We start from the raw sequence: 55,805 nt of genomic DNA, 5'->3' as shown, positions 1-55,805 counted from the left end.
GATGCGCAGGGCCTGGAAGGTGCGCTGGAGGGCCTTCTTGAGTTCGTCCTCCTCCAGGTCCGGCAGGGCCGCGCGCACGCACTCCGCCAGCTGCCGCGTGGTGCGAAGGGCCTGGCCCGCCACCGCGCGGGCGATGGCGTCGGCCTGGGGTTCGTCGGCGTTCTCCGCCAGCAGTTCCGCCAAGGCGGGTGCGTCGAGGGCGGTCAGCAGGTCCGCGGCGGAGCGGCCCTTCTGGGGGTTGAGGCGCAGGTCCAGGGGGCCCTCCGCCTTCCAGGTGAAGCCCCGGGCCGGGTTGTCGATCTGCATGGAGGACACGCCGAGGTCCGCCAGCACCAGGTCGAAGGGGCCCAGCTCTGCGGCGACTTTGGCGAGGCCGGCGAAGTTGGTGCGGCGGACGATCAGCGCGGTCTCGTCGAACCCCAGGGCGCGCAGCCGCGCTTCCGTGCGGGGCAGCTCGAGGGGATCCACATCCAGTCCCACGAGGCGCCCGCCCGGCCGCAGCCGCGTCAGGAGCTCCCGGGCGTGGCCGCCGTAGCCCAGCGTGGCATCCAGGGCCGCTTCTCCGGGCCGGGGCGCCAGCACCTCGAGGATCTCGTCCACCATGATCGAGCGGTGCGTCCCGGCGGGCGTGTGGCCCCGGGCCGCCACCTTGGCCTGCTCCTCCGCGTAGCGCTCCGGCGCCAGTTCCTTGTATTTCTCGTCGAAGCGCCGGGGGTGGGTCCCCTGGTAGCGGGGGCGGCGCGGGGGCCGGGAGGGCTGGTCGGTCATTCCGCCATGGTACCCGGCCGGGGTTGCAGCTCAGGGCGGCGGGGGCGCTACCCTTCCTGCATGGATGCTCCCGCCTTCACCTACCACCCCATCGGCGTCGTGCGCTCGCCCTACGCGAAGCGCATCGACGCCCCGCACCAGCCCACGGTGGTCGAGGGCACGGAGACGGGGACGCCCGCCGAGGCCTCCCTGGAGCTGGACCCTTCGCTGCCGGAGACGGTGCTGCGCGACCTGGAGGGCTTCGAGCGCGTCTGGCTCCTCTTCGCCTTCCACCTCAGCGAGGGCTGGGCGCCGCTGGTGCAGCCGCCCCGGGGGCCCAAGGCCAAGCGCGGCGTGTTGGCCACGCGCTCGCCCCACCGGCCCAACGCCATCGGCCTCTCCTGCGTGGAGCTGGTGGCCGTGAAGGGCCGTACCCTGCGCCTGCGGGGCGTGGACCTCCTGGACGGCACCCCGGTGCTGGACCTGAAGCCCTACGTGCCCTACGCCGACGCCTTCCCGGAGGCTCGCGCCGGCTGGATCGACGGGGTGGACCGTGCCATGGGGCCGCGCTCCGCACCCGGGCCGAAGCGGCCCCGCAGGTCTTCCCCTTGACGCCCTGAGGGGCGACATTCCACCCTACTGGCACCCAACCCCCAAGGAGCCGCCCCATGGTCCCGCTTTCCCAGCTCTGGCTGCCCATCCTCCTGTCGGCCGTGATCGTCTTCGTGGCCAGCAGCCTCATCCACATGGTCCTGAAGTGGCACAACTCGGACTACGGTGCCCTGTCCAACGAGGACGAGGTCCGCGCGGCCATCCGCAAGGGCTCCCCCGCGCCCGGCCAGTATGTGATGCCCCGCTGCAATGACATGAAGGACATGGGGACGCCCGAGGTTCAGCAGAAGTACAAGGAGGGCCCAGTGGGCTTCCTGGTGCTGGGCCCCAACGGGGCGCCGAACATGGGCAAGGCCCTGGGCCTCTGGTTCCTCTATGCCGCGGTCGTGGCCTTCATGGCCGCCTACGTGGCCGGGCACACCCTGGGCGCCGGCGCGCACTACCTGAAAGTGTTCCGGATCGTGGGCACCGTGTCCTTCCTGACCTATGTCGGCGGCAGCGTGCAGATGGGCATCTGGATGGGCAAGCCTTGGGGCAGCGTGCTCAAGGACCTGCTCGACGGTCTCATCTACGGCCTCCTGAGCGCCGGAGTCTTCGGCTGGCTCTGGCCGCGGTAGGTCCATGGAACCCGGCCGCGACCGCTACGGGCGCCTCCCGTACCGGAGCCTCATCGCCTGGCCGGAGCGCCTGAAGCGCGAGGAGCCGCTGCTCCGGCGGGTGCTGGAGGGCGGCCCCTCGCGCCGCGTGCTGGACCTCGGCAGCGGCACCGGCGAGCATGCCCGCTTCCTCGCCGCCCTCGGCTTCGAGGCCACCGGGGTGGACGCCTCCCCCGCCCAGGTGGCGGCGGCCCGCGCGGCCGATCCGGAGGGCCGCTACCTGCAGGGCAGCCTCACGGACCTGGCGGAGCTGGTGGAGCCCGGCTTCGGCGGCGCCCTCTGCGTGGGCAACACCCTGCCTCACCTGGCGGAGGAGGCGGACCTGCGCTGCTGCTTCGAGGGGCTGGCGTCGCGCTTGTCGCCCGGCGGGATCTTCCTCCTCCAGCTCCTGAACTACGACCGCATCCTGGACCGCGGGGAGCGCACCTTCCCCGTGATGGTGCGGCCCGGGGAGGACGGTGCGGAGACCGTCTTCCTGCGCCTGATGACGCCCCACGCCGACGGGCGCGTGACCTTCACGCCCGCCACCCTGCGCTGGTGCCCCGGGGCCGAGCCGCCCCTGGAGCTGGTCTCCGCCGAGGAGGTCCAGCTGCGGGGCTGGCGGCGCGCCGACATCGAGAGACTGCTCGCAGCCGCGGGCTTCGAGGTGCGGGAGACGCTCGGCACCATGACCGGCGAGCCCTGGAGCCCCACCTCGCCGGACCTGGTCGTGGTGGCGCGGCGATCCTAGCCCGGGATCACGTGGAAGAGCACGGCGAACACGTGGCAGGCGCTGGCGGCCACCACGAAGAGGTGCCACAGCGCGTGGTGGTAGGGCAGCTTCTTCAGGCTGTAGATGGCCGCGCCGACACTGTAGAACCCGCCCCCGGCGAAGAGCCAGTAGAGGCCGTGGGTGGAGAGCGCATGGCCCAGGGGCTTCGCCGCGAAGACGATGAGCCAGCCCATCAGGAGGTAGATGCCCGTGGAGAGGTAGCCCATGCGCTTGGCGAAGGCCGGGTCCATGTCCGTGTCCGAGGGCAGGGCGTGGAGGTGGTCTACGGCGGGGGGGCGGAAGGCCTGCTTGGCGAGCTTGGCGTAGAACACAGCCTTGAAGACGATGCCGAGCACGGCCAGGCCCCAGACCAGGCCGAACAGCGTCCAGCCCACGGCCCCGCGCAGGGCGGACAGGCAGAAGGGCGTATAGGTGCCGGCGATGAGCATGAAGATCGCGGAGTGATCGAAGATCTTGAAGACCAGCTTCACCCGGGGCCCGCGGAAGGCGTGGTAGAGCGTGGACATGAGGTAGAGCAGGATCAGGCTGGAGCCGAAGATGGCGCAGCCCACCACATCCCGGGCCGTGCCGTGGAGCGCCGCGGAAACCACCATCACCACCAGTCCCGCGATGGCCAGGGCCACGCCCAGTCCGTGCGTCAGGCTGTTGGCCAGCTCCTCGCGGGGGGACTGTGGAGTCGAGCCAGGAATCACGGCGCGGAGGGACATGCCTCAAGGATGACAGACTCCGGAGTTCCCGCCGCCCCGGAGATGGGCCTGCGGCGGGCGTTTCCAGGCGATCGGAGGCTACCTCGGGTCAATTCTTCAGGTGCTTGTCGAACCAGTGGAGCATCTCCCACAGGGTGTGCTCGACCGACTCGCGGGCCACATAGCCGTGGCTCTCCAGGGGCAGGGTGACATAGCGGGCGGTCTGGCCGTTGCCCTTGAGGGCGGCGTAGAGGCGCTCGCTCTGGATGGGGAAGGTGCCCTGGTTGTTGTCGGCCTCGCCGTGGATGAGCAGGATGGGCGCATTGAAGTGGTTGGCGGACAGGAAGGGCGACACCTTCAGGTACATCTCCGGCGCCTCCCACAGCGTGCGCCGCTCGCTCTGGAAGCCGAAGGGCGTCAGGGTGCGATTGTAGGCGCCGCTGCGGGCGATGCCGGCCTTGAAGAGGGTGGAATGGGCCAGCAGGTTGGCGGTCATGAAGGCGCCGTAGCTGTGGCCGCCTACGCCCACGCGCCTGGGATCGATGACGCCCAGCTCGTCGGCCTTGTCGATGGCGGCCTTGGCGCTGGCGACCACCTGCTCCAGGTAGGTGTCGTTCACGGTCTTGGGATCGCCCACCACGGGCATGGTGGCGCTGTCCAGCACCACGTAACCCGACAAGAGGAAGAACAGGTGGGACATGCCGCCGATGGTGGTGAACCGGTTCGTGGAGCCGCTCACCTGGCCCGCGGTGCCGGCGTCCGTGAACTCCAGGGGGTAGGCCCAGACCACGGCCGGACGGCGCTCGCCCGCCTTGTAGTCGGGGGGCAGGTACAGCGTGAAGCTGAGGGCCACGCCATCGGGCCGCGTGTACTTCACGAGCTTCTTCAGGATCTTCCGGAGCTCGGGCAGGGGGTCCGTGAAGGACGTCAGGGCCTTGGTTTCGGCCCCGTGCAGGAAGTAGTTCGGCGCCTCCGTGGGGCTCTCGCGCCGCGTGATGAAGCGGCCATCCGGCAGCAGGGTCAGGGGAGCCTCATAGACGCCCTCGCCGCAGCGGAAGAGGCGCTCCGACCGCAGCGAACCGGGATCGAAGCGGTCCAGGAAGGGCCGGTCACCAGAGGGTGTGGCGCCGGCGCCCGCGAGGAAGAGTGAGGCCCCCTGCTGCCGCAGGGCCGTCTGGCCGCTGGGCAGGGTGCGGGCGAGGAAGGAGCCGGGGTGCTTGTAGCGGTCGTTGCTGCTCAGATCGAAGGCCAGGCGGGCCCCCGCGGGCTTCGTGGGATCCACGAGCCAAGTGCGGGTCCAGCGGCGGTCCCGTTCGTATTCCCGTACCACGGCCAGGTCGCCGCGCTCGCCCCACTCGAGGCCCGCGAGGCGTGCCTTGAGGCGGATCAGCTCGGCGGGCGCGGCCTTGAAGGGCGCCGCCTGGGTCAGCACGCGGTCGCGGAACTCGGCCTTCTGCCTGGGATCGCCGCCGTCCAGGGCCTCGACCCAGGCGAGGGTCGCGGGTTCCGTGGGCCGCCAGTGCAGAGAGCGGGGTCCCGTGCGCACGCCCTCCATGGGGATGCCCTCGGCCAGGGGCAGGTCCGCGGCGGTGTGGACGAGCCTGCCGGCGTGATCCCAGACCTCCTCGCGGACGGGGAACTGGAAGGCCGGCACCAGGTAGGAGAAGGGCCGCCGGAGGCGGGCCACCAGGATCAGCTTCCCATCGGGCGAGGGCTGGATGTCCGCGTAGAGGCCGGGCTTGCCGATGGGCTTCAGCGCCCCGGTGGCGAGGTCCACGCGCACCAGCTGGGACTGGCCCAGGAACTCGAACAGGGTCTCGTCGAAGGCGTTCTGGAGCAGATCCTGGTAGGTGGGCGCGGGGGCGGCCTTGCCCTCGGTCTCCTGGATGCGGGGGCCGGTGGGCACCTCCGGCGCCGTGGGCGCAGGACCCTGGTTCGCCGGCACGGCCTTGGCGAGCAGGCTGCCGTCCGGCAGCCAGTCGAGGGGCTGGCCCAGCACGGCATTGAGGCTCAGGCCCGGCACGCGGTGGACCTTCCCGGTGGCGGCCTCGCCAACCCACAGCTCGGTGGCCCGGACCCCGGCTCCGGCCATCACGAAGCGCCGGCCGTCCGGGGACCAGCGGGGCTGGCCCAGGGCCACGCCGGCGGGCAGGAGGATGGGCCGGGCCGGGCCGCCCTCCAGGCCCTGGAGGGCCAGGGTCTTCAGCCGGGGCGGGTTGTGGGGGCCGCGGGTGCGGGGGTTCAGCCGCAGGCCCGCCAGCCGCGCCATGGGCTGGGCCAGAGCCCGGATCGAAGGATGGCGCTCGAACTCGGCCAGCAGAAAGCGGTCGCCCGTGGGGCTGGCGATCAGGGCGGGCGTCCCCGGCGCGTCCAGCACGGCCTGGATGGCCTTGGGTGCCTTCTGGTAGGGCGTGGGCTGGGCGGCGAGGGCCAGGCACAGGAAGGGCGCAAGGGGACGCAGCATGGGCACTCCGGGAGGTTCCGGGAGCATACCACGCCATGCGAGGCAAATCGTCAGTCGACCCGGAACCGGGCGTGGCTGCCGCCGGGGCCGGGCGTCACCTCCAGCCGGGCGGGGATGCGGGCCTTCACCTCGTCCAGGTGGCTGATGAGGCCCACCAGGCGGCCGCCCTGGTTCAGTTCCTCCAGGGTGCGGAGGGCCAGGTCCAGGGCCTCGGAGTCGAGGCTGCCGAAGCCCTCGTCGATGAAGACGGTGTCCAGGCGGATGCCGCCGGCGTGGCGCTGCACCACGTCCGAGAGGCCGAGCGCCAGGGCCAGGCTGGCCTGGAACCCTTCGCCGCCCGAGAGCGAACTCACCGCCCGGGGATGGCCCGTGTGCGCGTCCGTGATCTCCAGCTCGAGCCCGCCGGCCCGGCGCAGGTCGCCGCCGGCCGTGGCCCGCCGCAGGGCGTAGCGCTGCTTGCTCATGCGCCGGAGCCGCTCCGTGGCCGAGACCAGCACCTCGTCCAGGAGGGCGCCCTGCACATAGCGCTCAAAGGAAACGCGGGTGCCGTCCTCGCCCCGCGCCACCCGGGCCAGGCTGGCGGCCGCGCGGTGGCGGCGCGTCTCCGCGCCCTGCCGGGCCTCCAGCTCGGCCAGGGACGCTTCCAGGCGCTGGAGGGTGGCCTGCTCGGATTGGGCGCGGCCCAGGGCCTCGCCGGCCTGGGAGAAGCGGGCCTGGGCGCGGTCCCGGGCGATCTGGAGGGAAGGCAGGTGCGCCAGGGGCGGTTCCCCTGCCGGGATGTCCACGCCGGTCGCCGCCAGAACCGCCAGGAAATCGGCCGCGGTCTTCCGGGCTTCCGTCCGGCCAGCCTCCAGGCGCTCCCGGTGCGATCTGAGGGCCGCATCGGCCTCGATGGCCGCCGTCTGGGCCGCACTCCGGGCCTCGCGAGCCGCCTTCAGGCCGTCCTCGGACCGGGCCAGCTCCTCCTCGGCCTGCCGCCGCCGGGCCGCGAGCGCCCCGGGACCGCGGAGATCCTCCGCCAGAGCCTCCTCGTGGACCTTCACCGTCGCCTGGGCGCCGGCCTCCAGGAGCGCCACCTCCGATTGGCGCTGGGCGGTGGTGGCGAACTGGGCCTCCGCCTGCTGCTGGGCCGCTTCTGCCCCGGCCAGGGTCCGCTCGGCCTGGATCAGATTGCCCTCGGCCCGGCGGCTGCGTTCCAGGGCCTCCAGGGTTCGCGCCTCCTCCGCTGCCAGGGCAGCGGGATCCGCGTGCGCATCCTCCCCCAGGTGGTGGGCGAGATCCTCGCGGCGGGCACGGGCCGTCTCCAGATCGGCGAAGCGCGCGGCGGCGATCTTCTGGGCCTGGCCCAGGGCCGCCTCGGCTTCGTCCTGCCGGGCCTGGGCCCGTTGGAGGGCCAGCTCGTCCGGCTGGTCCGAGGAAGGCGCCGCGGGCCGGGGATGGGCCTCGCTGCCGCAGACGGGACAGGGTTCGCCGGGGGTCAGGTTCTGCGCCAGATGGGCTGCCTGGGCGGCGAGGTGCCGTTCCTGGAGGTCCCGGAGCTGGGTGCGGGCCACCCGGACCGACTGTTCGGCGGCGTTCAACCCGGTCTGGGCCGAGGCATGGACGGTCGTGGCGTGCTCGGCCAGCTGGCTCGCCTGATCGAGCTGCTCGCGTTGCGTCCGCTTCTGACGGGCCAGGCGGAGCAGGCCCTCCCGGCCCTGCAGCTGGGAGGCCTCGGTCCGCAGCTCCTGCAGGAGGGCCTTCTGGCGCGTGGCCTCCAGGCCGGCGGCCTCGCGGTGCCGGGTCTGGCGCCCGGCCAGCTCCTCGAGCTGGTTCCGCTCCAGGGCCGCTGCCGCCACGGCCTTCCGGGCTTGTTCCAGAGCCGCCAGTTTGGGCTCGAGTTCCTTCAACCGGTCGATGGTCCGGCGAAGGTCGTCGCGGCGGGGTTCGTCCTGCTGAGCCTCGGCCAGGGCGGCCTCGGCCTTCGCGAAGGCCTGGGCCCACCCGTCGGCGGTCGCTGCCAGCCGGGCCTCTTCCTGTTCAAGACGCGCCACCGCGGCCTGGGCCTCCCCCAGGCGTTTCCCTTCGCGCAGGGCGGCCTCCGCCCGGTCGAAGGCGCGACGGGCCCCGGCCTGCTCCCGGGTCCGCGCCTCCACCTGCTGGGCTGCGGCCTGGAGGCGTTCCGGCAGGTCCTGGGCGGTGGCCACTCCGGCCTGGGCCAGGAGCTCCCGGGCCGCGGCCTGGGTCGTGAGCAGGGCCTCCCGCAAGGACTTCTCGCGTTCCGCCAGGGCCTCGGCGAGGGCGGCGTAGCGGCCGGTCTGGAAGAGGGTCTGGAGGATGGCCTGGCGCTCGGCGGAGCCCGCCAGCATGAACTCCTGGAAGCGTCCCTGGGGCAGCAGGACCACCTGCCGGAACTGGCTGGCCTTGAAGCCCAGCAGATCCGCCACCGCCGCATCCACCACCGTGGGCTTCTCCGTGGCCAGGGGCACCTCAGCGCCGCCCCGCAGCTCCCACAGGTGGGCGGCGTAGAGCTGCTTCTTCGTGCCGCCGCCGCGCTGCTTCGGCACCTGCTGCTCCGGCGTGCGCTCCACGCGGTAGGTCTTTCCGCCCAGGGCGAAGTCGAAGGTCACGCGGGTGGGGGTGTCCGGGGTGGCGAAGTGGCTGCGCAGGTCGCGGGTCTCCCGCTGGCCGCCGCTGGTCTGCCCGTAGAGGGCGTAGCTGATGCCGTCCAGGAGGCTGGTCTTGCCGGCGCCCGTGGGGCCGTGGATGAGGAAGAAGGACTGGTTCCCCAGGTCCGCGAAGTCGAGCTCCTGCCGTCCCGCGTAGGGACCGAAGGCCTCCAGGCTGAGCCGCAGGGGCTTCATTCGGCCTCCCCGGCGAGCAGCTGTCCGGCCGCGTCCTGGAAGAGGCCGCGCTCATCGTCGTCCATGGGGCGGCCCGCAGTGTCCTGGAAGAAGGCCTCGAAGAGGGCCGCGGGATCCAGGTCGCGGTCCGCAGCGCGCGCGACCTCCTGGGGGGCCGCCATGGGCGGAGCGGGCTGGATCCCGAGGATGTTGGGGTAGATCTGGCGCAGGCGGGCCATGGCATCCAGCACCGGGCCCTCGTCCAGCAGGTCCAGGAACAGGTAGTCGTCGGGATTCCCCTGGGGCCCGCGCATCAGGTCGTCGAAGCGCCCGCGCAGGCGCCGCAGGTCGCGGCGGGGCGTGAGGGGCAGGGCTTCCGTGTGGGCGGGGCCGCGCTCCGGCAGCTCCACCAGGGTCAGGGCCTTGGTGTGAGCCGCCTCGGAGGCGCTGTACTTGAGCAGGCTCCCGGCGTAGCGCACGTGGGGGGAGCCGGCCACCTGGGGCCGGTGGAGGTGGCCGAGGGCGGCGTAGTCGCAGTCCCGGAAGAGGGCCGCATCCACCTCGCCCGTACCGCCCACGGCCAGGCCCAGCTCTGAATCGGAGGCCTCGCCCCCGGCCACGAAGGCGTGGGCCACGGCGACGAAGCGGCGGCCGTCCGGGTGGGCGGCGCGGGCCCGGGCCAGCTGGGCCGCCAGGGCATCGTGGTGGGTGCGGATGCCCTCGTCCTGGAGGGCATGGCGGGCCGTGGCCGGGTCCGCGTAGGGCAGGAGGTGGAAGGCGGCGGAGCCGATGAGGACGGGCGCCGCTGCCTCCAGGGTGCCCGCCACATGGAGGCCCTGGGCGCTGAGGAAGCCGGAGGCGAAGCCCAGACGCTCGGGGCTGTCGTGGTTCCCCGCGATGATCAGCACGGGCACGCCGAGACCCCGCACGAGGCGGTCGAGGGCGTCGTCCAGCAGGGCCACGGCCTCCTTGGGGGGCACGGCGCGGTCGTAGAGATCCCCGGCCACCACCAGGGCCTCGGCGCGGGTCTCCCGCACCATGGCCGCCACCTGGTCCAGGGCGTGGGCCTGGTCCTCCAGGAGGTTCGCGTTGCAGAGGGTCTTGCCGAGGTGCCAGTCGGAGGTGTGAAGGAAGCGCATGGAGGTCCGGAGGAAGGCGTGGTTCCGAGTATCGCACCCCCCACGACAAAGCCCCCTTGCGGGGGCCTCGTCGTAGTGAGTGGAAGGAACGCTACTCGCGCTCGGCCTTGTTGAAGGCGTCGGCCAGCGTCGCCTTTTTGAACTCGGGCTGGCGGGCCTTGGCGGCTTCCATGTCGCCGCGCTCCATGTCCTGCTCCAGCTGCTTGACGGAGAGGCCGATGCGGCGCTCGGTGGGATCGAGCTTCACGATCTTCATGGTGAGCTCCTGGCCGGCGGCGAACTCCTTCTGGATGTCCTCCACCCGCTTGCGGCTCAGCTCGGAGACGTGCACCAGACCCTCGATGCCGTCGCCGAGGTCGACGAAGGCGCCGAAGTCGGTCAGGCGGGCGATCTTGCCGGTGAGCACGGCGCCCACATTGTGGTTCTCGAAGAAGATCTCCCAGACGTTGGGCTCCATCTGCTTCACGCCGAGGCTCATGCGCTGGGCCAGGGGGTCCAGGTTGAGGACCTTGGCGGTGACGCTGTCGCCCTTCTTCACGATCTCGCCGGGGTGCTTGATCTTCTTGGTCCAGCTGAAGTCGGACACGTGGATGAGGCCGTCGATGCCCTCCTCCAGCTCGACGAAGGCGCCGAACTCCGTGATGTTGCGCACGGTGCCCGTGACGATCATGCCGGGCTGGTACTTCTCGGCAATGGCCATCCAGGGGTTGGGGGTGATCTGCTTCATGCCGAGGCTGATGCGGCGGTTCTCACTGTCCACCTGCAGGATCAGGGCCTCGACCTGGTCGCCCAGGTTGACCATGCCCTTGGCGGACTTGACCTTCTTGGTCCAGCTCATCTCGGAGACGTGGACCAGGCCCTCGATGCCAGGCTCGAGCTCGACAAATGCGCCGTAGTCGGTGATGGAGACGACCTTGCCCTTGACGGTGGCCTGGATGGGATAGCGCTCCTCGACGGAGAGCCAGGGATCCGGGAACTTCTGCTTGTAGCCGAGGCTGACGCGCTCGGTGTCCTTGTCGTACTTGAGCACGGCCACTTCGACCTTGTCGCCCACCTGGAACATCTCGCTGGGGTGGTTGAGCCGGCCCCAGGACATGTCGGTGATGTGCAGCAGGCCGTCCACACCGCCGAGGTCGACGAAGGCGCCGTACTCGGTGATGTTCTTGATGGTGCCCTCGACCAGCTTGCCTTCCTCGAGGCCCGCAAGGGTCTCTTCCTTCAGGCTCGCGTTGATGGTCTCGAGGAACAGCTTGCGGGACAGCACGATGTTGCCCCGGCGGCGGTTGACCTTGATGACCTTCATGTCGAAGGACTTGCCGAGGTAGGGATCCAGGTTGCGGACGGGCTTCATGTCCACCTGGCTGCCGGGCAGGAAGGCGCGGATGCCGATGTCCACGGCCAGGCCGCCCTTGACCTTCTCGAGCACGGTGCCGTGCACGGTCATGTTGGAACGGAAGGCCTTCTCGACCTCGTCCCAGATCTTCATCTTCTCGGCGCGCTCACGGCTGAGGCGCACGTTGCCGTTGGCGTCCTCGAGCATTTCGAGCAGCACTTCGACCACGTCGCCCACCTGGACGCCCTGGGTGCCATCCGGATTGTTGAACTCATCCAGATTGACGGTGCCCGACCCCTTGTAGCCGATGTCGATGATGACGTCCTTGCCGCGGATCTCCACGACGACGCCACGCACGACCTCTTCTTCGCGGAGGCCGCGGGTCTCGCCCTGCAGGGCGGCCATGAACTCCTGGCCTTCCGCACTGTCGTCTTCGACGTAACCCGCGTCGAGCACGGTGATGCGGCCCATCTGCTTGGAGCCCAGGCCCTTGATGATTGATTCTAACTTGGACATGTAAGTCCACCTCGTTTGGTTGCGCCCACGCTCTGGTGGTGCGCTGGAATCCCGGCACACGAAGTCCGGCAGAACGCCCAGAGTATCCAGGAATGCCCCGGCAGGCCAGGAAAAAGGGGGCGGGCGCCCCGGGCGCCCTAGACCTGCGGGGAACGGCCATTGCTATGCCTTGGATACGGAGCGGTCTTCCGCAGGTAGGCCATCGCCCGGTACACCGCTTTCCGCCAGTTCATGCCCAAGAAGCTGTTCAAAGGGGTTGACGCGCCCCTGATCGAGACATACAGTGCCTCCGGTTTGTGTCAGGTGCATATTCTGCCCAGACCTCCTTTGAAGCCGTCCACCGTTCGTCTTGCGCCTCTGCGAACGTGCATGCTGGTCAGGCTACCCCACGCTCCGTAGAAGGGCCGAGGCACCGATGGTTCCTCCCGCATTGCCATGCCCGTTTTTGGAACCTGTGCCGTTCCATCTCACGCAACGCCCGTTCCGGAGGTCCAGCCATGACCCGTCATTACGCGACCGACATCGAACCACCCGCCCAGGATGGTCTCTCCATCATGCTCGATAACCACGTGAGCCTGCAGCGGTCCCTCCTGCTCAAGCCTCCGAGCGACGCCGTGAACACGCCGCCGGTGCTCACGTTCGAGCGCAAGCGCGAGGTGGAGATCCCATGGGGCGAGTTCGGACCGCAGGCGCCGGTCGAGGCGATCCGGGCGCATTTCGAGGCCTCCTGGGGCGTGGCCAGCGTCAGGGATCTCTGGAAGCCGCTCAATGACCACATCAAGCCCCTCTCCGCCCAGTTCCCTCTCTTCTGCACGGACTTCCAGCAGGCCAACAAGTCGAGGACGGTCACCACAGGATTTGCGATCCGGTTCGGGTCCGGGACCCGCTGGTATCTGCTCCTCGACCGCCCGGACCATGCGTTGACCCTGGACGACTTCTCGACCTTCGAGAAATACGAAGCCGCGTGGGGGAAGGTCGAGGGCGTCGAACTCGCATTCCCGACCGCCGCCGAAGCCGGATCGCTCTTCATGGAATTCCAGGAGATCGACCTTCGACCGGCGCTCCTGGCGAGGCGGTACCAGGAACTGTCCATCCTGTTGACATTCGCCCAGACCGTGAAGAGCAGCGTGGGGGATGCGACGAAAGCGCTCCTCACCCGCCTCGCCTCTGCGAGCCTGAATCGCGATGAAATCGAGGACCTGGAACAGCGTGCCCTTCAGCTCGAGATGGGCGAGTACGATGTGCAACGGCAGATCGACCGCCTCGCCGCGGATGCGGCGCGGCTGGGGTACCTGCTCTTCCTGGAGCCGAATCCGAGGCAGGTCATCGGGCCCGACAAGAAGACGGTCCTCATCACCCTCGAGAAAGGGAAGCTGTACACGACCGTCAAACAGACGGTGAGCTGGACCGAGTACATCTCGGTGAAGCCCCACTGGTGGAGCCGGCGGACCACCTCCTCGATCTTCAAGGAAGAGACGGTCCCAAGCTACCAGGTGGTCGACCTCGTCAGGAACGTGGTCGCAGAGCGGAAGTCTGCCTGGATCACCGAGGGGAAGACCGTGATCGTCTTCGAGAAGTCCTCTGCCGGGTTCGTGAGCACCGACGGCCGGACGCTGCGCCAGGTGATGGATCTCTGTCTCGAGGACGAAAGTTTCCGCTGCCGCTGTGTCATCCTGCTGCCGGTTTTCGAGGAGTCCCTGACTGGGAACCGCGTGCTCACGAAGTACAGCGTCTTCCTCCGGCCCCTGCCCGGGATCGTGCCCAGCAGCCCGCCGCGCCTCGCGCTGGCCGAGTCGCTTTCCTACCGGACTGCATGGACCGGCACGCACCTCGGCGAACTGGTCAGCGCCATCAACCTGGCACCCGGCGAGGAGCGCCAGGTGAAGATCACCAAGAAATACGACCAGGAAACCACAGTCAGCCACACATCGACCTCGATCTTCGACGTCAACCGCGCGGAGAGCAACGATCTCGCGACGGAGATGGAAAACCAGGTCCGGCGGGAGCAGGAGAAGTCGAGCAATATGCAGTGCAGCGCCTCTGTATCCGGAGGCTACATGGGCATCACCGCAGAGGCGAGCGCGAGCGCCGGCACCAGCAGTTCCCTCAAGGATTTCAGCCAGGCCATCAGCAAGACCGCCAAAAAGGCGTCCCAGGCGCTCACCCAGCAGAAGCGCGAGGAAGTGAGCACGTCCACCACTTCCCGTGCGACCGTGTCCAACACGGACGAGACCGTCGCCACACTCCACAACATCAACCAGGGCCGTGCCCTGAATCTCCTGTTCTACCGTCTGTACAACCGTTTCGAAGGCGGCCTCTTCCTCGACTCGCTCCGGTTCGAGGTCATCACGGGGGTCGAGTCGATCGCGGGGAGCGGCGTCCATGAGGCGAGGAGCTACAGCCTCGAGGAGTTCCCTCAGGCCGTCGACGCGCTCCGGGTGTCGGGTCTCGGTTCCACCCTTCCGAAAGAGGACTACGCCAGGAAGCTCGTGGCGAGCGTGAGAACGGTCCTCGACCGTGAGTACGTCGCTCCTGAGTCGTCCATGGCTGTTCTGGCTGCAAGCACAGTGATGGCTCCGGAGGGCATGGCGGCTCATCGCATGGGATTCTCCGTGCCTCGGCCGGAAGGCACGATGTCCGTGATGAAGCTGAGGCTGCCCGCGCGCCATGAAGGTGCGGTCCCTGGCGACCTTGTCATGTTCGGGGCAGCGGCGGTTTCCGGACAACCCGAGGAAGGCCGGACCCAGGTTCCCCCGGAGGCTCGCGCCGACCTCGCCCAGCTGACCGACGATCTGCGGGCTGCGACAGTTCTCAGCGATGACCCCATGGAACCACAGACCCTGCTCGTGCCCGCTGGCGGGCTGTACCTCGACACCGCGGTCGGGGCTCAGCCGGCGACCGAACCCTACTCGGAGCGCATGCGCGAGGAGGAGGTGCGGATGCGCCAGGCTGAGGTGTTCCTGAAGGCCTCGGAAGGCTTTTTGAACCAGGCCAAGGCTACGGCCCGGCTGGCGGATGAGGATGACGTCGATGGGAACGCGCGCCAGCAGAATTGCATCACCGGCTTGCTGCCCGCATCCTCGCTGAACAGCCTGCTGATTTCGCTGATGCATCCCCTGCCTGCGGGGGTCTGGTCGCTCCAGGTCGCCGGCGAGACCCGGGCCGAGGTGGAGGCGAAGTACGTCGGGAAGTGCCTCCTGGAGTTCTCATGGAATGCACCTCAGCCGTGGCTTCGCGGGGACCTGTTCCAGTTGGAGATCTCGCTGGTCGAGAAGGCCTCCGCCATGCGGATCACCCATGCCGGCGCCGGGTTGGCTCAAGTCTAGGGGGAGGGCCGGCGGATGGCTGTGAAATACACTGCGAAGTTGACCTGCCGCTCATTCGATGACCATGACGCGAAGCCACCCTTGAAACCGCCGTTCGTGGAGGCGGACTCATACCGCCCATTGAGCGACGCGAGGGTGGCCTGCGGTCCCGACAGCCTCCACAGAATCCAACTGGATGCGGATGTCTGGACGGACGATGGGCGCGAGCGAGACTTGACGGTGGGCTTCACCCAGCACGTCATGCGTTCGAGCCGGGAGGCGATCTACGGTTCGGAGGCGGATGGTGGCGCTGTCGGGGTGGTCCGGTATGTCATCCCACCCAACTGCCTCGACGGCGCCCCGGACCAAGCGCTCCCCTTCTACGATCTGAACGCCCGGACGCTCCACCCTGGGGACAAGGACCAGCCGGCGCATATCCACTTGGAGGACAGGCCGGATTCGAGCGTCAACTCTCGTATGGCAGATCTGGCAACTGGTGAGCTCCGGAGGCTCATGTCGTTCAAGGTAGATGAATCATTCCTCATCTCCCTGCTTGTGCGTCAGAAGGGGAGCGAAACGGTGCTGGATCCTGTGCCGATCGCCCAGTGGCAATGGGGATATGAGTACCTGTTCACTTGGGACGAGCAGGGGAAGCCGACGCTGATGGAATCCCGTTTCGAGAGGCTTACGGCCGTAGAGCCCTGCAGCGTGGCCGGGATCCGCTTCGACGGAGCTTCCGCCGGGACCCTGTTCAAGGAAGAGGTGGAATGGCGGGCGCCGACGAAAGCCAAGCCTGTACTCGAGGCCGCCAGGGAGGCCGCCGTGCAGGCACAGCTTGGTGCGCACCTGGCGGCGCCCATCGGGGTCCCTTCGGATCGTGCGTCGGCCTCTGGAAGCCTTCCGAGCCTCAGCTCCCCAGAGAGGGGCTCCCTTGCCGCGAAAGCGGGTCCGCCCCGCAGCAGTCAAGCGATGCGCAGCCAGAGAGTGGAACAAATGAGAGCTGAGGCGAGGGCGGAGGCGGCCAGGCGGGCGGCGGCGAGGGCACAGTAGCCGCGCGGGGGGAGGCCTGTGGATCGCTAGACCGAGATCACCACGATCTCGGGGTCCACTTCCTTCTGGAGCATGCCCTCGATGGCCACCAGGGTGCCGGTGAGGCTGGCGGGGCAGGAGCCACAGGCTCCCCCATGTGAGCATCCATCCGGATCATGACCTGCTTCTCGTGGCGCCCGATCAGCTCGAGGCCGCCGCGGTCGGCCGCCAGGGCGTACCGGAACTTCAGACGGAGATCACCACGATCTCGGGGTCCACTTCCTTCTGGAGCATGCCCTCGATGGCCACCAGGGTGCCGGTGAGGCTGGCGGGACAGGAGCCTCAGGCTCCCCCATGTGAGCATCCATCCGGATCATGACCTGCTTCTCGTGGCGCCCGGTCAGCTCGAGGCCGCCGCGGTCGGCCGCCAGGGCGTACCGGAACTTCAGACCGAGATCACCACGATCTCGGGGTCCACTTCCTTCTGGAGCATGCCCTCGATGGCCACCAGGGTGCCGGTGAGGCTGGCGGGGCAGGAACCGCAGGCTCCCCCATGTGAGCATCCATCCGGATCATGACCTGCTTCTCGTGGCGCCCGATCAGCTCGAGGCCGCCGCGGTCGGCCGCCAGGGCGTACCGGAACTTCAGACGGAGATCACCACGATCTCGGGGTCCACTTCCTTCTGGAGCATGCCCTCGATGGCCACCAGGGTGCCGGTGAGGCTGGCGGGGCAGGAGCCACAGGCTCCCATGTACCGGATCATGACCTGCTTCTCGTGGCGCCCGATCAGCTCCAGGCCTCCGCCGTCCGCCGCCAGGGCGGGCAGGATGGCGCTTTCCAGGACCATGCGGATGTCCTTGAGCATGGGGTCGTTCTCGTCGTCCACCTTGCTGAAGACCCGGGGACCCCCGGCGGCGGGGGCCTGTCCGCCGCCCACGCCCGCGGCGGCGCGGATGGGTGCGGCCAGCAGGGGCAGCATCTCGGGCCAGCCCTTGTCGTCGGTCTTGGTGACGGTCAGGAACTTGTCCTGCATGAACACCGAGGTGACGTTCCCCACGGCGAAGAGGCCCTTGGCCAGTTCGTCATGCTCCGCCGTCTCCGCGTTGGGGAAGGACTTGGGGAAACCCAGGGCCACGGCTTCCTTCAGCACGAACTTCACCGCATTGGGGTTGGGGGTGTATTCGATCTCGGCGATCTTGGGCATCTGTGGACTCTTAACCGCGAATGACGCGAATGGGCGCGAATGGAGAAGAATGAAACGGACCGTCCGGAGTGGCGCGGGCAGTGATCGGGCTTTTATTGGCGTGAATTCGCGCCATTCGCGGTTCCTATTCTGTGGAGGCCTCTTCCTCGCCCTTGAGCGCGGCATGCAAGGTGGCCCAGGGGAGGACGGCGCACTTCACGCGGCTGGGCAGGTCCTTGACGCCGCTGAAGAGGGTGAGCTTCCCGAGGAGGGGTGCTTCGGTGGCGGGGTCCAGCTCACCGCGCACCATGCCGCGGAACTGCTCGGCCATGGCCTCGGCCTCGGCCACGGGCCTCCCCTTCACGGCCCCGGTCATGAGGCTGGCGCTGGCGGTGTCGATGGCGCAGCCGCTGCCCTGGAACTTGATGTCCTGCACGATGCCGTCCTCGATCACCAGCGTCAGGTCCAGCTGGTCGCCGCAGAGCGGGTTGAAGCCCTCCGCGTGGTGGGTGCAGGGGGCCAGCTTCCCGAAGTTCCGGGGCTTCTTGTTGTGCTCCAGGATCACCTGCTGGTAGAGCTCGCGGGGGTCGGTCATTTGAACAGCTCGATGGCTTTGAGGACGGCCGACACCAGGATGTCCACTTCCTCGCGGGTGTTGAAGTAGGCGAAGGAGGCGCGGGTGGTGGCGGGGACGCAGAAGCGGGTCATGACGGGCTGGGCGCAGTGGTGGCCGGCGCGGACCACGACGCCTTCGCCGTCCAGCAGGCTGCCCATGTCGTGGGCGTGGATGCCCTCGACCACGAAGGACAGGACGCTGGCCTTGTCCTTGGCGTTCCCCAGGATGCGCAGGCCGGGGAGGCCTGCCAGGCGCTCGGTGGCGTAGGCCAGCAGCTCGTGCTCGTGGGCGGCGATGCGGTCCAGGCCCAGGGCCGTCACGTAGTCGATGGCCGCGCCCAGGCCGATGGCGGCGGCGATGGGCGGAGTGCCCGCCTCGAACTTGCCCGGGGCGGGCAGGTAGGTGGTCTTCTCCCAGCTGACGGAGCGGATCATGCTGCCGCCGCCGTGCCAGGGGGGCATGGCCTCCAGGTGGGCCAGCTTGCCGTAGAGCACGCCGATGCCCGTGGGGCCCGAGAGCTTGTGGCCGCTGAACACGTAGAAGTCGGCGTCCAGATCCCGCACGTCCACCGGGAGGTGCGGGACCGCCTGGGCGCCATCCACCAGCACGGGCACGCCCTTGGCGTGGGCGCGGGCGATGATCTCCTTCACGGGATTCACGGTGCCCAGGACATTGCTGACGTGCACCACGCCGAGGAGCTTCGTGCGGTCGGTGATGAGTTCGTCGAGGGAGTCCAGGATCAGCTCGCCATCATCGGTCATGGGGATGACCTTGATCGTGGCGCCCTTCTCCTGGGCCAGCATCTGCCAGGGCACGATGTTGGCGTGGTGCTCCATGGCGGACAGGAGGATCTCGTCGCCGGCCTTCACCGTCATCCGGCCGAAGGTCTGGGCCACGAGGTTGATGGCCTCCGTGGTGCCTCGCGTCCAGACGATCTCCTTGATGGAGCCGGCCCCGATGAATTTCCGCACCTTCTCCCGGGCGGCCTCGTAGAAGTCGGTGGCCTCCTGGCTGAGGGTGCTCACCCCGCGGTGCACGTTGGTGTGCTCGTCCCGCTGGTATTTCGTCATGCGGTCGATGGCCTGGACGGGCATCTGCCCGCTCACGGCGCTGTCGAGGTAGATCACCGGCTTGCCGTGGAGGATGCGGGAGAGCAGGGGGAAGTCCTGGCGGACGACCGCCACGTCGAGGGGCTTCAGGTCGACGCTCATCCGAGGTCCCCCAGCGAGGTGGCCTGGGTGCGGGCCATGACCAGCTGGCGAAGGGCCCGGCGCAGGCTGGCCACGGGGATGTGGGTGAGCACATCGGCCGCGAAGCCGTAGGTCAGAAGGTTGCGGGCGTCGTCGGCGTTCATGCCGCGGCTCTGGAGGTAGAACAGCTCCTCGGGATCGAGCTGCCCGACGGCGGCACCGTGGCTGCACTTCACGTCATCCGCGTAGATCTCCAGCTGGGGCTTGGTGTCCACGCGGGCGGCCTCCGAGAGCAGCAGATTGCGGCTCTGCTGCTGGGCGTCCGTGCCCTGGGCGCCCTGGGCCACGAGGATCCGGCCGTTGAAGATGGCCCGGGCCTTCCCGTCCACGATGCACTTGTGCAGCTGGTGGCTGGACGCGCCGGGCTCGGCATGGTGCAGGAAGCTGTGGGTGTCGGCCACCTGCGCGCCCTCCAGCAGGGCCAGGCCGTCCAGGCTGGCCTCGGCGCCCTCGGCCAGGCGCACCCAGGGCTGCTGGCGGGAGAGCCGGGCCCCGAAGCTGAGGGTCCGGGAGTGGTACTGGCCGCCCCGGCCCACCTCGGCTTTGAGGGTGCCGAGGTGGTAGGCCTCAGGGCTCTCGCGCTGCACACGCTCGTGACGGAGGATGGCGCCTTCGGCCACATGGACTTCGACCACGGGGCAGCTCAGGTAGGGGCCCTCGCCATGGTGCTCTTCCACCAGCTCCAGTTCCGCCCCGCGCTCCAGCATCACCAGGATCCGGGGAAACACCGCGATGGGAGTCTCGGCCTTGGTGATGAAGAGCAGGTGCAGGGGCAGGGCCACCTTCAGGTTCTTGGGCACGAGGATGACGGCGCCATCCTCGAAGCGGGCGGTGTTCAGGTCCTCGAAGAGCCCCTTCGCCGCGCCGTTCCCGATGCTGCCCAACGTGTGGCAGGCCTCGCTGGCGTGGGACATGGGGAAGTAGCGCACCCCGGCGGGGACGGCCGAGGCGCAGCTGGCGTGGGGGGCATGATGGCCGTTCACGAAGACCTGGCGTGTGCCCACCATCTCGGGCAGCAGGTGCCCGGCGATGTCCACGGTGGCCTTGGGCGCGGGGCCGAAGGTGCTGCTGGCCAGGACCTTCAGGTCCGTGTACTTCCAGTCCTCGTCGCGGGTCGCGGGCAACTCGCGTCCCGCCAGCCGCAGCTCGGCCGCTTCGCGCAGCGAAGCCCACTCAGCGGGCCTGGGCCCGCTGAGCAGATCGGCCAGCAGGTTGGAGCCAGCCACCACCGTGGTCATCGTGCGCCCCCGGCGGCGGCCTCTTCCAGCACCCAGTCGTAGCCGCGGTCCTCGAGTTCGATGGCCAGTTCCTTGCCGGCGCTCTTGAGGATGCGGCCGCCGGAGAGCACGTGCACGAACTGGGGCTGGATGGTCTCCAGGATGCGCGGGAAGTGGGTGATGATCAGCAGCGCGCGGTCGGGGCGCTGGAGCTTGTTCACGGCGTCGCCCAGGACGCGCAGGGCGTCGATGTCCAAGCCGCTGTCCAGCTCGTCCAGGATGGCCAGCTTGGGTTCCAGCACGGCCATCTGGAGGATCTCGTTGCGCTTCTTCTCGCCGCCACTGAAGCCCTCGTTGAGGCTGCGGTCGAGGAACTCCTCCTTCATGGCCACGAGCTTGATCTTCTCGTGGATGAAGTCGTCGAACTCGAGGGGGTCCAGCTCGTCGCGGCCCTCGGCCTCGGCCTTCTTGTTGTAGGCCAGGCGCAGGAAGGCGGCGTTGCTGACGCCCGGCACCTCGATGGGATGCTGGAAGCCCATGAAGAGCCCGGCGCGGGCCCGCTCGTCGGCCGCCATGTCGAAGAGGTTCCGGCCCTCGTAGAGGACTTCGCCGCCCGTGACCTCGTAGGCCGGGTGGCCCACCAGCACCTTGCCCAGCGTGGACTTGCCCGAGCCGTTGGGGCCCATGATGGCGTGGATCTCCCCCGCCTTGATCTCCAGGTCGATCCCCTTCAGCACCGGCGTGCCGTTGATCGAGGCGGTGAGGTTCTTGATCGAGAGCATTCAGAACTCCAAAGACAAACTATCAACCGCGAATGACGCGAATGTCCGCGAATGGAATCCTGGCTGTTGATTCGCGCAGATTCGCGCCATTCGCGGTTCCATCTTTTAGCCCACGCTTCCTTCGAGCTTCAGCGACAGCAGCTTGGTGGCTTCGACGGCGAACTCCATGGGGAGCTCGCGGAAGACGTCCTTGCAGAAGCCGTTGATGATCATGCTGATGGCTTCCTCCGCGGGGATGCCGCGCTGCTGGAAGTAGAGCAGCTGCTCTTCGCCGATCTTGCTGGTGGTGGCCTCGTGCTCCACCCGGGCGCTGCGGTTCTGCACCTCGATGTAGGGGAAGGTGCTGGCGCTGCAGGACTGGCCGATGAGCATGGAGTCGCACTGGCTGAAGTTGCGGGCGCCCTCGGCCTTGGGCTGCACCTTCACCAGGCCGCGGTAGCTGTTGGAGCTGTCACCGGCGCTGATGCCCTTGCTGATGATGGTGCTCTTCGTGTTCCTGCCGATGTGCACCATCTTGGTGCCTGTGTCGGCCTGCTGCTTGTGGTTGGTGAGGGCCACGCTGTAGAACTCGCCGATGCTGTCGTCGCCCAGCAGCACGCAGCTGGGGTACTTCCAGGTGATGGCGCTGCCGGTCTCCACCTGGGTCCAGCTGATGTGCGAGGCCTTGCCCTTGCAGAGGCCGCGCTTGGTGACGAAGTTGAAGATGCCGCCCACACCGTTCTTGTCGCCGGCGTACCAGTTCTGCACGGTGCTGTACTTGATGGAGGCCCGGTCCAGCGCCACCAGCTCCACCACGGCGGCGTGCAGCTGGTTGGTGTCGAACTGCGGCGCGGTGCAGCCCTCCAGGTAGCTCACGCTGGCGCCTTCTTCCGCCACGATGAGGGTGCGCTCGAACTGGCCCGACTCCTTGTTGTTGATGCGGAAGTAGGTGCTCAGGTCCATGGGGCAGGCCACGCCCTTGGGGATGAAGACGAAGCTGCCGTCCGTGAAGACCGCGCTGTTGAGGGCCGCGTAGAAGTTGTCGGAGGAGGGCACCACGCTGCCCAGGTACTGCTTCACCAGGTCCGGGTGGGACTTCACGGCCTCGCTGAAGCTGCAGAAGATGATGCCGACGGCGGCCAGCTTCTCCCGGTAGGTGGTGGTGACGCTGACGGAGTCGAAGACCACGTCCACGGCCACGCCCGCCAGGGCCTCCTGCTCGTGGATGGGCACGCCCAGCTTCTCGAAGGTGCGCCGCAGCTCGGGATCCACCTCGTCCATGGAGGCGTACTGGGGCTTCTTGGGCTTGGGGGCGCTGTAGTAGACGATCTTCTGGAAGTCGGGCTTCGGATACTCGACCTTGGCCCACTCCGGCTCGGTCATGGTCAGCCAGTGGCGGTAGGCCTTCAGGCGGAACGCCAGCAGCCAGTCCGGTTCCCCCTTCTTGGCCGAGATGAAGCGGATGACGTCCTCGTTGAGCCCGGGCGCGACGCTGTCCGCCTCGATGTCCGTCACGAAGCCGTACTTGTATTCCTGGCTGGTGACCACATTCAGCGTGGAACTCATCCTGCCTCCCGAGTCTTCCATTCTGGAATCTCGACTAAAATTGTCAACTTAATAACCTGTGGTCCGGATCACGCTTCCGCGGGTCCGTCCAGTTCCTTGAGCAGGCCCCGGATCTGGTTCTTCACACCCTTGGCCTGAGAATCATTGAGATCGCCGTACTCGGCGTCCAGGCCGGCCTTGAGCAGGGCCCGGGCCTCCTCGCGCTCGCCCAGGCCCGCCAGGGCGGCGCCGAGTTGGAAGTGGTTGATGAGCGTGGGCTCTTTTTCCAGCAGCGGATCCAGCAGGTCCAGCACCTCCTGGTGGCGCTTGAGGGCCAGGAGGTACTGGCCCAGCAGGGTGCGGGCGCGGGGCTCCATCCCGGGGAGCGGGTGGGCGTGGAGGCGGCGCACCTCGACCAGGTCCTGGTCCGTGGCCTGGCCGTTCATGAGGCGGTAGGCCTGGCGCATGAGGGCGGCCTCCCAGGCCCCGGTGCTCTTGGGGTGGCGGGTGAGGAAGGCGTCCAGCATCCGGGCGATCTCCTCCTCCCGCTTCTGGGCCATGAGGTGCTCGAGGCCCAGCCGCAGGGCCAGGAAGCAGAGGCGCGGGTGCCGGTCCGAGCAGGCGAAGTCCAGGGCCGCCTTCAGGTTCTTCTCCGGGTTCCGGAGGAAGGCCAGCCGCAGCTCCAGCCACTCGGAGCGCTGGCTCTTCCCCTTGCGCCGGACGCGCTTGAGGAGGAGGGCGGCGGGCTCCAGCTGGTCTTCATCCAGCAGGTTCTCGACCTCGTCCAGCAGGGTCTGGGTGCCGGTCTTGCCGTCCCGGGCCTCCCGCAGCTGGGCATGGTCCTCGGCGTCCACCATGAGCAGGAGGTGGGGATCCCCGGGATTCTGCATGAGCAGTTCCTGGAGGATGGCGAAGGCCTTGGAGCGGTCGCCCTGCTGGAGATAGGCCTCGGCCAGGGATTCGCGCACGTGGAGGTCGCCGGGCAGGTAGGCGCTGGCCTCCTTGAGGACGGGCACGGCCAGGGCGCTCTCCCCGCGGGCCAGATGGACCTGCCCCAGCAGCAGCAAGGTCTCGCCATCCTTGCGGCGGGCCACGGCCTCCTGGGCCGCCTCCAGGGCGCCCTGGAGATCCTCCTCGTCCAGCAGCAGCTCCGCCAGCAGCATGCGGGGCTCGGGGTCCTCGGGGCGCAGGTCCGAGGCCTGGTGCAGGGCCTCGATGGCCTGATCCGCCTGGTCCGGCAGCTCCTGGAGCAGCTTGGCAAGGAGCATCCAGGCCTCGAAGTGGCGGGGGCTCAGACCCACGGCCTTGCGGACGAGGCCCTCGGCCTCCTCGAAGTTCTGGGCGGCCTCGTGCAGGGAAGCCGCCGTGAAGATCAGCTCGTAGTTCTTGGGGTCCAGGGGCAGGGCCTGGCCCAGGCGCTGGGCGGCGCCGGGCAGGTCGGCGGCTTCCAGCAGGGCGGTGGTCTCCAGCAGGGCGCGCTTGAGCTGGGCCATGGACTTGGGCCGCGCGATGGGCAGGATGCGGGCCCGGTAGCGGGTGAACAGCTCCCGGGCGCTGATGAGGTGCAGGTTCTCCTCCACCAGCTGCTCCCAGCGCTCGGAGAAGGCGTGGGCATCCAGCTGGCGCTTCTGCTCCATCTCCTGCACCAGGGCCATGAGCCCGTTGCGCAGCATCACCTCGCTGCGCTCCAGCTTGCCCAGCTGGTCGGAGACGGTCTCGAGGTAGGTCTCCACCCGGCGCAGCGTCTCCTCCAGGCCGGTGATGCGCTCCAGGAGGTGCTCTTCGAGGTCTTCGCCGCCTTCGGGCTCGTCGGGCTCGTCCTCCCAGGTCTGGTCCCCGGCCAGGATGAGGAGCCGCGTGCCGCATTTCACGCAGGTCTCCCGGTCCCCGGGGTTCCAGGAAAGGCAGTTCTGACAGTAGGAACCAGGCAGATCGTTGGCCATGGTTCCAGGATAGCTGGCCCCGGGAGGCTGAAGGTTTTATCCTGAGGCCCGCGAGGGCGGCCCATGAGTGACGAGCAGGAACGCCAGGACAAGCGCCAGGAAGCCATGGAATGGGTGGGGAAGGCCTACCAGCTCCACATGAAGGGGGAGGTGGCCAAGGCCATCGGCCTCTACACCAAGTCCATCGAGATCTGTCCCACGGCGGAGGCCTACACCTTCCGGGGCTGGGCGCGCTCCTTCGAGAAGGACTATGCCGCGGCCATCGAGGACTGCCACCGGGCCATCGACCTGGACCCCGAGTTCGGGAACCCCTACAACGACATCGGCGCCTACTACGTGGAGCAGGGCGAGCCCGACGAGGCCATCCCCTGGCTGCGCATGGCCCTCAAGGCCCAGCGCTACGAAAGCTACTGCTACCCCCATTTCAACCTGGGCCGGGTGTACGAGGCCAAGGGCCAGCTGGACAAGGCCCTCGAGCACTTCCGGAAGTCCCTGGACGAGAACCCCCGCTACGCCCTGGCCGCCAAGGCCGTGGAGCGGATCAAGGGCAAGCTGGCGCCGCGGGATCCGGAGAAGATCGGCTGACTTTGACAGGGCCTTCCGCGGCCAGCGGCCGCTGACCTCTTGTGCTGGTTCCCGGAGTCGGGACCCGGCTTCGGGGGCCTGCTTTCGCCGTTGCTCGCAGACGGGGGCCCGGGTTCCGAATACGCTGGTGTGAACCCAGAGCTTCCAGATCTGTCATGAGGGGGAATCCATGAGACCCGGTGCGCTGGCGGCGTTTGTCTTGATCTCCGCTTCCTTGGTCGGCGGTTCAGGCCTGGCGGCCGCCACCAGGCCCCTTCCCAGCAAACATGCCAAGAGCGGCCTCTCCTGCTATGACTGCCACCACCAGGAGAACCCCACCCAGGCCGCGGTGCCCGAGGATTCCTGCATGGTCTGCCATGGGGACCCGGTGGCCATGGCCGCCTATACCCGGCACCTTCCCGTCAACCCCCATGACCCGCCCAAGAAGGCCGGGCACCCCGGCCCCTTCTCCTGCACCGAGTGCCACCATCAGCACAGGGCACCCGAGGTGAAGTGCCTGGAATGCCATGCGGATTTCAAATTGAAGGCTCCGCTGTAGCGCGGCCGCCCCGACCGGGGGTGGAGGTCTGGCTGGGCAGGACTTTGATCGAGGCACGGACCCTGCAGGCTGAATCTGTGCTGAACTGGAGGGGAGGTCCGCCATGAAGTTCACCATCGCCCACAGCCCCGATTCCGACGACGCCTACATGATGGCCCCCCTGGCGCTGGGGTGGCTGGATCCGGAGGAGTTCGAGATCACCTTCGTCCGCAAGGACATCGAGACGCTGAACGCCGAGGCCACGGAAGGCCGCTACGACGTCACGGCCATCAGCTTCGGCGCCTATCCGGAGCTCCTGGGCCGCTACGACCTGCTGACGGCCGGCTCCAGCATCCAGGAGGGCACGGGCCCCCTGGTGGTGAGCGGCAAGCCCATGGAACCGGCGGGGCTGAAGGGGCTCACCATCGCCATTCCCGGCCGGCGCACCAGCGCCTACCTGGCCATGCGGATCTGGTGCAAGGCTCTGGGCTTCGAGCCCAAGGTCGAGCTGGTGCCCTTCGACCAGATCCTGCCCGCCGTGGCCGAAGGCCGCTTCCAGGCGGGCCTGCTCATCCATGAAAGCCAGCTCATGTATCACGATGCGGGGCTGCGCCTGGTGGTGGACCTGGGCGCCTGGTGGAAGCACGCCTACGACCTGCCCCTGCCCATGGGCGGCAACGCCATCCGGCGCGACCTGCCCGCGGACGTGAAGCAGCGCTTCGCCGTGCTCATGCGGAAGAGCGTGGAGCTGGCCCGCGCCCGTCACTGGGAGAGCGTGGACTACAGCCAGTCCTTCGGCCGCGGCATGGATCGCGAGATGATCGGCCGCTACGTGAATGCCTGGGTGAACGACTTCACGGTGGATCCCGGTCCCCGGGGCCGCGAGGCCGTGGAGAAACTCCTGGGCCTCGAGCCCGTGTGGATCCAGGGCTGAGACGGATCGCCCGATCACCTTGGAAAGGGCGCAGTGGTCAGCGCTCGTGACGCTCCCATCCCCGGCGCCGGGTTTCGCGGGGCCAATGGGACCGGGGAAGCTCGGTCCAGGGACCGTTCCTGGAGGTGGAATAGAGCCACCGGTCCCCGGAGTAGTAGTACACATATCCGCCGTAGGTGTAGTAGGGCTCCACGTCCAGCTCAACCACCGCAGGCAGGACGGGGACCACTTCCAGGCCGCCTCCGCGCCCGGGCGCGATCACGCACGCGGCAAGGGCGAGCACCAGCCCACCCAACGCACTCCACATGAACACCTTGCTCGTCATCCTGGCCTCCTTTTTCGTGGCCCGGCCTGCTGGCCGGGGGGACGAACAGCCTCCCCGCGCCAGGGCGGGAGGGGCCTTCGGGGAAGGCCTGCGGCCGTGGATTGAAGCCCGGCGTTCTGCGGAGTGCTTGACCGTGCCACAGTCCATCGGACCACGGGCCGTTCAGACGGAATGAGTCTCGGTCTTCATGACCCGGCCGTCAAGGCCGGCGGGAGGATTTGGCTCCGTCGATCTTTCCCTTGCCGCTGCTGCTGGAAGCAGGTGTCTACTCCCGCGCCGCCTCCAGGCGGATGGGCACCCGCAGCTTCCGGCCTTCGTGCTGGATGTCCAGCTGGGCGGTGCTGCCCAGGGGCAGGGCCTCGATGGCGTCCAGCAGGGCATCCCAGTCTTCGACGGTCTTGCCGTTCACGGCCTGGATGAGGTCGCCGGGGAAGACGCGGCGGCCCTCGACCCCCACGCCCTGCAGGCCCGCCCGGGCGGCCGGCCCGCCGTGGCGGACCTTCCCCACCATGACGCCCTTCTGGGCGCCGAAGGTGCGTTCGACCAGCCGTGGCGCCACGGGTTCGAAGCCCAGGTCCGCCCGCTCCAGCTTCCCCCGGGCGATGAGCTGGGGCACCACGCGGTTCACCGTGTCCACGGGCATGGCGAAGCCGATGCCGGCGCTGGCGCCGCTGGGGCTCTGGATGGCGGTGTTCACGCCCACGAGGCGCCCGGCACTGTCCAGCAGGGGCCCGCCGCTGTTGCCGGGGTTGATGGCGGCATCGGTCTGGATGACGCCGGAGATCCGCCGCTGGGTGACGCTCTGGATCTCCCGGCCCAGGGCGGACACGACGCCGGTGGTCAGCGTCTGGTCCAGCCCGAAGGGATTGCCGATGGCCAGCACGGCCTGGCCCACCTGCAGGTCGGCGCTGGTGCCGAGGGGAATGGGACGCAGCTTGGGGGGCGTCTTGGTCATGAGCAGGACGGCCAGATCCTTGTCCGGTGCGCCGCCCACGTAGGCCGCCTCGTGCCGGCTGCCGTCGGAGAGGGTGATGAAGGCCCGGGTGGCGCCCTGGATCACATGAAAGTTCGTGACCACGTGCCCCTGGGCATCCCAGATGAAACCCGTGCCGGAGCCCGCGGGTACTTCCACCAGATCGAGGCCGAAGAAGTCCCGGGCCCGCTCCTCCGTGGTGGTGATGTAGACCACGCTGGGGGCGGCCTCCCTGAACCGCTGGGCCTGGACCTTCTCCCATTCGTAGAGGGGCCCGCGGGTCTCCACGGACCGCGGGCGCGCGGGACTGGGCGTGAGGGCGTGGCCGCACCAGCCGGCGAGGAGGCCTGCGGACAAGAGGCCGAGGATGAGGACACTGCGGCGCATGGGACCTCCAGGGCGGATCCCACTCTAGCTGCTCACGGGGACAGGTCAACCCCTTGGGATCGAGTAGTTATGATTTTCTTGAAAGCCGCACTTGACATGTGACTGAGTTGCACTAATATTTTATTCGGTCAGGTCATCATGGTCTGTGTCTCAGGCTCATGCATGAACGGGCCCCCATTTCCAAGGAGGAACTCATGACCATCCTTCGCACCCGCAACCCCCAGGCCCTGCCGGCGACGGCCGCCAGCCTGGAGCCCTTCCGGTTCATGCGCGACTTCATGCGCTGGGATCCGCTCCGGGACTATGAACTCGGCGCCCCGACGGCCGCCTTCATGCCGAGCTTCGACGTGAAGGAAACCCCGGATGCCTACCAGTTCAAGGCCGATCTGCCCGGCATCATCGAGGCCGACCTGGAGATCAGCCTCGAAGGCACGCGCCTCACCGTCGCCGGCAAGCGCGAGGAGGAGGCCCTGAAGGACGGCGAGCGCATCCATCTGGCGGAGCGCAGCCATGGCCGGTTCAGCCGCACGTTCACCCTCCCCGAGGATGTGGAGGGCGAGAAGGTGGTGGCCGAACTCCGCAACGGCGTGCTCACCCTCATGGTGCCCAAGCGGCCCGAGGTGCGGCCGCGCAAGATCAGCGTCCACCTCGGATGACCTCGTCCGGGGTCCTGCGCTGGCGCGCACACCCCGGACCTGTACTTTCCCCACACGGCAAGAAGAAGGCCCCGGGAACCGGGGCCTTCTTCTTGTCAGTTGTAGAAGAACTGCGGAGGGCCGAAGGTGCCCGGCGTCGTGGCGCTGTTCAGGCGCACCACGATGTCGCCGTCCGCCAGCACCAGGTCCGGGAGGCCGTCCCCGTTCATATCGCCGATGGCCACGCCCATGGGGCCCCAGGCGCCCCGGTAGGTCGTGGGCGTCAGCAGGGCGCCCGGGGTGGACGGATCCTGGAGGAATACGGACACGCTGCCGGGATCGCCGGGCAGGCCCGAGTTCGCCACGGCCACGTCCAGCTTGCCGTCGCCGTTCAGGTCCCCGACCGCCAGGGCCGTGGAGCGGTAGCCGGTGGTGTAGTGGACCGGCGGCAGGAAGGTGCCTGCGGTGGCGCCCTGGATCAGCACGCTCAGACCCTGGGTGCCGGGGGTGAGGGAGGCGCCGTAGTTGGCGGTGAGCAGGTCCAGCTTGCCGTCGCCGTTGAGGTCCGCGGCCTTGATGGCCACGGGCTGGACGCCGGTGGGATAGTCCACGGCGCTTTGCGCGATGAGGGTCGGGGAGAACTGGATCTGGCGCAGGACGGACACGGTGTTTGCGGTGGTGGCCACGGCGATGTCCAGCGTGCCGTCCCCGTCCAGATCGGCCACCGTGACGGCCTGGGGATCGCCGCCCACGGGGAAGGTGACCGGGGCGAGGAAGGTGCCCGCGGTGGCTCCCTGGAGGAAGACCATGACGTTATTGGCGCCGCTGGCCGCCACCACGATGTCCGCCTTCCCGTCGCCGTCCAGGTCGCCCACGGCCACGTCCAGCGGGGTGCGGCCCGGCGTCGCCAGGAGGATGGCGGGCAGGAAGAACCCCGGCTTGGCGGGGTCGGCCAGCCGCACGCTCACGGTCTGGTCCTGGGCATTGGCCACCACGAGATCAGGCCGGCCATCGCCATTAACGTCGGCCACCACCAGATTGGCGGGCTCCGTGCCCACACCGAAGCGGGTGGGCGGGGCAAACGCGCCCGCGGGCCCCTGGAGGCGCGTCGAGACATAGCCCTGGGTGGGGACGCCGCCGAAGTCGGCGGACACCAGGCCCAGGATGTCCGGCTGCCCGTTGCCGTCGATGTCCGCGACGGCGATGGCGTTCACCAGATAGCCGGCCGAGGGGCCGGAGTTGTAGTCGGATCCTGAGCAGGCCATCAGGCCGAGCAGGCCGAGCGGAAGGAGGAAGAGGGAGGTGCGTGGGCGCATGGCTGCTCCGTGAACCTGTGGAAACAAGGATGTGCTGCCGGGTCAGGACTCGCAAGAAGGCAGGAGGTTGGACCCGTGGGAGGGTCCCCGGGTTGAGGCGCGATCAGACCGATTCGACGCTCACCTTCCAGCTGACCAGCTCCCGGGGCAGGAGGGCCGGCCAGTAGGCCACGATCTCCTGGGCCTTGGGCCGCCCCCCGGCGAAGCCGGTGACACCCGCCGGGCCGGCGGTGACCAGGGGCGCGATCTCGCGGCCGAAACGCTCCACTTTTTTCCGATCGAGATCCTTCACGCTCAAGCGCAGGACGATCTCGGCCGGGTCCGCTGGGGCGGGCGCGATGCCGGCGTGGACCGTGCTGGCGCCCAGGAACTCCGCGTCCGTGTGCTCATACTCGAAGCCCGCCGCTTTCAGGCGCTTCCAGACGATGTCCGCACAGAGCCGGGCCTTTTCCAGGGCCCGGGGGCCGCAGAGGGTCAGCTGGCCCGAGGCCTTGTAGCCCTTGAGGTAGGCCCCGCTCACCTTGAGGAAGGGGGTGCGGGGCTTGCCGGTGATGCCGAAGACGCGCACCCGGTCCGGTCCGGCCTGCTCGAGGCGGATGCTGGTGAATTCCGCCACCACATCCGGGGTGATGTAGTTCTGGGGATCGCCCATCTCGTAGACCAGCTGTTCGCTCACCGTGTCCACGGTCACCAGGCCCCCGGTGCCCGCGTGCTTGGTGATGATGAAGGTGCCGTCCTCCCCGACTTCCGCGATGGGGTAGCCCACATTCCAGAGCTCGGGCACCTCCCACCAGCGGGTGAAGTTGCCGCCCGTGCTCTGGGCGCCGCACTCCAGGATGTGGCCCGCCACGGTCCCCGCGGCCAGCCGGTTCCAGTCATCGTCGGCCCACTTGAACTCATGGATGAGGGGCGCCAGGGTGAGGCCCGGGTCCGTGCAGCGGCCCGTCAGCACGATGTCCGCGCCGGTGTCCAGGGCCTCCACCATGGCCTGGGTCTGCAGGTAGACGTTGGCGCTGAGGATCTCCCGCGGCGCGTCGAAGAGCCCCTCGCCCGTGTCCATGTTGGCCAGCTTCAGGCCCTGGGCCTGGAACTCGGGCAGCCGCGCCAGCACATCGTCGCCGGTCACCGTGGCGATCTTCACACCCTTCACGCCCAGCTTCTTCGCCACCTCCAGCACCGCGGCCCGGCAGGCCTCGGGGTTCACGCCCCCGGCGTTGGCGACCACGCGGATGCCCTTGGCCTTGAGCTGGGGCAGCACCCGCTTCATCAGGTCCACGAAGTCGGTCGCGTAGCCCAGCTGCGGGTCCTTCCGCCGCTGCTTCTGCATGATGGAGAGAGTCACTTCCGCCAGGTAGTCCAGCGTCAGGTAGTCGATGCCGCCCGCCTCCACCAGCCGCACGGGGGCATCGATGCTGTCGCCCCAGAAGCCCTGCCCATTGGCAATGCGCACAACCTTCGACATATTCAACTCCGATCGAGACGGATGACCAGTCTATCTGAGGAGCGGTCACTCGTACCGGAGCGCCTCGATCGGGTCGAGCTTGCTGGCCTTGGCGGCGGGGTAGAGGCCGAAGACGAGGCCGATGGCGGCGGGAACGGCGAGGGCGCTGACCAGGGCCCAGAGGGGCACGGCGCCCATGGTGCCCAGCAGGGCCTTGCCGATGGCCGCGCCCAGGACGAAGCCCAGCCCCACGCCGATGGCGCCCCCCATGATGCAGAGGAAGGCGGCCTCGATGAGGAACTGCAGCATGATGTCGCGGCGCTTGGCGCCCACGGCTTTGCGCACGCCGATCTCGCGGGTGCGCTCGGTGACGCTCACCAGCATGATGTTCATGATGCCGATGCCGCCCACCAGGAGGGCGATGGAGACCATGCCCCCGGCCACGGCGGTGATGGTGCCGGTGATGCCGCTGATGATGCCGGTGATCTGCTTGGGGCTGAAGACCTTGAACCCGCTGGGTTCGGTGCCGCGCAGGCCCTTGATGCGGCGCAGGGATTCCTCCACCAGCTCGGCGCCGTCATCGGCGGTCAGGCGCGGGTCCACCCGGGCCTGGAAGAAGAGCTGGCGCCGCTGGGCCTCGGTGAGCTGGGCCATGCCCGTGCTGAGGGGGATGAGGATGTTCTGGTCCGGGTCGTTGCCCAGCTGGGCGCCCTGCTCCTCCAGCACGCCGATGATCTCGAGGCTGAGGGTGGGCGTGCTGAGGAGGTGGCCCAGGGGATTGCCCTTGATTCCCAGCTTCTCGATCACCCGGGGGCCGATGATGGCCACCTTGTTCCCAAGGCGCAGGTCCGACGGCACGAAGTTGCGGCCCGCCACGAGGTTGATGCTGTTGAGCTCCAGGTAGGTCTCGTCCGTCATGATCTGGTTGACGTTGGCGCTGCGGCCCCCGGCCTTCACTTCGATGCCGTTGAAGAAGAGGGGCGTCACCTGGGTGATCTGCGGCACCGAGCGGGCCAGCCGCCGCATCTCATCCAGGGTCATGTCCTTGTTCTTGATCTTGGTGTACTCGGCCAGGGGCATGTCCATGGGGAAGACGGGCCGGATGAAGATGGTCTGGCTGCCGGCCCGCTCCACCTGCTTCAGCACACTGGTCTTGAGCCCCTGGACGAGGCTCACCACCACGATGACCGCGGCCACGCCGATGATGATGCCCAGCGTCGTGAGGGCCGAGCGCATCTTGTTGGCCTTGAGGGCGCGGATGGCGGCGGAGAGGGGTTCGCGGACGTCCATTACTTCTTCGCGCCCTTGGTCTTCGCCAGCTCGCTGTCGGACCGGGCCCTCAAGCTCACCGTGGCCTTGTCCTTCAGCTCCTTCAGCTTGCGGATGGGGCCCGTGAGCACCTTGTCGCCCTCGGCGAGGCCTTCCTTCAGCTCGAAGAACTGCGTGTTGGCGATGCCCACCTGCACGGTGTGCTCCTGGGCCTTGCCATTCTTGAAGACGAGGACGATGTTGCGCGAGGCCGGAGCCAGGAGCCCCTGCTTCTGGGCGTCCTCCAGGCTGCCCTCGCGCTCCAGCACGGCCTGCAGGGGCACGCGCAGCACATCCTTGACCTCGTGGGTGAGGATGACGGCACGGGCGCTCATGCCGGGCCGCAGGTTGTCCAGGTCCTCCCGCTGGCCCTGGAGCACCACCTTCACCTTGTAGAGGTTGGCGTCGGTGCCCGTCTTCTCGGTGCCCGTGGCCACTTCGATGACTGAGCCCTGGAAGATCTTCCCGGGCAGGGATTCCACCGTCACCTGGGCGGTCTGGCCCACCTTGGTGCGCACGACTTCGCTCTCGTTGACCTTGATCTCCGCCTGCATCTCGCTCATGTCGGAGATGATCATGAGCGTGGCGCCGGGCAGGTTGCTCATGCCGGGGATGGCGGTCTCGCCCTTCTCGGCCTTGAGGCTCGTGACCCGGCCCGTGATGGGGGCGCGCAGCGTGGCCTTGGACAGGCCGTCCCGCATGGCCTTCAGGTTGGCTTCGCTCTGGGCTACGTTCGCTCTGGCGCTGCTGTAGGACAGCACCGAGCTGTCCCGGGCGAGCTTCTGCTGGCGGAAGTCCTCATCGGACATGAGTCCGTCGCGCCGGAGGGCTTCGTAGCGGGGGAAGCTCTCCACGGCGCGCTTCATGGCGGCCTCGAGGCGGGAGGCGTCCTGGCGGGCCGCATCGAGGGCGCCCTGGGCCTGGGCCTGGGCCTGCTTGAGGCGTTCCTGGTCGATGGTGACGAGCAGGTCGCCGGCCTTCACGTTCTGGCCGTCCTTCACGTGGATGGCCTTGATCTCGCCGGCGACGGAAGTGCCGATGTTGATCTGGGTCTTGGCGCGGATCTCACCGCTGGCGCTGATGGTCTCGCGGACATCGCCGCGGCCCACCGCATCCCAGGAGTAGGCGCTGTCCTCGTCCCGGGCGCCGCCGAAGGCGAGACCCAGGACGAGCAGGGCCACGAGGGCGGCGCCGCCGCTGAGGAGGAGCTTGGTGTTCCGGGAGGCCATCTACTGCGCCCTCAGCAGGCTGAAGCCGAGGGAGAGGATCAGCGGCAGCAGGGCGCCGAGGAGGGCGCCGGCGATCTTCAGGCGGGCCAGATGACGGAGGGCCAGATAGGCCAAGGCGGCTTCCGCCAGGCGGAAGAGATCCAGGCTGAAGAAGAACGCCTGGAGCCGCAGGTTCTCCACATGGAGGAAATACCCCAGGGAGGAGGGCACGATCCGGTCGGGGGTGAGGCCCCCGATGGGCCGCATGAGGCAGATCACGGCCACCAGGAGCAGGAAGGGCAGCTTCACCAGACCTGGCACCACGGCGGCGCTGAAGGTCTGGAGGTAGCTGGGGGCCTCGTCCTCGGGAAGCGCCTTGCCCACCAGCCAGTAGAAGAACCCCGTCGCCGCCAGCACGGCGGGCACGCCGAACAGGGAGCCCAGGATGCCGAAGGGCATGATGAACTTCTTCTGGATGTCGATGATCGTGTCGATCTGGGAAGACTGGATCTGGGGGTTGCGCTCCAGGAGCGGGCGCAGCATCTCATCCACATCCACCTTCAGTCCCCAGATCACGGTGGCCACCAGGCTCACGACGACGATGGCGCCCAGGGCCCAGGCCCAGCTGGGGGCCTTGTTCAGGCGCTGGAAAAGCTCCACGGGGGCGGTGAACACGCCGGCGATCTGATCCATCAGGCTCGGAGGTTGAGGGCGCGGCGCCTCGGGCTGGGTGCCGTACAGGGAGGAGGGCTGCTCAGTCATGGATGTCTCCAGGGGGCTATGGCGGCAAGGATAGAAGACCGCATTGTCCCACCTCTTCTTGTGATGGCTAGAGATCCCATCGGTGGGGTGGAAGGATCCGCTTTCCAGGGCTGACACTTCGTCAAGACCTTCCGGGGAATCCTGGTGGACTGGCGGGCCGGGCCTAAAATGGACCTTTTCCCCCACAGCCTTTCCCATCCTCCCCCTTTCGGAGATCCCATGGCCATTTCCACCAAGTCCGAAGCCCTCATCCAGCAGGAGAACCAGTTCGGCGCCCACAACTACCACCCCCTGGATGTCGTCTGCACCAAGGGCGAGGGCGTCTTCCTCACGGACGTGGACGGCAAGAAGTACATGGACTTCCTGGCCGCCTACTCCGCGGTGAACCAGGGCCACAACCACCCGAAGATCGGCGAGGCCATGATCGCCCAGGTGAAGACGCTGGCCCTCACCAGCCGGGCCTTCCGCAACGACCAGTTCCCCCCGCTGCTCGAGAAGCTCTGCAAGCTGACCGGCTTCCAGAAGGCGCTGATGATGAACAGCGGCGCCGAGGCGGTGGAGACGGCGCTGAAGGCCATGCGCAAGTGGGGCTACGACAAGAAGGGCATCGAGTACGGCAAGGCCGAGATCATCGTGGCCGATGGCAACTTCCACGGCCGCACCACCACCATCGTGGGCTTCAGCACCGATCCCGACAGCACCAGCAAGTTCGGCCCCTTCACCCCCGGCTTCGTGATCGTGCCCTACGGCGATCTGGAGGCTGTGAAGAAGGCCGTCAACAAGAACACCTGCGCCATCTTCATGGAGCCCATCCAGGGCGAGGGTGGCGTCATCATCCCGCCCAAGGGCTTCCTCAAGGGCCTGCGCGAGGTGGCGGACCAGAACCACTGCCTGCTGGTGCTGGACGAGATCCAGTCGGGCCTGGGCCGCACCGGCAAGCTCTTCGCCTTCGAGCACGAGGGCATCCGCCCGGATGGCGTCACCATCGGCAAGGCCCTCAGCGGCGGCTACTACCCCGTGAGCGCCTTCCTGGCCGATGACGAGGTGATGGACGTCTTCACCCCCGGCATCCACGGCAGCACCTACGGCGGCAATCCCCTGGCCTGCGCCGTGGCCAGCGCCGCCCTGGATGTCCTCGTGGACGAGAAGCTGGTGGAGAAGACCGCCGAGCTGGGCCAGCACCTGGAGGCCCGCCTCAAGGGCATGAAGACCGACAAGCTCAAGGAGGTCCGCGTCATCGGCCTCTGGGCCGGCGTGCAGCTCAAGCCCGAGGCCGGCGGCGCCCGGAAGTACTGCTACCTGCTCAAGGACCGGGGCATGCTCTGCAAGGACACCCACGTGGACACCATCCGCCTGGCCCCGCCCCTCGTCATCACCCGGGAGCAGATCGACTGGGCCGTGGACCAGCTGGAAGCGGTCCTCCAGGCCTGAAAAACCAGGGAAGTCACAACCCCATGACTGACGGATCTCCGCAGTGGTGGGAAAATGGAAGGCGTGATCGGGAATTTACCATTCCGCGGAGACGCCCTTCATGCTGAATGCCTTCCTATTCTGCCTGCTGGCCCTGGTTCCAGGAGGGGGCCCGCCGCCCCTGGAACCGGCCGGCGTGCACGCCTCCGGGGCCATCCCCCCGTTCCAGGGGGAACCGGCCCCGCCGGCCTGGGTGCGGCTGGACTCCCACGTCCTGGCGGATCCCGACTGCCGCCACTACGGCTACGAGGTCTATGCCGGCGACACCCAGTGGCTGGTGCGGTACGTGATGTTCCCGGAGGCGCGGGAGGAGTTCCGCGAGATCGAACAGGTCTTCCTGTTTCCGATGCAGAAAGGGAAGGGGAAGGTCGAGCCGGTTGCACCCGCCGATCTGCAGATCGAGCCTCTCGCGGCCCGCTGGAAGGGGCGGGTGTTCAAGCTGGTGGACCGCCGCGACCTGATCCGGGACTGAACCCGGCCGGCCGGAACGGCCGCCCCGGACCTCCCGCCGGAATCGCCTACTCCTTCTTCGGGAACAGCTTCTCGAACTCGGGCTCGTCGTGGAGAAGGGCGAGATCCGGGTCGCGCCAGGCCCAGTCGGAATCGCGGTAGCCCACCCGCCAAGCCTTTGCGAGCGCATCGAGCGCCTCGGGCTTCTGGAGCATCTTGCAGAAGGTGCAGGCGGCGTTGTAGAGGATCAGAGGCTCGTTGGGGCGGAGGGTCATCGCCAGCGTCGCCTCCCGCTTGGCCTCCTCGGAGCGCCCCATCTCGGCGTAATAGGAGGCGACGAGGCCGCGGGCCCGGGCATCCTCGGGCACCTCCCGCAGGTGCGCCTCGAAGGCCTGGACCGCCCGGACCCTCAGGTTGCTCAGGGACTCCTTCTTGGCCAGGGCCCCCAGGGCATTCATGATGGGCGGATAGACGTTGTAGTCGGTCCCGCTGGCCTCGATGGCCTCCTCGGCCAGGCCCGCGACCTCCTGATACAGGCCCGAGGAAAACAGGCAGCGCAGCAGCAGGTAGTAGGCCCCCTCGCAGTCGCGCTTCCGGGTGACCACGCCGCGGACGATCTGGGCGGCATCGAGGTTCTCGCCCCGGGAATAGAGGATCCAGGCCTGGGCCACCATGACCTCGGGCAGGTCCGGCCGCAGCGCCACGGCCTTTTCCGAGGCGGCGCGGGCCCGCTCGATCCAGGTCTGGTCACGCTCGTACAGCCAGTAGCACTGGGCGCAGACGTTCGCGATGGCCGCGTGGGCCTGGGCGAAATCCGGATCCTGCCGCACCGCGTCGTTGAACATCTCCAGAGCGAATTCCAGATCCTGCCGGGTCAGGCGGCGGGCGTAGCTCCGCCCCCTCAGGTAGTGGTCGTAGGCCTGCAGGTTCTCCGTGGGCTTGGCCGCGAGGGCTTCCTTCTCCTGCGGGGTCAGCTTGACGCGCAGCGCCTCGGCGATCTTCCGGGCGATCTCGTCCTGGACCTCGAAGACATCCTTCATCTCGCGGTCGTAGCGCTCGGACCAGACCGGATGGTCGGTGTGGGTGTCCACCAGCTGTGCGTTGATCCTCAGGCGCTCGCCCGCCCGCCGGATGCTCCCCTCCAGCACGTAGGCCGCGCCGATCTGCTGACCGATCTGGGCCGTGGTCGCGGATTTGTCGCGATACCCGATCACCGTCGATCGGGAGAACGTCTCCAGCCCCTGGATCTTCGAGAGCTCGGTGATGATGTCCTCGGTGATCCCGTCACGGAAGTACTCATCCTCCTTGGCGCCGCTCAGGTTCTGGAAGTAGAGGACCGCGACGGAGCGCTTGGCCGGGGCCGGGACACCGCCCTTCGAATCGGTCAGCTCGGCCATGCGCCGCTGGCCCGAATCGAGGTCGCGCTTCAGCCGGAGCAGGTCTGTCTTCAGATCGGTGGCGGTCTGGTAGCGCAGGTTGCGGTCCTTCTCGAGCGCCTTGCCGATCACCTGCCCCAGGGCGGCCGGTATCTCCGGTCTGACCTCGGCCAGGGGCTGCGGATCGCGGTTGAGGATGGCGTCGAACACCACGGCCTGGGTATCACCCTGGAACGGCAACTCGCCGGTGGCCATCTGGTAGAGAATGGCGCCAAGCGAGAAGAGGTCCGTGCGCGCATCGGTCAGCTGCCCGCGGGCCTGCTCCGGAGACATGTAGTGCACGGTCCCGAGCACCGTTCCGGCGACCGTGAGGTCGCCCCGCTCCAAGGAGGTCTCCAAGCGGGAATCCTGGCCGGCCATGGCCAGGTGGTTCGTCCGGGCCGACATCTTGGCCAACCCGAAGTCGAGGATCTTGATCTGCCCCCGGGCATTGAGGATCAGGTTCACCGGTTTCAGGTCGCGATGGACGATGCCCTTGGCGTGGGCCGATTCCAGGGCATCGGCGATCTGGATGCCCAGGTCCACCGCCTCAGCCAGATCCAGGGCCTGATGTCCGATCCGCTTGGCGAGGGTGAGGCCCTCGATCAGTTCCATCACGATGAAGTGCTGCCCTTCGTGCTGTTCGATGGAGTGCACGGTGCAGATGCCGGGATGGTTCAAGGTCGAGGCCGCACGGGCCTCCCGCTGGAAGCGTTCCAGGATCGAGGCATCACGCTGCATGTCCTCGGAGAGGAACTTCACGGCCACCTGCCGCCCGAGCTGGGTGTCCTCGGCCTCGTAGACGATGCCCATCCCCCCGGAGCCGAGCTGGCGCGTGATTCGGTAATGCGACACGGATTTTCCGACCAGTGCATCCGTCGCCATTCTGGTCACCTCAACACTTCACGGTGTTGCCTGTCCCTACATACGCTCCACCAAACACCAGGTCAAGGGTCTGGCTGGGCCTTGATCATCCTTTTTAAAAACAGGTCATGAAATTCGAGTCGGACTTGTTTTTCTTGGTACCCCAAAAGATTTCTTCATCCGGAGGCGGCCTGGATTTGTGACTGATGGCGCTGTGGGGATTCCGGCCCGGGAGTAGCCTGGAAATAGATCTCCCCACAACCTGCACCACGATCTGACCTCCGGGAGGAAGTCCATGGGCCGCAGTCCCTTCGCCACGGGTCTCGACAAGAACCAGGCCAACCACGTCCAGCTGTCGCCGCTCACCTTCATGGAGCGCGCCGCCATGGTCTTCCCGCGCAAGAAGGCCATCGTTCATGGCGACCGGACCATCACCTGGTCCGAGACTTACGCCCGCTGCCGGCGCCTGGCCTCGGCCCTGGTCAGCCGCGGCGTGGAACCCGGCGATACCGTGGCGGCCATGCTCCCCAACGTGCCCGCCATGTTCGAGGCCCACTTCGCCGTGCCCATGGCCGGGGCCGTGCTGAACACCCTCAACACCCGCCTCGACGCGGAGTCCATCGCCTTCATGCTCAAGCATGGCGAGGCGAAGGTGCTGCTGACGGACCGGGACTTCGCCCCGACCATCCGCCGCGCCCTGGAGCTGCTGGAGGGCCGGGAGATCCTGGTGGTGGATGTGGACGATCCCGCCGCCAAGGGCGACCTGCTGGGTTCCATCGAGTACGAGCAGCTCCTCCGGGAGGGCGATCCGGACTTCGCCTGGCAGCTGCCGGCGGACGAGTGGGATGCCATCTCCCTCAACTACACCTCGGGCACCACGGGCAACCCCAAGGGCGTGGTCTACCACCACCGGGGCGCCTACCTCAATGCCGTGGCCAACGTCCTCAGCTGGAACATGCCGCCGCACTCGGTCTACCTCTGGACCCTGCCCATGTTCCACTGCAACGGCTGGTGCTTCCCCTGGACCGTGGCCGCCCTCACCGGCGTCAACATCTGCCTTCGGCAGGTGGAGCCCAAGGCCATCTTCGACCTGATCCAGCGCCATGGCGTGACCCACTTCTGCGGCGCTCCCGTGGTCCTCGGCATGCTCATCAACTCCGCCCACCTCATTCCCGGGGGACTGGGCCACCCGGTGTCCGCCGCCGTGGCCGGGGCCGCACCGCCGGCCGCCATCATCGAGGGCATGGAGAAGCTGGGCGTCAGCATCACCCACGTCTACGGCCTCACGGAGACCTACGGTCCCGCCGGGGTCTGCGTGAAGCGCGAGGAGTGGAACGACCTGCCCCTCGGGGAGCGCGCCCGCCTGAACGGGCGCCAGGGCATTCCGTACCTCCTCCAGGAGGCCATGACGGTGATGGACCCGGCCACCATGGAACCCGTGCCCGCCGACGGCGTGACCATGGGCGAGATCATGTTCCGCGGCAACATCGTCATGAAGGGCTACCTCAAGAACCCCACGGCCACGGCGGAAGCCTTCGCCGGCGGCTGGTTCCACACCGGAGACCTCGCGGTGCTGGAACCCGACGGCTACGTGAAGATCAAGGACCGCAGCAAGGACATCATCATCTCGGGCGGCGAGAACATCTCCTCGCTGGAGGTGGAGGACGTGCTCTACCGCCATCCCGACGTGCTGGTGGCCGCCATCGTGGCCAAGCCCGATCCCAAGTGGGGGGAGGTGCCCTGCGCCTTCGTGGAGCTGAAGGAGGGCGCCACGACGAAGGAGGAGGACATCATCGCCCACTGCCGGGCGCACCTGGCGCGCTTCAAGGTGCCGCCCATGGTGGTGTTCGGGGCCATCCCCAAGACCTCCACGGGCAAGATCCAGAAGTACGTCCTGCGTCAGCGCATGAAGTCCACGGACGCATTGAGCTAGTTCCGTTCACTCATATCTCAGCGCTTCGATCACGTCGAGGTTGGCGGCCTTCAGGGCGGGGAGCAGTCCGGCCACGACGCCCACCAGGCCGCTGAAGCTCAGGCCCAGCAGGATGGCCCAGCCCTCCGTGACGGCCGGGATCTGGAGGCGCCCCAGGAGGTCGACCGCCACCAGGGCCAGCGCGATGCCGAGGAGGCCGCCCAGCACCGAGAGGACCACGGTCTCGCTGAGGAACTGCCAGAGGATGGTCCGTTTCGTGGCGCCCACGGCCCGGCGCATGCCGATCTCCTGGGTCCGCTCGGTCACGCTCACCAGCATGACGTTCGAGATGCCGATCCCCCCGACGACCAGGGAGATGCTCGCGGCGACGGCCAGGAGGGCCGTCAGGATGCCCGCCTGCCGATCCATGGCCTGGACCATCTCGTCCTGCTTGCGGATGTTGAACGGAGTCTCCTGGGAGACGGGTACTTGCAGATGCTGCCGGAGCAGCGCCGTGATCTCCGCCTCGGCGAGTCCCGCCTCGCCCTCGTGCGCGCTGACCATGATCCGCTGGATGGTGTTCCTTCCCATGACCTTCCGCATCACCGTTGTGTACGGGGCCACGACGAGGTCGTCCTGGTCGCCCCACATGCCGGCGCCCTTGCGCTCCAGCAGTCCGACGACCTGGAAGGGGAGCGTGCCGATGCGGATGGTCTGCCCGAGCGGATCGTCGCCGTAGGGGAAGAGGTTGGCCCGCACCGTCTGGCCGATGATGCAGACCAGGGCCTGCCCCTTCACTTCGCCTTCGGTGAAGAAGCGCCCGGCCTCCAATTCCCAGGCCCGGATGGTCTGGAATTCAGGGCCCGTCCCCTGGACGTGGGTGATGAAGGTCGCGTTCTGGTAGATCACCGGCCGCGTGGTCTGGACCTGCGGGGTCGCCGCATGGACGCTGGAATCCTGCAGCTCGGCCTGGATCAGGGCGGCGTCGTCCTCCTTGAGGATCTCGGCGCTGCCCATGGCCTGGGGCCCGTGGTGGGTGTGGGTTCCGGGGGCTCCGGGGAAGATGGTCAGCATGTTGGAGCCCATGTTGCGGATGATCGCGATGGAGGCCCGCTTGGACCCCTCGCCGATGCCGATCATCGCGATGACGGCTCCCACTCCGACGATGATCCCGAGCATGGTCAGGATGGTCCGGAGCTTGTTCCGGGTGGTGGCGGTCAGGGCCTCCTTGACCAGTTCGAGAACCCCCATGGGCGCCTCTCTCCGTGGATCACCATTCTATCGCCCAGGTCCAGCCGGGGCGGCCGCCGGCGTCCGGAAGCGCGCCAGCAGCAGGCCGGCGGCGAGGGAGATGCCGAAAGTGGCCACCCACACCGCCCGGGGGCCGACCTTGGCGTAGGCCAGCACGCCCAGCCAGGGGCCCAGGGCCAGCGCCGCGGCGAAGCAGAGGGAGAGCAGGCCCATGTACTCGCCGCGGCGGTCCGGCGGCGCCAGGGTGGCCACGGCGTCGCTCATGGCCGGGAAGAGGGTCATCTCGCCGAAGGTCCAGATCACGGTGGTGAGGATCAGTGTGGTGGGCCCCGTGGCCCAGGCCATGAGGCCGAAGCCGAAGGCGAGGAACAGGGACCCCAGGAGGAGCTGGCGGCCGTGGGGCCAGCGGGCCATGGCCAGGTTGAGGGCCACCTCCAGGGCGACGATGAGCAGGGTGTTCACCGTGAACAACAGGCCGTAGAAGCGGCTGCCCAGGCCCAGGTCGCGCACCACCCAGAGCGGCAGCGTGCCCTCGATCTGGAAGAACACCATCAGCATGGGGATGAAGGGCAGCAGCAGGAAGGCCAGGCGGCGATCCCGCCAGGGGCTCGCGCCCGGCGCGTGGCCGTGCGGCATGGCGGGCCGGGGCCGCGTCTTCAGGAGCAGCCCCAGCAGGACCGCGCCCGCCAGGGTGCTGAGGCCGTCGGTCCAGAACACCCAGGTGTAGCTGTGGTGGGCGATGACGCCGCCCAGGGCCGGGCCTACGGCCATGCCGAGGTTCACGGAGAGGCGGTGCAGGGCGTAGACCGCCTTCCGCTGTTCCGGTGCCGCGAGGTCCGCCAGCAGGGCCATGGCGCTGGGCCAGAAGGCCTGGGTGAGGCCGGCCCAGAGGAAGATCAGGGCGAAGAGCAGGAGTTTCGTGGTGGCGAAGGGGATGATCAGCAGCAGGGCCCCGGAGGTCCACAGGCTGGCCTTCAGCACGTGGACGTGCCCCAGCCGGTCCGCCAGCCGGCCCGCGAAGGGGCCCGCCGCCAGCGCGCCGGCTCCGTAGACCATCATCCCGAAGGCGGCCTCTTCCGGGGTCCAGCGGCGGCCCTGGGTGAGGTAGAGCACCAGGAAGGGCAGGGCCATGGTGCCCAGGCGATTGACCAGGGTGCTGGCGCAGACCAGCCAGACTTCGCGGGGGAGGCCGCGGAGGCCTTTCCAGGGGTTCATCGGTGGGTCTGCTCCTCAGGGGGCGGGAGGTGGGTTCCGGCCTTCGGCCGGTCGCTGCGGCACCACTCGCTCCAACTGCCGACATAGAGGGCGGCGCCGCGGAGACCGGCGACCTCCAGCGCGAGCAGGGTGTGGCAGGCGGTGACGCCGCTGCCGCAGTGGACCGTGAGGCGGTCCGGCGGCGTGCCCGCCAGGAGGGCCTCGTACTGGGCGCGCAGGTCTTCGGGCGACTTGAAGCGGCCGTCGGGGCAGAGGTTGTCGTTCCAGGCCAGGTTGACGGAACCGGGGATGTGGCCCGCCACGGGATCCAAGGTCTCGAGGTCCCCCCGCCAGCGCTCGGCCGCGCGCACGTCCAGCAGCTTGCGCGTGCCATCGCGCCGGATCGCCTCCACCGCCTCGGCCTCCGCCAGGGGCAGACGCCAGCGGTCCGCCGGGTACGGGTCCCGCGGAGCCGGAACCGGGAGCTCAGCCGTCAGGGTCAGGCCTGCTTCGAGCGCGGCCTGCAGGCCGCCATCGAGCACAGCGACGCGCTTGTGGCCCAGGGCCCGCAGCATCCACCAGAGCCGTGCGGCGGCGTTGCTGCCGCCGCTGGCGTCGTAGGCCACGACCTCCGTGTCCGGCCCGATGCCCCAGGCGCCGAGCTGGGCCGCGAACCGCGCCGCGGGGGGCAGGGGGTGGCGCCCGCCCCGGGCGGGGTCGTGGGTGGCATCCGAGGCGGTGCTGAGCTGGCGGTTCAGGTCCGCATGAAAGGCTCCAGCCAGGTGGCCGGCGGCGTAGTCTGCGGAATTCTGGCGGGCGTCGATCAGCCGGATCGAGGCAGCGCGTTCCTGGAGGCGGGTGGCGGAGATCAGGGACATCCGACCAGTATGAAGTGGCCGGGCCGGGCATTAACCTGAAGACTGACCCTGGAGCTTGGGCAGCGCCCGTGCTGCCGAGGAAGGCCCGGGAGGGAGCCCCCCATGTCCGACACCTACGTTCCCGAATCCCGCTGGCGCACGGCCGGCGCGGCGGCCCTGGTCGCCGGCGGCTTGCTCCTGGTGGGCCTCGTGGCCTTCCGGGGCCTCAAGGCCGGGGATGGAGGCGGAGCCACCGCGGGAGCCGATGTCCGCCAGGTGGCCTTCCGGGATTCGGAGGGCGTCCGGCACACCCTGGCGGAGTACCGGGGCAAGGTGGTGGTGGTGGACGTGTGGGCCACCTGGTGCCCGCCCTGCCGCAAGTCCCTGCCGGAGGTGGCAGAACTCCAGAGGGCCGGCGGCGACCGCTACGTGGTGCTCCCCATCTCCGTCGACCGGCGCGGCTGGGAGGACGTGAAGCCCTTCCTCGCCCAGAACCCGCAGCTGGGCCTCAAGGCTTTCATTCCAGACGGGGCGGAGGGCCTCGGGCCTCTCGGTGAGATCCGAGGGATTCCGACGACGCTCATCATCGATCGTGAGGGCCGGGTGCTGAAGAGCTGGGCGGGCTACGGCGAAGGCATGGCGAAACGGGCGCTGGACGAGGCCCTGAAGGGGCGCTGAGGTGGCCGCCGCGCCGGCTCCGGGCCAGGCGCCGGTGGATGGCTGGGCCGTCTGGGCCCGGCCGCTGGGCTGGCTGGCGCTGATCGTCTTCGGCCCGCTGGCCCTCCTGGCCACGCCCCTGGCCTTCCTGGTGGTGACCTGGCTCGTGCTGGTGATCCTGGCGGGCTGGACCCTCCTCGTCGCCGCCTTCATCGGCGCCCTGGCCGGCGCGGCCACTCCGGTGACGGCCTGGCTGGAATTCCACCTCCGCGCCTGGGTGGCCCGCTTCGCGCCGGACCCAGGCGCCCTCTGGCTGCACTGGGCCCGCCAGTCCCACCGGATGAACCTGGCCCACCGGTGCCTGGACCGCGCCGCACGCCTGGGCGGGGCCGAGGCCCTGTTCCAGGAGGGCCTGGCCTTCCTGGAAGGGGGCTTCGGCCAGGGCGGCCAGAGCGCCGCCCTGGTCCGCCTGCGCCGGGCCTCGGAACTGGGCCACGCAGAGGCCGCCTTCCGGCTTGCGGAGGCGCTGCGGACCGGGGACGGGGGCCCGTCCGACCCCGTCCAGGCCGAAGCCTGGTACCAGCGGTCCGCGGCGGCCGGCTGGGGGTCCGCGGCGGCCTGGCTGGCCCAGGCCTACGCCCATGGGGATGGGGTGGCGCCCGATGAGGAGCGGGCCCGGTATTGGGCCGGCCTCGCGGCGCGCCTGAAGCCCCACGCCCCGCCGAGCCGCAGCCTCCTGCGCCATGACGCGGCCCCGGAGGATGCGCTGGTGCGCCTGGGTGGACAGACGGCCGCCCGGGTCGGGACCGCCGCCGAGCGGGTGCTGGCCCACCGGGCCGGGCGTTGGGCGCTGGGCCTGGGAGCGGCGGCCCTGGCCTGTCTCGCCCTAGGGACGGCGGGGGCTTTCTTCTGGACCGGGTCTGCGGGCCTCTTCCACCTGCCCCTGCTCATGCTCGTGCCGCCGGGGCTCCTGCTGGCCTGGCAGGCGTGGCGCCTGCGCCGCGAGGGGCCGCGGTCGGGGCGGGACCGGCTCCGGGAGGCGGCGGAGGCCGGGGATCCGGACGCCTGCTACCGTCTGGGCCTGGCCTACCGCCAGGGGAGCCCCCGCCGGCCCAAGGACGACCTCAGCGCCACGGTCTGGTTCCGCCGGGCGGCGGAAGCGGGACACCGGGGCGCCATGGAGGCGCTGGCCGAGGCCTACCTGGGGGGGCATGGCGTCCTGCGGAATCCCCGCGAGGCGGCCCGGTGGGCGGAAGCCGCCCGGCCGGGGCGGCCTAGTCCCTGATCAGGGCGGCGACGGAGGCGACGACCTGCTCCGGGGCCGCGTCCGTGGGCAGGCAGGGATGGTCCCCGGGGATGGCTCCCCCGACTCCCAGGAAGGGCAGGCCCGCGGCTTGGGCGGCAGCCAGGTCGTGGGGGCGGTCGCCCACATAGAGGTGCGGGCCCGGGCCATCTTCCAGCGCCCGCCGGAGCAGGTCCGCGCGGTCGTGGCGCGGCAGGGACCCCAGGCGGGGGATGGCGGGATCGATGCGCAGGGCATCCGCCTTGAAGGCCAGCAGGTCCGGGGCGTTGCCCGAGACCAGCCAGACCAGGTGGCGCTCCGCCAGCCGGTGCAGGGCTTCGATGATGCCTGGGTAGGCCACCGCCTCCCGGCAGCCAGGTGCGAACACCGCCTGGAAGCGCTCCACGCAGGCAGCCTGGTAGGCCGCGTAGCCGGGCTCGTCGAGCCCGGAACCGAACCGCAGGCGGTGCAGCTCGTCCACGATCTCCCAGTCCGTGGAGCCCGTGCAGCGGCCGAGGTCCTCCGCCGTGGGCGCGGTGCCCCAGAGGCCGCCCAGGGCCTCCCTCAACAGCACGAATCCGGAACTGAAGTGGCCGAGGGTCCCGTCGAGGTCGAAGCAGAGCGGCATGGCCCAGGATCGCATGAGATGGCATCCTCGAAGGTGAGGATGGTGGTTCCTTGATCCGACTGGCGCTCCTTCTGGTTCTCTCTCTTCCCGCGGCGGCGCAGGAAGGCTTGCGGTACCGCATGCAGGTGTGGATGCGCGGCGACTCCGCGCCCATGGAGACCCGGTTCCGCCTGGTGGCCACGGAGGGCACCACCAGCCACAACCGCGTGAAGAAGCCCCGCATGGGTGGCTGGCGGCTGGAGGCCGACCGCACCCAGGGGACGCCCTACTCCCAGGCCCTGCTGCTGGGCCGGGCCGAGCGGTTGTTGTACCTGGCGGGCCCCTCGCCGCAGACCCACGCGGAGCCCATCGCCCTGCGCTTCGGCAACCGGAGCGTGCCGGTGTGGAGCCTGGAGGTGCCCGGCGGGCTGCATGCCTCGACGGTCCTCGTGGAGGTGGCGCCGGGCCTGCTGGCCCTCTGCGACCTCAGCGCGCGGTTCGAGAAGGGCGACCTGGCCCGGATCGAGCTGCACCTCGAAAGCCTGGACGGCACTGGCTCCCTGGCCCCGGCCGAAGCCGGGACGGTGCTGCTCAGCACCCTGCGCGCCTGGGCCCGGGAGGGGCAGGAGCCCGAGGAGAGCGCCTCCGTCCGCTAGTCCCTGTCAGAGCCGCCCCTGGCCGCTCGCATCCGGCTGAGGACCGTGGGTTTCGGCCTCCGGGCTGCGGGTTCAGGCTCCCAGGGGGTATCCTGGAAGGCTCGGAGGAGTCATGCCGTTCAGGGATGAATGCGGGGTGTTCGGGATCTGTCCCCAGGCGGAAGCCTCCCGGCAGACCTACCTGGGCCTCTACGCCCTCCAGCACCGGGGTCAGGAGGCCGCGGGCATCTGCTCGGGCGACGCCACCGGGCTCCACCTGCACAAGGCCCTGGGCTACGTGGCGGACGTCTTTTCCGAGACGGTGCTGGACGACCTGCCCGGCGACGCCGCCATCGGCCACACGCGCTACTCCACCACCGGCGGGAACGTGGCCTCCGCGGCCCATCCCTTCCTCATCCACGGTCGCTTCGGCCAGGTGGCCCTCTGCCACAACGGGAACCTGACCAACACCGAGACTCTGCGCGCCGCCCTGATCGCAGACGGCCACACCTTCACGAGCCCCTCGGATTCCGAGGTGCTGCTGGCCCTCATCAACCGGGCCCAGGCGGACACCCTGGAGGACGCCGTGGTCTCGGCGCTCCGCCAGGCCCAGGGCGCCTACTCCCTGCTCATCCTCACGGAGCACACCCTCATCGCGGCCCGGGATCCCCATGGCTTCCGGCCCCTGGCCATGGGGCACATGAACGGCACCACGGTGTTCAGCTCGGAGACCTGCGCCTTCGACCTGGTGGGCGCGGCCTACATCCGGGACGTGGCCCCCGGCGAGATGGTGGTGGTGCCGCGGGATGGGAGCGAGCTGCGGTCGGTCTTCCCCCTGCCCAAGGTCCAGCCGAAACCCTGCGTCTTCGAGCACATCTACTTCGCCCGGCCCGATTCCCTGGTGTACGGCAAGAGCGTCATGGTGGCCCGCCGTGAGATGGGGCGGCTGCTGGCCCTGCGGCATCCCGTGGAGGCGGACCTCATCGTGCCCGTGCCCGACAGCGGCGTGAGCGCGGCACTGGGCTACTCCGAGCAGTCCGGCATCCCCTTCGACTTCGGCATCATCCGCAACCACTACGTGGGCCGCACCTTCATCGAGCCCAAGCAGAACATCCGCAGCTTCGGCGTGAAGGTGAAGCTGAATCCCGTGCGCCACCTGCTGGCGGGCAAACGGGTGGTGCTGGTGGATGACAGCATCGTGCGCGGCACCACCAGCAAGAAGATCGTGCAGATGGTCCGCGAGGCGGGGGCCAAGGAAGTGCACATGCGCATCGCCTGCCCGCCCACGACGCACTCCTGCTTCTATGGCATCGACACCCCGCGGCGGCAGCACCTCATCGCGTCCTACATGTCCCTGAAGGAGATCGAGGGCTTCGTCGAGGCCGACAGCCTCGGCTACCTCGACCTGAAGGACCTGGAAACCTGCATGGGCGACGACGGCCATGGGTACTGCTACGCCTGCTTCACCGGCGACTACCCGGTGGTGCCGGAAGGCAGACCCTAGTCGCGCTCACAGCACGGTGCAGCGGGTCGTCTCCTTCGCGCTGAAGGATTTCCCCAGGGCCGAGCCCTGGACGTCCGCGTGCTCTTCGAGCACCAGCAGACGGTCCTGGGCGCGCTGGAAGCGCTGCCGGATGTCGATCTTCGTCCAGACGCTGGCGAGGAGCAGCACCCGGGCCCGGACTTCGATGCGGTGATCCATGGCCAGCGGCAGGCCGTCGGGTCCGATCCAGACCGTGGCCTCGTAGTCGGCCTTCTTGATGTGGTTGCGGGCCTCGGCATCCAGGTCCAGGTCCATGGCCAGACGCAGCCGGCGGGCGGGCCGGCCCTCGTAGGCCTCGGCCTTCTCCTCCAGCAACCGCGCCTTCTCCAGCTGCTCCAGCAGCCCCTCGGCGGGCCGCAGCTCGCCGTGGAACTCGCCGGAGCCCTTCTTCGCCGCTCCCGGGGCCCGGTTACTCCCCTTCGCCTTCGCCGGGGCGGCGGCGCGACTGTCCTCCAGGACCCGCATCCCCTCCGATCCATCTTCCACCACGGTGGTCCGTCGTTCCGTGCGGTCCTTCCCGGACTCCCGTTCGAGGCTCTCCGCCTCCACCTTCACCTTGACCTTCGAGGGAGCCGGCAGGCCCTTGAGCGCGGCTTTCAGGTCCGAGAGGCCGTCGGCCCGGAGCAGGGCGCCGCAGAGCAGCAGGGCCAGAGGCAGGGCAGGACGCATGGAATCACCTCGGATGGGAGGATTACGGAGAGCTCCCCTGGCGGTTGAGCCAGGGGTTGAGCCGGGTGCAGGGGGCCTATGATGGGGAGCCATGTGCCTCATCGCGCTCGCCTACCGGGCCCATCCGGACTTCGAACTCGTCCTCGCCGCCAACCGCGACGAGTACCACGCGCGCCCCACGGCGCCGGCCGGCCCCTGGCAGGATGCCCCCGAGGTGTTCGGGGGCCGCGACCTGTCCCAGGGGGGAAGCTGGCTGGCCCTGTCGCAGTCCGGCCGCCTGGCCTGCGTTACCAATGTGCGGCGCATGGTCGCCCCGGACCCCGGGGCGCCCTCGCGGGGCGCGCTGGTGGCCTCGTTCGTGCGCGGCCGGCAACCGGCCCGGACCTTCTCCGACGAGCTCCGCGAGCGGGCCATGGCCTTCGCCGGGTTCAACCTCCTGCTCTGGGACGGGTCCGAGCTGCGCTACCTGAACAACCACCCGCGGTTCCTCTCGCGGGTCGTGCCGCCCGGGGTGCATGTCGTCTCGAACGCGGATCTCGATACGCCGTGGCCCAAGACGGAAAAGCTCCGCCGTGCCATGGAAGCCTGGGCCACCGCAGGCGATGGGGGAGACGCGCCCCTCCTGGCCGCCCTGGCTGACCGGGTGCCCGCCGCCGATGCGGATCTCCCCGACACGGGTGTGGGGCTCGACCTGGAGCGCCTGCTGTCGCCGGCCTTCATCGTCAGTCCGCGCTATGGGACCCGCTGCACCACGATCATCGCCCTGCGCCGCGACGGGACAGCGCGGTTCTCCGAATGGCGGTTCGATCCGTCCGGAGAGCCCTCGGGGCATACCGAGGCCAGCTGGGCCCTGGATTCCCAGGGGCGCGCGTCATGACCGGGTCGGGACCTTCGAATGTGCCCCAGGGCCGGTTCGAGGACGGGCTCCGCTTTTTCGCGGCGGCGCTGGCCCTGGACATCGACCGTCGCCACAGCGCGGCCATCGTGACCACCGCCTGCGACGCCATCCAGTGCTTCCTGGCGGTCTTCGAAACGGCCGCCATGCGGCACCTGCCCGATCCCGAAGGCGAGGTCGCCCGGTTGCGCGGCCAGCTGGAGGCCCTGCTCACACCCCGGCAGTCGCCTGAAGATGCCGCCCGAAACGCCCTCGAAGCCGCCCGGCTGGCGCGGGACCAGGCCGCCCTGCTGCTGCCGCGGCTGATGGACTAGAACCCCACACCCACCAGCGGCACGTTCCGGGGTACGGGGTTGCCGCCGAAACGGTCCACGGGCAGGGTGGCGGAAGCGAGGCTCATCGGTTCGCCCCCCGTGCCGCCGATGCTGCGGAGGAATCGCCGAAGATCCTGGTGGAACCAGACGAGGAACTCCTGGAAGGCCACCTGGCGCAGTTCCTCCTTGGTGAGCTCGCCGACCACCTCCACCACGGCCGACCCGGAATCCGCCGGGGCCTTGAAGGTGTGCCAGGGGCGGGTGCCAGCCCCGTTGTCGCCCATGATCCGGGCCAGGAAGACCGGATCCCTGCCCGGTTCCGGCGCCTCGGGACGGGGCGCGTCCGCGGCCAGGAGGCCGGAGGCGAGACAGAGGCAGAGCAGGGTGCGCATGGCCTTGAAATGACCTGAAGGAAGGCGAGGTTCCCGGGCCGGGCTGTCAGCTGTCAGCTACCGGGGCCTGCTTTTGCAGAGAGCTGGCCGCCGACAGCTGATAGCGTCTAACCCATGCCCATCGCCATCCTCGGACCCACGGCCTCCGGCAAGTCTGCCCTGGCCGTGGCCGTGGCCCGCCGGGTGGGGGGCACCGTTGTGAACGGGGATCCCTACCAGGCCGTCGCCGGGCTGGCCATCGGCACCGGCCAGCCGGACGCGGCCGAGCGGGGAGGGGTGCCCCACGCGGGCTACGGTGAACTGCCCCTCTCGACCCGGCCCAATCCCACCCTTTTCGGAGCGTGGGTGCGGGAGCGGCTCTCGGCCTGCCGGGAGGCCGTGCTGGTCACCGGGTCGGGCCTGTACCTGCGGGGCATCTGGAACCAGCTCAGCGACCTGCCGGCGGTCCCGCCCCTCCTGGTGGCGCGCGTCCGGCGCTGGGGGACGGTCCTGGGCATCCCCGCCCTGCACCGCTACCTGGCCGCGGTGGACCCGGCCCGGGCGGCGGTCCTGCATCCCAATGACCGCGCCCGGGTGCAGCGGGCCCTCGCCCTGCACCTCGCCACGGGCCGGGCCCCCTCGGCCTTCCTGTCCGGTCCGGACACCGGGGTTCCCGAAGGATGGCGGGTCCTGGTGGTCTCGCCCGGTCGAGAGCGGCAGCGGGAACGCGTGGCGGCCCGGGTGGCCGCGCAGGTGCGCGCCGGCTGGCCGCAGGAGGCGCTGGACCTGGTGACCGCCGGACATGCGGCGGATCTGGCGGCGCTGCGTCCCCTGGGCTACGCGACCTGGCTGGCCGGCGGGGATCCCGCCGACGCCCAGGCGCTGATCGTGCAGGAGACCCAGGCCTACGCCAAGCGCCAGGCCACCTGGTTCCGCAACCAGCTGCCGGGGGTGCCCGCGTGGGATCCCGATGCCGAGCCGATGGAGACGGCCATGCAGAGGCTTGGGCTGTGATGACTCCGACCGCCTGGTACGAAGGACGCACCTCCCTGGATGTGTCGCTCGCGGCCGACTGGGCCTGGATCGGCTTGCGCTCCGGCGATGGCCTCAACCGCCTCCACAGCGACCTGCTGGTGGCGCTGGACCGGCTCTTCGTCGACCTGCGGGGGACCGGCGTGCGGCGCGTGGCGCTCAGCCATGCCGGCTGGATGGCGGAGCGCGGCCACCACTTCTCGGCTGGCGCGGACCTGCACGAGGTGGGCGCCCTGGATCCCGTGGCGGCCGAGCCCTTCGCCCGGCGGGGCCAGCGGGTGATGGGCCACCTGCTGTGGCCGGGCTGGCGGACCCTCACGCTGATCTCGGGCGTGGCCATGGGCGGCGGCTGCGACCTGGCCCTGCACGGTCAGGAGCGCTGGGCGGTGGACGCCGATCCCGCCACCGGCAGGGGGGGCCTCCGGTTGGCCCATCCCGCAGCCAAGCACGGCATCCTCACGGGCTTCGGCGGCACCGTCCGCCTGCCGGAGCTCCTGGGTCGCTCAGGGGCGGACCGACTGTTCCGGCAGTTCGAGACCTGGGGCGCCGCCGAGGCCCTGGCCGCCGGCGCGGTCCACCGCGTGCTGGCACCGGAGGCGGCACGGGCGGCCGTGCTTGCCTGGCTGGGTCAGGGTGCCTGACAAGACCCCCACCTGGCTTTTCCGCCGCCTCGTTGGGTGTTGTTAGGCCCTCTCAGTGCCGCGCGGCCAGGAGGGCGGGGACGGCCACCGCCGCGACGATGCCGAGGATGGCGCAGCAGCAGAGCAGGAAGATCGGTGTCAGTGCGGCGCAGACCCCACGCCAGGTGTCGGTCTTGTGCATGCGGGCCAGACCCATGCCGATGGCGACCATGCCGGCAATGTGGATCAGGAAACCCACGTAGGGGATCAGCGAGCCGATCTGGATGAAGGCGGAGGCGTAGCCGTAGGCGCGGACGGTCTGGTTCATGCCGATGCCAGGCCTGAGCCCGCCCCACATCCACAGGAAGAAGTGGCTGACCATCCCGCCGATGAGCATCCCCAGGAAGGTGAACAGCGGCATGAGCAGCAGGAGGGCGCCGAAGATCAGGGGCATGACGGCGGCGATGGCCCGGCCCTCATCCTTGGCGGTCTGCTCGAGGGCGGCGAGCATGATGCCCATGCCCAGGAAGAAGAAGAGCAGGGCCACGATGACGAAGACCGGGATCGACAGAAGCAGCAGGAAGCGCCACGGTGCCGAGAACCCCTCCGTGGCGGGCACCCGGTCGAAGAGCTCCAGGGGATTGCTGAACACCATCTGGAACATGGCGCCCACCCGGGCCCAGAAGCCCGGGATGGCCTCGGTGTCCTCGAAGGGGATGGGGCGTGGAGCGGGTGCCTCCGGTGGCGGGACGGCGATTCCGGGCGGGGGTGGGACGGAGGGTTCGTCCAGGGGGATGGCCGGGGGAAGCGCCTCGTTCGGACCGGTGATCTCGTTCATCCGTCGCTCCAGCTGATGGCGGCTACGCTATCACGTTTCCCGGAAGTCCCTGGGGCGCAGGTCCAGCTTCTCCAGGCGGGACAGCAGGGTGGAGGGGGCCAGACCGGCCAGGGCCGCGGCGCCATCCGCTCCGGCGATCTTGCCGCGGGTGTGGTGGAGCAGGCGCTCCAGGTAGGTTCGTTCCTGGGCCTCCCAGGTCAGGGGCCTTCCGGCGCGGTCGTGGTTGCCGCGCGCGGGCAGGGCCCCCGGGGGCAGACGCAGTTCCCGGCCCGCCGAGAGGATGGCTGCCCGCTCCAGGACGTTGTGCAGCTCGCGTACATTGCCAGGCCAGGGGTAGGCCTCCAGCTGCTCCCGCACGGCTCCGGGCAGGTGGATGGGCGGGCGCCGGTTGTCCCGGGCGAAGCGGTCCAGGAAGGCCTCGGCCAGGGCCGGAATGTCATCGGGCCGCTCCCGCAGGGGCGGGAGGTGGATGGGGAAGACACTGAGGCGGTAGAAGAGGTCCTCGCGGAAGCGTCCCTCGGCCACGGCCTTGCGCAGGTCCGTGTGGGTGGCGGCCACGAGGCGCACATCCACCTTGCGGGACTTCTCGGCGCCCAGGGGATCGATCTCCTTCTCCTGGATGGCCCGCAGCAGCTTGGGCTGGAGATCCAGGGGCAGGTCGCCGATCTCGTCGAGGAAGAGGGTGCCGCCGTCCGCCAGTTCGAACCGCCCCTTGCGCGCCGTGGCGGCGCCGCTGAAAGCCCCCTTCACGTGGCCGAAGAGCTCGGACTCGATGAGCGTGGCGGGCAGGGCGCTGCAGTTCACCTTGATGAAGGGCTTCTCGCGGCGGGGCGAGAGATGGTGCAGGGTCTGGGCGACCTTCTCCTTGCCGGTGCCGGTCTCGCCCGTGATGAGGACCGTCGCCACCGTGGCGGCCACCTGGCGCAGCTGGTCCAGGATGGCACGCATGGCGGGGCTCTCGGCCCGGAGCGGCTCCTGGAGCACGTCCCGCCGCTGGACCTCCCGGAAGTAGCTGACCTCCTCGGCCAGGCTCCGTTCCCGCTCGGCCAGGCGGGCCAGGTGCTCCGCCTGCTTGAGGCCCAGGGCCAGCAGCGACGCGAAGACGCCCACGTGGTGCAGCACGCTCTCGGGGTACTGGCGGCAGACCATGGCGTCCAGGGTCATGAGGCCGAAGGTCTCGCCCCGGCTGCGCAGCGGCGCCACCAGGCAGCTGTGGCCGTGGGGCATCTCCAGCAGGCCGTGGAAGGTGTCCTCGCCGGGATCGTCCTCCTCGAAGGTGGCGGGCTTGGACCGGGCCTTGAGCGCATTCAGCAGGCGCAGGTTCCCGCGGACGGGGATGATGGCCTCCGAGAGCTGGGGCGTGGCCAGGGGGCCCACGGCGTAGGCCACCCGGAGGGCCTCCCCTTCGCGGAGCAGCACCGTGGCGAGGTCGTAGGGCACCAGCTGGCCCAGGCGCTCGAACGCGTGGCCCACCATGCGGTCGGGCTCCTCCCCCAGGGTGAGCAGCGCGCCGGCCTCTTCCACCAGGCGGGCCCCGGTCAGGGCGGTCTCAAGTTCGGGTGCGGCCACAGGCACCTCCGGGGCTGATTCTCGACATTTCGAGAATCAGGTCAAGTTTCCGGGAGTTAAACCCTTCGCTAGTCCGAAAGGTATACTTCCATGGCTCATCAAGGACGCGCTTGATCCCCGACGCCCCCCACTTCGGCTCGTACCGCCTGCTCACCCGCCTGGGCGAGGGCGCCATGGGCGAAGTCTGGAAGGCCCTCGACCTCCGGCTGGAGCGCGAGGTGGCCCTCAAGATCCTCAAGGATGCGGATGACCTGCGCCGCAAGGCGCTCATCGGCGAGGCCAAGCTGGCCTGCCAGCTCAACCACCCGAACATCGCCCACATCTACGATGCCGGGGAGGTGGACGGCACGCCGTACATCGCCATGGAGCTGG

50 protein-coding genes (2 of these 50 cut by a window edge) are annotated in these 55,805 nt (G+C 69.2%); 21 read left to right on the top strand and 29 right to left on the bottom strand.

Translation table 11 applies throughout. The features are described from left to right. Positions 1-768, bottom strand: the 5' portion of a protein-coding gene (gene rsmH / locus MLE43_RS13205; RefSeq protein WP_243304788.1) for a 16S rRNA (cytosine(1402)-N(4))-methyltransferase RsmH. It extends 258 nt beyond the left edge of the window; the window shows 768 of its 1,026 coding nt (coding positions 1-768); the start codon lies at positions 766-768; its stop codon lies off the left edge, out of view. 60 nt (positions 769-828) lie between these two features. Here rsmH and tsaA point away from each other — a divergent pair, with 60 nt between their 5' ends. Genes tsaA through MLE43_RS13190 form a run of 3 tightly spaced genes read left to right on the top strand, consistent with a single transcriptional unit; the run spans position 829 to position 2,745 of the window. Then, positions 829-1,359, top strand: a complete 531-nt coding sequence (gene tsaA / locus MLE43_RS13200) for a tRNA (N6-threonylcarbamoyladenosine(37)-N6)-methyltransferase TrmO (RefSeq protein WP_243304786.1) — start codon at positions 829-831, stop codon at positions 1,357-1,359. 56 nt (positions 1,360-1,415) lie between these two features. Further along, positions 1,416-1,976, top strand: a complete 561-nt coding sequence (locus MLE43_RS13195) for a hypothetical protein (protein ID WP_243304784.1) — start codon at positions 1,416-1,418, stop codon at positions 1,974-1,976. 4 nt (positions 1,977-1,980) lie between these two features. Further along, positions 1,981-2,745 (top strand): class I SAM-dependent methyltransferase, encoded by a 765-nt coding sequence (locus MLE43_RS13190; RefSeq protein ID WP_243304782.1) that lies wholly within the window; start codon positions 1,981-1,983, stop codon positions 2,743-2,745. Here the strand turns inward: MLE43_RS13190 and trhA are convergent. From trhA to MLE43_RS13165, 5 genes are all read right to left on the bottom strand, one after another. Further along, on the bottom strand, positions 2,742-3,494 hold the full coding sequence (gene trhA, locus MLE43_RS13185) for a PAQR family membrane homeostasis protein TrhA (protein WP_243304780.1): 753 nt from the start codon (positions 3,492-3,494) through the stop codon (positions 2,742-2,744). The two genes, MLE43_RS13190 and trhA, sit on opposite strands and share 4 nt — an antisense overlap. Positions 3,495-3,582: 88 nt before the next feature. Continuing rightward, a complete protein-coding gene (locus tag MLE43_RS13180) occupies positions 3,583-5,937 on the bottom strand; it encodes a prolyl oligopeptidase family serine peptidase (protein WP_243304778.1) in 2,355 nt (784 codons plus the stop codon). A gap of 50 nt (positions 5,938-5,987) precedes the next feature. Further along, entirely contained in the window at positions 5,988-8,780 is a 2,793-nt protein-coding gene (locus MLE43_RS13175) for an AAA family ATPase (protein ID WP_243304776.1), read from the bottom strand. After that, on the bottom strand, positions 8,777-9,898 hold the full coding sequence (locus tag MLE43_RS13170) for an exonuclease SbcCD subunit D (protein ID WP_243304774.1): 1,122 nt from the start codon (positions 9,896-9,898) through the stop codon (positions 8,777-8,779). The genes MLE43_RS13175 and MLE43_RS13170 overlap by 4 nt, the downstream gene beginning before the upstream one ends. A gap of 91 nt (positions 9,899-9,989) precedes the next feature. Next, positions 9,990-11,747: a 30S ribosomal protein S1 gene (locus MLE43_RS13165; protein ID WP_243304772.1), complete on the bottom strand. Its 1,758-nt coding sequence runs from the start codon at positions 11,745-11,747 to the stop codon at positions 9,990-9,992. Positions 11,748-12,244: 497 nt separating this feature from the next. On the opposite strand from MLE43_RS13165, the gene MLE43_RS13160 reads away from it, so the two are divergent. Both MLE43_RS13160 and MLE43_RS13155 read left to right on the top strand, forming a co-directional pair. After that, a complete protein-coding gene (locus tag MLE43_RS13160; RefSeq protein WP_243304771.1) occupies positions 12,245-15,073 on the top strand; it encodes a hypothetical protein in 2,829 nt (942 codons plus the stop codon). Positions 15,074-15,088: 15 nt separating this feature from the next. After that, the gene (locus tag MLE43_RS13155; protein ID WP_243304769.1) at positions 15,089-16,102 is read left to right on the top strand and encodes a hypothetical protein; all 1,014 of its coding nucleotides are present in this window, start codon (positions 15,089-15,091) and stop codon (positions 16,100-16,102) included. 623 nt (positions 16,103-16,725) lie between these two features. On the opposite strand, the gene MLE43_RS13150 is transcribed toward MLE43_RS13155, so the two are convergent. From MLE43_RS13150 to MLE43_RS14935, 7 genes are all read right to left on the bottom strand, one after another. Then, positions 16,726-17,286 (bottom strand): NifU family protein, encoded by a 561-nt coding sequence (locus MLE43_RS13150; RefSeq protein WP_243304767.1) that lies wholly within the window; start codon positions 17,284-17,286, stop codon positions 16,726-16,728. A 124-nt stretch (positions 17,287-17,410) separates the two neighbouring features. Beyond that, entirely contained in the window at positions 17,411-17,860 is a 450-nt protein-coding gene (gene sufU / locus MLE43_RS13145) for a Fe-S cluster assembly sulfur transfer protein SufU (RefSeq protein WP_243304765.1), read from the bottom strand. Beyond that, complete coding sequence (locus tag MLE43_RS13140; protein ID WP_243304763.1) at positions 17,857-19,092, bottom strand: aminotransferase class V-fold PLP-dependent enzyme; 1,236 nt, start codon at positions 19,090-19,092, stop codon at positions 17,857-17,859. The genes sufU and MLE43_RS13140 overlap by 4 nt, the downstream gene beginning before the upstream one ends. Continuing rightward, a complete protein-coding gene (sufD, locus tag MLE43_RS13135) occupies positions 19,089-20,369 on the bottom strand; it encodes a Fe-S cluster assembly protein SufD (RefSeq protein WP_243304761.1) in 1,281 nt (426 codons plus the stop codon). Before sufD ends, MLE43_RS13140 begins: the two co-directional genes overlap by 4 nt. Continuing rightward, on the bottom strand, positions 20,366-21,130 hold the full coding sequence (gene sufC, locus MLE43_RS13130; protein WP_243304759.1) for a Fe-S cluster assembly ATPase SufC: 765 nt from the start codon (positions 21,128-21,130) through the stop codon (positions 20,366-20,368). Before sufC ends, sufD begins: the two co-directional genes overlap by 4 nt. Before the next feature lie 105 nt (positions 21,131-21,235). Next, a complete protein-coding gene (gene sufB, locus MLE43_RS13125; protein ID WP_243304757.1) occupies positions 21,236-22,675 on the bottom strand; it encodes a Fe-S cluster assembly protein SufB in 1,440 nt (479 codons plus the stop codon). A 68-nt stretch (positions 22,676-22,743) separates the two neighbouring features. Beyond that, positions 22,744-24,597 (bottom strand): tetratricopeptide repeat protein, encoded by a 1,854-nt coding sequence (locus MLE43_RS14935; protein WP_275976214.1) that lies wholly within the window; start codon positions 24,595-24,597, stop codon positions 22,744-22,746. Positions 24,598-24,660: 63 nt separating this feature from the next. On the opposite strand from MLE43_RS14935, the gene MLE43_RS13115 reads away from it, so the two are divergent. The 3 genes from MLE43_RS13115 to MLE43_RS13105 all read left to right on the top strand — a co-directional run bounded on the left by MLE43_RS13115 (position 24,661) and on the right by MLE43_RS13105 (position 26,633). Then, positions 24,661-25,182, top strand: a complete 522-nt coding sequence (locus MLE43_RS13115) for a tetratricopeptide repeat protein (protein ID WP_243304756.1) — start codon at positions 24,661-24,663, stop codon at positions 25,180-25,182. A gap of 169 nt (positions 25,183-25,351) precedes the next feature. Next, positions 25,352-25,720, top strand: a complete 369-nt coding sequence (locus MLE43_RS13110; RefSeq protein ID WP_243304753.1) for a cytochrome c3 family protein — start codon at positions 25,352-25,354, stop codon at positions 25,718-25,720. A 103-nt stretch (positions 25,721-25,823) separates the two neighbouring features. Beyond that, positions 25,824-26,633 (top strand): MqnA/MqnD/SBP family protein, encoded by an 810-nt coding sequence (locus MLE43_RS13105; RefSeq protein WP_243304751.1) that lies wholly within the window; start codon positions 25,824-25,826, stop codon positions 26,631-26,633. A gap of 37 nt (positions 26,634-26,670) precedes the next feature. Here the strand turns inward: MLE43_RS13105 and MLE43_RS13100 are convergent, their stop codons facing one another. Together MLE43_RS13100 and MLE43_RS13095 are read right to left on the bottom strand one after the other, a co-directional pair. Continuing rightward, complete coding sequence (locus MLE43_RS13100; protein WP_243304749.1) at positions 26,671-26,958, bottom strand: hypothetical protein; 288 nt, start codon at positions 26,956-26,958, stop codon at positions 26,671-26,673. Between the two features lie 265 nt (positions 26,959-27,223). Then, complete coding sequence (locus MLE43_RS13095) at positions 27,224-28,318, bottom strand: S1C family serine protease (protein ID WP_243304746.1); 1,095 nt, start codon at positions 28,316-28,318, stop codon at positions 27,224-27,226. A gap of 194 nt (positions 28,319-28,512) precedes the next feature. Between MLE43_RS13095 and MLE43_RS13090 the strand changes: the two genes are divergently transcribed. Next, complete coding sequence (locus tag MLE43_RS13090) at positions 28,513-28,974, top strand: Hsp20/alpha crystallin family protein (RefSeq protein WP_243304744.1); 462 nt, start codon at positions 28,513-28,515, stop codon at positions 28,972-28,974. Between the two features lie 95 nt (positions 28,975-29,069). Here the strand turns inward: MLE43_RS13090 and MLE43_RS13085 are convergent, their stop codons facing one another. From MLE43_RS13085 to MLE43_RS13065, 5 genes are all read right to left on the bottom strand, one after another. Continuing rightward, on the bottom strand, positions 29,070-30,269 hold the full coding sequence (locus MLE43_RS13085) for an FG-GAP repeat domain-containing protein (protein WP_243304742.1): 1,200 nt from the start codon (positions 30,267-30,269) through the stop codon (positions 29,070-29,072). A gap of 103 nt (positions 30,270-30,372) precedes the next feature. Next, positions 30,373-31,731 carry an acyclic terpene utilization AtuA family protein gene (locus MLE43_RS13080; RefSeq protein ID WP_243304740.1) on the bottom strand — a complete coding sequence of 453 codons (1,359 nt, stop codon included), beginning with the start codon at positions 31,729-31,731 and terminating at the stop codon, positions 30,373-30,375. Positions 31,732-31,776: 45 nt separating this feature from the next. Further along, positions 31,777-33,000: an ABC transporter permease gene (locus MLE43_RS13075; protein WP_243304738.1), complete on the bottom strand. Its 1,224-nt coding sequence runs from the start codon at positions 32,998-33,000 to the stop codon at positions 31,777-31,779. Next, positions 33,000-34,247, bottom strand: a complete 1,248-nt coding sequence (locus tag MLE43_RS13070; protein WP_243304735.1) for an efflux RND transporter periplasmic adaptor subunit — start codon at positions 34,245-34,247, stop codon at positions 33,000-33,002. The genes MLE43_RS13075 and MLE43_RS13070 overlap by 1 nt, the downstream gene beginning before the upstream one ends. Continuing rightward, entirely contained in the window at positions 34,248-34,988 is a 741-nt protein-coding gene (locus MLE43_RS13065; RefSeq protein ID WP_243304732.1) for a YIP1 family protein, read from the bottom strand. 219 nt (positions 34,989-35,207) lie between these two features. Here MLE43_RS13065 and rocD point away from each other — a divergent pair, with 219 nt between their 5' ends. Both rocD and MLE43_RS13055 read left to right on the top strand, forming a co-directional pair. Next, positions 35,208-36,419 (top strand): ornithine--oxo-acid transaminase, encoded by a 1,212-nt coding sequence (rocD, locus tag MLE43_RS13060; RefSeq protein WP_243304730.1) that lies wholly within the window; start codon positions 35,208-35,210, stop codon positions 36,417-36,419. A gap of 100 nt (positions 36,420-36,519) precedes the next feature. Next, on the top strand, positions 36,520-36,930 hold the full coding sequence (locus MLE43_RS13055) for a hypothetical protein (RefSeq protein ID WP_243304728.1): 411 nt from the start codon (positions 36,520-36,522) through the stop codon (positions 36,928-36,930). Positions 36,931-36,976: 46 nt separating this feature from the next. Here the strand turns inward: MLE43_RS13055 and MLE43_RS13050 are convergent, their stop codons facing one another. Next, entirely contained in the window at positions 36,977-39,178 is a 2,202-nt protein-coding gene (locus MLE43_RS13050) for a protein kinase domain-containing protein (RefSeq protein WP_243304726.1), read from the bottom strand. Between the two features lie 304 nt (positions 39,179-39,482). Here MLE43_RS13050 and MLE43_RS13045 point away from each other — a divergent pair, with 304 nt between their 5' ends. Beyond that, entirely contained in the window at positions 39,483-41,120 is a 1,638-nt protein-coding gene (locus MLE43_RS13045) for an acyl-CoA synthetase (RefSeq protein ID WP_243304725.1), read from the top strand. Between the two features lie 6 nt (positions 41,121-41,126). Here MLE43_RS13045 and MLE43_RS13040 read toward each other — a convergent pair whose 3' ends face one another. Genes MLE43_RS13040 through MLE43_RS13030 form a run of 3 tightly spaced genes read right to left on the bottom strand, consistent with a single transcriptional unit; the run spans position 41,127 to position 44,422 of the window. Beyond that, complete coding sequence (locus tag MLE43_RS13040) at positions 41,127-42,350, bottom strand: ABC transporter permease (protein WP_243304723.1); 1,224 nt, start codon at positions 42,348-42,350, stop codon at positions 41,127-41,129. 27 nt (positions 42,351-42,377) lie between these two features. Then, positions 42,378-43,565, bottom strand: coding sequence for an MFS transporter (locus MLE43_RS13035; protein WP_243304721.1), 1,188 nt, complete (start codon positions 43,563-43,565; stop codon positions 42,378-42,380). Continuing rightward, positions 43,562-44,422 (bottom strand): sulfurtransferase, encoded by an 861-nt coding sequence (locus tag MLE43_RS13030; RefSeq protein WP_243304719.1) that lies wholly within the window; start codon positions 44,420-44,422, stop codon positions 43,562-43,564. The genes MLE43_RS13035 and MLE43_RS13030 overlap by 4 nt, the downstream gene beginning before the upstream one ends. A gap of 102 nt (positions 44,423-44,524) precedes the next feature. On the opposite strand from MLE43_RS13030, the gene MLE43_RS13025 reads away from it, so the two are divergent. Continuing rightward, the gene (locus MLE43_RS13025; RefSeq protein ID WP_243304717.1) at positions 44,525-45,079 is read left to right on the top strand and encodes a TlpA family protein disulfide reductase; all 555 of its coding nucleotides are present in this window, start codon (positions 44,525-44,527) and stop codon (positions 45,077-45,079) included. A 1-nt stretch (position 45,080) separates the two neighbouring features. Then, the gene (locus MLE43_RS13020; protein ID WP_243304714.1) at positions 45,081-46,343 is read left to right on the top strand and encodes a hypothetical protein; all 1,263 of its coding nucleotides are present in this window, start codon (positions 45,081-45,083) and stop codon (positions 46,341-46,343) included. Here MLE43_RS13020 and MLE43_RS13015 read toward each other — a convergent pair. Continuing rightward, on the bottom strand, positions 46,333-46,983 hold the full coding sequence (locus tag MLE43_RS13015) for an HAD family hydrolase (protein WP_243304712.1): 651 nt from the start codon (positions 46,981-46,983) through the stop codon (positions 46,333-46,335). The two genes, MLE43_RS13020 and MLE43_RS13015, sit on opposite strands and share 11 nt — an antisense overlap. Positions 46,984-47,018: 35 nt before the next feature. Between MLE43_RS13015 and MLE43_RS13010 the strand changes: the two genes are divergently transcribed. Further along, positions 47,019-47,603 (top strand): hypothetical protein, encoded by a 585-nt coding sequence (locus MLE43_RS13010; protein WP_243304710.1) that lies wholly within the window; start codon positions 47,019-47,021, stop codon positions 47,601-47,603. Between the two features lie 112 nt (positions 47,604-47,715). Next, on the top strand, positions 47,716-49,086 hold the full coding sequence (purF, locus tag MLE43_RS13005; RefSeq protein WP_243304708.1) for an amidophosphoribosyltransferase: 1,371 nt from the start codon (positions 47,716-47,718) through the stop codon (positions 49,084-49,086). A gap of 6 nt (positions 49,087-49,092) precedes the next feature. Here the strand turns inward: purF and MLE43_RS13000 are convergent, their stop codons facing one another. Further along, a complete protein-coding gene (locus MLE43_RS13000; RefSeq protein WP_243304706.1) occupies positions 49,093-49,794 on the bottom strand; it encodes a hypothetical protein in 702 nt (233 codons plus the stop codon). Positions 49,795-49,885: 91 nt separating this feature from the next. Between MLE43_RS13000 and MLE43_RS12995 the strand changes: the two genes are divergently transcribed. Together MLE43_RS12995 and MLE43_RS12990 are read left to right on the top strand one after the other, a co-directional pair. After that, positions 49,886-50,671 carry an NRDE family protein gene (locus MLE43_RS12995; protein ID WP_243304704.1) on the top strand — a complete coding sequence of 262 codons (786 nt, stop codon included), beginning with the start codon at positions 49,886-49,888 and terminating at the stop codon, positions 50,669-50,671. Beyond that, positions 50,668-51,003: a hypothetical protein gene (locus MLE43_RS12990; protein ID WP_243304702.1), complete on the top strand. Its 336-nt coding sequence runs from the start codon at positions 50,668-50,670 to the stop codon at positions 51,001-51,003. The genes MLE43_RS12995 and MLE43_RS12990 overlap by 4 nt, the downstream gene beginning before the upstream one ends. Here the strand turns inward: MLE43_RS12990 and MLE43_RS12985 are convergent. Beyond that, positions 51,000-51,395, bottom strand: a complete 396-nt coding sequence (locus MLE43_RS12985) for a hypothetical protein (protein WP_243304700.1) — start codon at positions 51,393-51,395, stop codon at positions 51,000-51,002. The two genes, MLE43_RS12990 and MLE43_RS12985, sit on opposite strands and share 4 nt — an antisense overlap. Before the next feature lie 114 nt (positions 51,396-51,509). Here MLE43_RS12985 and MLE43_RS12980 point away from each other — a divergent pair, with 114 nt between their 5' ends. Together MLE43_RS12980 and MLE43_RS12975 are read left to right on the top strand one after the other, a co-directional pair. Continuing rightward, a complete protein-coding gene (locus MLE43_RS12980; protein ID WP_243304699.1) occupies positions 51,510-52,388 on the top strand; it encodes a tRNA (adenosine(37)-N6)-dimethylallyltransferase in 879 nt (292 codons plus the stop codon). Then, positions 52,388-53,047, top strand: a complete 660-nt coding sequence (locus tag MLE43_RS12975) for an enoyl-CoA hydratase/isomerase family protein (RefSeq protein WP_243304697.1) — start codon at positions 52,388-52,390, stop codon at positions 53,045-53,047. Before MLE43_RS12980 ends, MLE43_RS12975 begins: the two co-directional genes overlap by 1 nt. A gap of 52 nt (positions 53,048-53,099) precedes the next feature. On the opposite strand, the gene MLE43_RS12970 is transcribed toward MLE43_RS12975, so the two are convergent. Both MLE43_RS12970 and MLE43_RS12965 read right to left on the bottom strand, forming a co-directional pair. Beyond that, positions 53,100-53,864, bottom strand: coding sequence for a YIP1 family protein (locus MLE43_RS12970; RefSeq protein ID WP_243304694.1), 765 nt, complete (start codon positions 53,862-53,864; stop codon positions 53,100-53,102). A gap of 30 nt (positions 53,865-53,894) precedes the next feature. Beyond that, positions 53,895-55,433 (bottom strand): sigma 54-interacting transcriptional regulator, encoded by a 1,539-nt coding sequence (locus MLE43_RS12965; protein WP_243304693.1) that lies wholly within the window; start codon positions 55,431-55,433, stop codon positions 53,895-53,897. Positions 55,434-55,543: 110 nt separating this feature from the next. Here MLE43_RS12965 and MLE43_RS12960 point away from each other — a divergent pair, with 110 nt between their 5' ends. Next, positions 55,544-55,805 carry the 5' end (the start) of a serine/threonine-protein kinase gene (locus MLE43_RS12960; RefSeq protein ID WP_243304691.1) on the top strand. 2,270 nt of this gene lie beyond the right edge of the window, so the window shows 262 of its 2,532 coding nt (coding positions 1-262); its start codon is at positions 55,544-55,546; its stop codon lies beyond the right edge, outside the window.

Origin of the sequence: Geothrix oryzisoli (genome assembly GCF_022808865.1) — a bacterium.
In the GTDB taxonomy this organism is placed as follows: Bacteria; Acidobacteriota; Holophagae; order Holophagales; family Holophagaceae; genus Geothrix; species Geothrix oryzisoli.
This window is presented reverse-complemented; position numbering and strand designations above follow the sequence as displayed.

Bases quoted from the DNA above. Each gene is read 5' to 3' on its own strand.
- purF (WP_243304708.1), top strand. From the start codon at position 47,716: ATGCCGTTCAGGGATGAATGCGGGGTGTTCGGGATCTGTCCCCAGGCG.
- MLE43_RS13115 (WP_243304756.1), top strand. From the start codon at position 24,661: ATGAGTGACGAGCAGGAACGCCAGGACAAGCGCCAGGAAGCCATGGAA.
- MLE43_RS13035 (WP_243304721.1), bottom strand. From the start codon at position 43,565: ATGAACCCCTGGAAAGGCCTCCGCGGCCTCCCCCGCGAAGTCTGGCTG.
- MLE43_RS13150 (WP_243304767.1), bottom strand. From the start codon at position 17,286: ATGCCCAAGATCGCCGAGATCGAATACACCCCCAACCCCAATGCGGTG.
- MLE43_RS12990 (WP_243304702.1), top strand. From the start codon at position 50,668: ATGACCGGGTCGGGACCTTCGAATGTGCCCCAGGGCCGGTTCGAGGAC.
- MLE43_RS13105 (WP_243304751.1), top strand. From the start codon at position 25,824: ATGAAGTTCACCATCGCCCACAGCCCCGATTCCGACGACGCCTACATG.
- tsaA (WP_243304786.1), top strand. From the start codon at position 829: ATGGATGCTCCCGCCTTCACCTACCACCCCATCGGCGTCGTGCGCTCG.
- MLE43_RS13070 (WP_243304735.1), bottom strand. From the start codon at position 34,247: ATGGCCTCCCGGAACACCAAGCTCCTCCTCAGCGGCGGCGCCGCCCTC.
- MLE43_RS12980 (WP_243304699.1), top strand. From the start codon at position 51,510: ATGCCCATCGCCATCCTCGGACCCACGGCCTCCGGCAAGTCTGCCCTG.
- MLE43_RS13140 (WP_243304763.1), bottom strand. From the start codon at position 19,092: ATGAGCGTCGACCTGAAGCCCCTCGACGTGGCGGTCGTCCGCCAGGAC.
- trhA (WP_243304780.1), bottom strand. From the start codon at position 3,494: ATGTCCCTCCGCGCCGTGATTCCTGGCTCGACTCCACAGTCCCCCCGC.
- MLE43_RS13090 (WP_243304744.1), top strand. From the start codon at position 28,513: ATGACCATCCTTCGCACCCGCAACCCCCAGGCCCTGCCGGCGACGGCC.
- MLE43_RS12985 (WP_243304700.1), bottom strand. From the start codon at position 51,395: ATGCGCACCCTGCTCTGCCTCTGTCTCGCCTCCGGCCTCCTGGCCGCG.
- MLE43_RS13180 (WP_243304778.1), bottom strand. From the start codon at position 5,937: ATGCTGCGTCCCCTTGCGCCCTTCCTGTGCCTGGCCCTCGCCGCCCAG.
- MLE43_RS13155 (WP_243304769.1), top strand. From the start codon at position 15,089: ATGGCTGTGAAATACACTGCGAAGTTGACCTGCCGCTCATTCGATGAC.
- MLE43_RS13080 (WP_243304740.1), bottom strand. From the start codon at position 31,731: ATGTCGAAGGTTGTGCGCATTGCCAATGGGCAGGGCTTCTGGGGCGAC.
- MLE43_RS13055 (WP_243304728.1), top strand. From the start codon at position 36,520: ATGCTGAATGCCTTCCTATTCTGCCTGCTGGCCCTGGTTCCAGGAGGG.
- MLE43_RS13095 (WP_243304746.1), bottom strand. From the start codon at position 28,318: ATGCGCCGCAGTGTCCTCATCCTCGGCCTCTTGTCCGCAGGCCTCCTC.
- MLE43_RS13085 (WP_243304742.1), bottom strand. From the start codon at position 30,269: ATGCGCCCACGCACCTCCCTCTTCCTCCTTCCGCTCGGCCTGCTCGGC.
- MLE43_RS12995 (WP_243304704.1), top strand. From the start codon at position 49,886: ATGTGCCTCATCGCGCTCGCCTACCGGGCCCATCCGGACTTCGAACTC.
- MLE43_RS13160 (WP_243304771.1), top strand. From the start codon at position 12,245: ATGACCCGTCATTACGCGACCGACATCGAACCACCCGCCCAGGATGGT.
- MLE43_RS13045 (WP_243304725.1), top strand. From the start codon at position 39,483: ATGGGCCGCAGTCCCTTCGCCACGGGTCTCGACAAGAACCAGGCCAAC.
- MLE43_RS13030 (WP_243304719.1), bottom strand. From the start codon at position 44,422: ATGTCCCTGATCTCCGCCACCCGCCTCCAGGAACGCGCTGCCTCGATC.
- MLE43_RS13075 (WP_243304738.1), bottom strand. From the start codon at position 33,000: ATGGACGTCCGCGAACCCCTCTCCGCCGCCATCCGCGCCCTCAAGGCC.
- MLE43_RS13000 (WP_243304706.1), bottom strand. From the start codon at position 49,794: ATGCGTCCTGCCCTGCCTCTGGCCCTGCTGCTCTGCGGCGCCCTGCTC.
- MLE43_RS13165 (WP_243304772.1), bottom strand. From the start codon at position 11,747: ATGTCCAAGTTAGAATCAATCATCAAGGGCCTGGGCTCCAAGCAGATG.
- sufB (WP_243304757.1), bottom strand. From the start codon at position 22,675: ATGAGTTCCACGCTGAATGTGGTCACCAGCCAGGAATACAAGTACGGC.
- MLE43_RS13175 (WP_243304776.1), bottom strand. From the start codon at position 8,780: ATGAAGCCCCTGCGGCTCAGCCTGGAGGCCTTCGGTCCCTACGCGGGA.
- MLE43_RS12975 (WP_243304697.1), top strand. From the start codon at position 52,388: ATGACTCCGACCGCCTGGTACGAAGGACGCACCTCCCTGGATGTGTCG.
- MLE43_RS14935 (WP_275976214.1), bottom strand. From the start codon at position 24,597: ATGGCCAACGATCTGCCTGGTTCCTACTGTCAGAACTGCCTTTCCTGG.
- MLE43_RS12970 (WP_243304694.1), bottom strand. From the start codon at position 53,864: ATGAACGAGATCACCGGTCCGAACGAGGCGCTTCCCCCGGCCATCCCC.
- sufC (WP_243304759.1), bottom strand. From the start codon at position 21,130: ATGCTCTCGATCAAGAACCTCACCGCCTCGATCAACGGCACGCCGGTG.
- MLE43_RS13170 (WP_243304774.1), bottom strand. From the start codon at position 9,898: ATGCGCTTCCTTCACACCTCCGACTGGCACCTCGGCAAGACCCTCTGC.
- MLE43_RS13190 (WP_243304782.1), top strand. From the start codon at position 1,981: ATGGAACCCGGCCGCGACCGCTACGGGCGCCTCCCGTACCGGAGCCTC.
- MLE43_RS13110 (WP_243304753.1), top strand. From the start codon at position 25,352: ATGAGACCCGGTGCGCTGGCGGCGTTTGTCTTGATCTCCGCTTCCTTG.
- sufD (WP_243304761.1), bottom strand. From the start codon at position 20,369: ATGACCACGGTGGTGGCTGGCTCCAACCTGCTGGCCGATCTGCTCAGC.
- MLE43_RS13015 (WP_243304712.1), bottom strand. From the start codon at position 46,983: ATGCGATCCTGGGCCATGCCGCTCTGCTTCGACCTCGACGGGACCCTC.
- rocD (WP_243304730.1), top strand. From the start codon at position 35,208: ATGGCCATTTCCACCAAGTCCGAAGCCCTCATCCAGCAGGAGAACCAG.
- sufU (WP_243304765.1), bottom strand. From the start codon at position 17,860: ATGACCGACCCCCGCGAGCTCTACCAGCAGGTGATCCTGGAGCACAAC.
- MLE43_RS13040 (WP_243304723.1), bottom strand. From the start codon at position 42,350: ATGGGGGTTCTCGAACTGGTCAAGGAGGCCCTGACCGCCACCACCCGG.
- MLE43_RS13195 (WP_243304784.1), top strand. From the start codon at position 1,416: ATGGTCCCGCTTTCCCAGCTCTGGCTGCCCATCCTCCTGTCGGCCGTG.
- MLE43_RS13065 (WP_243304732.1), bottom strand. From the start codon at position 34,988: ATGACTGAGCAGCCCTCCTCCCTGTACGGCACCCAGCCCGAGGCGCCG.
- MLE43_RS13100 (WP_243304749.1), bottom strand. From the start codon at position 26,958: ATGACGAGCAAGGTGTTCATGTGGAGTGCGTTGGGTGGGCTGGTGCTC.
- MLE43_RS13025 (WP_243304717.1), top strand. From the start codon at position 44,525: ATGTCCGACACCTACGTTCCCGAATCCCGCTGGCGCACGGCCGGCGCG.